At 62.5% G+C, this 57,192-nt stretch carries 51 protein-coding genes (2 of these 51 cut by a window edge); 31 read left to right on the top strand and 20 right to left on the bottom strand.

The window, feature by feature from the left end:
* From AC1Q80_RS22475 to AC1Q80_RS22445, 7 genes are all read right to left on the bottom strand, one after another.
* On the bottom strand, nt 1–682 hold the 5' portion of the coding sequence (locus tag AC1Q80_RS22475; protein WP_173423194.1) for a NapC/NirT family cytochrome c. Its footprint begins 14 nt before the window's first position; the window shows 682 of its 696 coding nt (coding positions 1–682); it begins with the start codon at nt 680–682; its stop codon lies off the left edge, out of view.
* 4 nt (nt 683–686) lie between these two features.
* Nucleotides 687–1,187 (bottom strand): nitrate reductase cytochrome c-type subunit, encoded by a 501-nt coding sequence (locus AC1Q80_RS22470; protein WP_173423195.1) that lies wholly within the window; start codon nt 1,185–1,187, stop codon nt 687–689.
* A complete protein-coding gene (napA, locus tag AC1Q80_RS22465) occupies nt 1,157–3,661 on the bottom strand; it encodes a periplasmic nitrate reductase subunit alpha (RefSeq protein ID WP_173423196.1) in 2,505 nt (834 codons plus the stop codon). The genes AC1Q80_RS22470 and napA overlap by 31 nt, the downstream gene beginning before the upstream one ends.
* Nucleotides 3,636–3,923 carry a chaperone NapD gene (locus AC1Q80_RS22460; RefSeq protein WP_492361897.1) on the bottom strand — a complete coding sequence of 96 codons (288 nt, stop codon included), beginning with the start codon at nt 3,921–3,923 and terminating at the stop codon, nt 3,636–3,638. Before AC1Q80_RS22460 ends, napA begins: the two co-directional genes overlap by 26 nt.
* Nucleotides 3,916–4,410: a ferredoxin-type protein NapF gene (locus AC1Q80_RS22455; RefSeq protein ID WP_209790116.1), complete on the bottom strand. Its 495-nt coding sequence runs from the start codon at nt 4,408–4,410 to the stop codon at nt 3,916–3,918. Before AC1Q80_RS22455 ends, AC1Q80_RS22460 begins: the two co-directional genes overlap by 8 nt.
* 8 nt (nt 4,411–4,418) lie before the next feature.
* Nucleotides 4,419–4,586 (bottom strand): periplasmic nitrate reductase, NapE protein, encoded by a 168-nt coding sequence (napE, locus tag AC1Q80_RS22450; protein ID WP_412728353.1) that lies wholly within the window; start codon nt 4,584–4,586, stop codon nt 4,419–4,421.
* Between the two features lie 191 nt (nt 4,587–4,777).
* Nucleotides 4,778–4,927 carry a hypothetical protein gene (locus AC1Q80_RS22445; RefSeq protein ID WP_173423200.1) on the bottom strand — a complete coding sequence of 50 codons (150 nt, stop codon included), beginning with the start codon at nt 4,925–4,927 and terminating at the stop codon, nt 4,778–4,780.
* A gap of 204 nt (nt 4,928–5,131) precedes the next feature.
* Here AC1Q80_RS22445 and AC1Q80_RS22440 point away from each other — a divergent pair, with 204 nt between their 5' ends.
* The 7 genes from AC1Q80_RS22440 to AC1Q80_RS22410 all read left to right on the top strand — a co-directional run bounded on the left by AC1Q80_RS22440 (nt 5,132) and on the right by AC1Q80_RS22410 (nt 12,078).
* Nucleotides 5,132–5,611, top strand: coding sequence for a GNAT family N-acetyltransferase (locus AC1Q80_RS22440; protein ID WP_173423201.1), 480 nt, complete (start codon nt 5,132–5,134; stop codon nt 5,609–5,611).
* Between the two features lie 24 nt (nt 5,612–5,635).
* Nucleotides 5,636–6,658: a glycoside hydrolase family 3 N-terminal domain-containing protein gene (locus AC1Q80_RS22435; protein WP_492361896.1), complete on the top strand. Its 1,023-nt coding sequence runs from the start codon at nt 5,636–5,638 to the stop codon at nt 6,656–6,658.
* Between the two features lie 35 nt (nt 6,659–6,693).
* Nucleotides 6,694–8,343, top strand: coding sequence for an ABC transporter substrate-binding protein (locus AC1Q80_RS22430; protein WP_492361895.1), 1,650 nt, complete (start codon nt 6,694–6,696; stop codon nt 8,341–8,343).
* Nucleotides 8,344–8,503: 160 nt separating this feature from the next.
* Nucleotides 8,504–9,481 (top strand): ABC transporter permease, encoded by a 978-nt coding sequence (locus AC1Q80_RS22425; protein ID WP_492361894.1) that lies wholly within the window; start codon nt 8,504–8,506, stop codon nt 9,479–9,481.
* Between the two features lies 1 nt (nt 9,482).
* Nucleotides 9,483–10,373 (top strand): ABC transporter permease, encoded by an 891-nt coding sequence (locus AC1Q80_RS22420; protein WP_173423205.1) that lies wholly within the window; start codon nt 9,483–9,485, stop codon nt 10,371–10,373.
* Entirely contained in the window at nt 10,370–11,173 is an 804-nt protein-coding gene (locus AC1Q80_RS22415) for an ABC transporter ATP-binding protein (RefSeq protein ID WP_492361893.1), read from the top strand. The genes AC1Q80_RS22420 and AC1Q80_RS22415 overlap by 4 nt, the downstream gene beginning before the upstream one ends.
* Before the next feature lie 5 nt (nt 11,174–11,178).
* Nucleotides 11,179–12,078, top strand: coding sequence for an ABC transporter ATP-binding protein (locus AC1Q80_RS22410; RefSeq protein ID WP_492361942.1), 900 nt, complete (start codon nt 11,179–11,181; stop codon nt 12,076–12,078).
* Between the two features lie 440 nt (nt 12,079–12,518).
* Here AC1Q80_RS22410 and AC1Q80_RS22405 read toward each other — a convergent pair whose 3' ends face one another.
* Nucleotides 12,519–13,562, bottom strand: coding sequence for a glutamine synthetase beta-grasp domain-containing protein (locus tag AC1Q80_RS22405; RefSeq protein WP_173423221.1), 1,044 nt, complete (start codon nt 13,560–13,562; stop codon nt 12,519–12,521).
* 386 nt (nt 13,563–13,948) lie between these two features.
* The gene (locus AC1Q80_RS22400; RefSeq protein WP_492361892.1) at nt 13,949–15,346 is read right to left on the bottom strand and encodes an aminotransferase-like domain-containing protein; all 1,398 of its coding nucleotides are present in this window, start codon (nt 15,344–15,346) and stop codon (nt 13,949–13,951) included.
* 101 nt (nt 15,347–15,447) lie between these two features.
* Here AC1Q80_RS22400 and AC1Q80_RS22395 point away from each other — a divergent pair, with 101 nt between their 5' ends.
* Complete coding sequence (locus AC1Q80_RS22395; RefSeq protein WP_492361891.1) at nt 15,448–16,311, top strand: DMT family transporter; 864 nt, start codon at nt 15,448–15,450, stop codon at nt 16,309–16,311.
* A gap of 22 nt (nt 16,312–16,333) precedes the next feature.
* Here the strand turns inward: AC1Q80_RS22395 and AC1Q80_RS22390 are convergent, their stop codons facing one another.
* Nucleotides 16,334–17,227 carry a LysR family transcriptional regulator gene (locus AC1Q80_RS22390; protein WP_492361890.1) on the bottom strand — a complete coding sequence of 298 codons (894 nt, stop codon included), beginning with the start codon at nt 17,225–17,227 and terminating at the stop codon, nt 16,334–16,336.
* Nucleotides 17,228–17,344: 117 nt separating this feature from the next.
* Here AC1Q80_RS22390 and AC1Q80_RS22385 point away from each other — a divergent pair, with 117 nt between their 5' ends.
* Both AC1Q80_RS22385 and AC1Q80_RS22380 read left to right on the top strand, forming a co-directional pair.
* Nucleotides 17,345–18,256, top strand: a complete 912-nt coding sequence (locus tag AC1Q80_RS22385; RefSeq protein ID WP_492361889.1) for an NmrA/HSCARG family protein — start codon at nt 17,345–17,347, stop codon at nt 18,254–18,256.
* A 26-nt stretch (nt 18,257–18,282) separates the two neighbouring features.
* Nucleotides 18,283–18,531 carry a DUF2798 domain-containing protein gene (locus AC1Q80_RS22380; protein ID WP_492361888.1) on the top strand — a complete coding sequence of 83 codons (249 nt, stop codon included), beginning with the start codon at nt 18,283–18,285 and terminating at the stop codon, nt 18,529–18,531.
* Nucleotides 18,532–18,742: 211 nt separating this feature from the next.
* Here AC1Q80_RS22380 and AC1Q80_RS22375 read toward each other — a convergent pair whose 3' ends face one another.
* Nucleotides 18,743–19,783: a dipeptidase gene (locus AC1Q80_RS22375; RefSeq protein ID WP_173423446.1), complete on the bottom strand. Its 1,041-nt coding sequence runs from the start codon at nt 19,781–19,783 to the stop codon at nt 18,743–18,745.
* A gap of 285 nt (nt 19,784–20,068) precedes the next feature.
* Here AC1Q80_RS22375 and AC1Q80_RS22370 point away from each other — a divergent pair, with 285 nt between their 5' ends.
* From AC1Q80_RS22370 to AC1Q80_RS22340, 7 genes are all read left to right on the top strand, one after another.
* Complete coding sequence (locus tag AC1Q80_RS22370) at nt 20,069–21,667, top strand: ABC transporter substrate-binding protein (RefSeq protein WP_173423227.1); 1,599 nt, start codon at nt 20,069–20,071, stop codon at nt 21,665–21,667.
* Complete coding sequence (locus AC1Q80_RS22365; protein ID WP_173423228.1) at nt 21,664–22,677, top strand: ABC transporter permease; 1,014 nt, start codon at nt 21,664–21,666, stop codon at nt 22,675–22,677. The genes AC1Q80_RS22370 and AC1Q80_RS22365 overlap by 4 nt, the downstream gene beginning before the upstream one ends.
* Entirely contained in the window at nt 22,674–23,576 is a 903-nt protein-coding gene (nikC, locus tag AC1Q80_RS22360) for a nickel transporter permease (protein WP_492361887.1), read from the top strand. Before AC1Q80_RS22365 ends, nikC begins: the two co-directional genes overlap by 4 nt.
* Nucleotides 23,577–23,579: 3 nt before the next feature.
* On the top strand, nt 23,580–24,410 hold the full coding sequence (locus tag AC1Q80_RS22355) for an ABC transporter ATP-binding protein (RefSeq protein ID WP_492361886.1): 831 nt from the start codon (nt 23,580–23,582) through the stop codon (nt 24,408–24,410).
* Nucleotides 24,407–25,147 carry an ABC transporter ATP-binding protein gene (locus AC1Q80_RS22350; protein ID WP_077502524.1) on the top strand — a complete coding sequence of 247 codons (741 nt, stop codon included), beginning with the start codon at nt 24,407–24,409 and terminating at the stop codon, nt 25,145–25,147. The genes AC1Q80_RS22355 and AC1Q80_RS22350 overlap by 4 nt, the downstream gene beginning before the upstream one ends.
* A 40-nt stretch (nt 25,148–25,187) precedes the next feature.
* Nucleotides 25,188–26,702 (top strand): serine hydrolase domain-containing protein, encoded by a 1,515-nt coding sequence (locus AC1Q80_RS22345; protein ID WP_492361885.1) that lies wholly within the window; start codon nt 25,188–25,190, stop codon nt 26,700–26,702.
* 88 nt (nt 26,703–26,790) lie between these two features.
* Nucleotides 26,791–27,693: a LysR family transcriptional regulator gene (locus tag AC1Q80_RS22340; protein WP_492361884.1), complete on the top strand. Its 903-nt coding sequence runs from the start codon at nt 26,791–26,793 to the stop codon at nt 27,691–27,693.
* Between the two features lie 71 nt (nt 27,694–27,764).
* On the opposite strand, the gene AC1Q80_RS22335 is transcribed toward AC1Q80_RS22340, so the two are convergent.
* The 3 genes from AC1Q80_RS22335 to AC1Q80_RS22325 all read right to left on the bottom strand — a co-directional run bounded on the left by AC1Q80_RS22335 (nt 27,765) and on the right by AC1Q80_RS22325 (nt 30,918).
* Entirely contained in the window at nt 27,765–28,631 is an 867-nt protein-coding gene (locus AC1Q80_RS22335; RefSeq protein WP_209790134.1) for a D-amino-acid transaminase, read from the bottom strand.
* A 25-nt stretch (nt 28,632–28,656) separates the two neighbouring features.
* Nucleotides 28,657–29,712, bottom strand: coding sequence for a P1 family peptidase (locus AC1Q80_RS22330; RefSeq protein ID WP_492361883.1), 1,056 nt, complete (start codon nt 29,710–29,712; stop codon nt 28,657–28,659).
* A gap of 168 nt (nt 29,713–29,880) precedes the next feature.
* Nucleotides 29,881–30,918, bottom strand: coding sequence for a DUF930 domain-containing protein (locus AC1Q80_RS22325; protein WP_492361882.1), 1,038 nt, complete (start codon nt 30,916–30,918; stop codon nt 29,881–29,883).
* A 123-nt stretch (nt 30,919–31,041) separates the two neighbouring features.
* On the opposite strand from AC1Q80_RS22325, the gene AC1Q80_RS22320 reads away from it, so the two are divergent.
* From AC1Q80_RS22320 to AC1Q80_RS22300, 5 genes are all read left to right on the top strand, one after another.
* Nucleotides 31,042–31,290 carry a hypothetical protein gene (locus tag AC1Q80_RS22320; RefSeq protein WP_492361881.1) on the top strand — a complete coding sequence of 83 codons (249 nt, stop codon included), beginning with the start codon at nt 31,042–31,044 and terminating at the stop codon, nt 31,288–31,290.
* A gap of 237 nt (nt 31,291–31,527) precedes the next feature.
* Nucleotides 31,528–32,571, top strand: a complete 1,044-nt coding sequence (locus AC1Q80_RS22315; RefSeq protein WP_173423238.1) for an amino acid ABC transporter substrate-binding protein — start codon at nt 31,528–31,530, stop codon at nt 32,569–32,571.
* A gap of 19 nt (nt 32,572–32,590) precedes the next feature.
* On the top strand, nt 32,591–33,781 hold the full coding sequence (locus AC1Q80_RS22310; protein WP_173423239.1) for an amino acid ABC transporter permease: 1,191 nt from the start codon (nt 32,591–32,593) through the stop codon (nt 33,779–33,781).
* The gene (locus AC1Q80_RS22305) at nt 33,778–34,851 is read left to right on the top strand and encodes an amino acid ABC transporter permease (RefSeq protein ID WP_492361880.1); all 1,074 of its coding nucleotides are present in this window, start codon (nt 33,778–33,780) and stop codon (nt 34,849–34,851) included. The genes AC1Q80_RS22310 and AC1Q80_RS22305 overlap by 4 nt, the downstream gene beginning before the upstream one ends.
* An 82-nt stretch (nt 34,852–34,933) precedes the next feature.
* Nucleotides 34,934–36,142, top strand: a complete 1,209-nt coding sequence (locus tag AC1Q80_RS22300) for a TIGR03862 family flavoprotein (protein ID WP_492361879.1) — start codon at nt 34,934–34,936, stop codon at nt 36,140–36,142.
* A gap of 118 nt (nt 36,143–36,260) precedes the next feature.
* On the opposite strand, the gene AC1Q80_RS22295 is transcribed toward AC1Q80_RS22300, so the two are convergent.
* The gene (locus AC1Q80_RS22295; protein ID WP_209790141.1) at nt 36,261–38,075 is read right to left on the bottom strand and encodes an ABC transporter ATP-binding protein; all 1,815 of its coding nucleotides are present in this window, start codon (nt 38,073–38,075) and stop codon (nt 36,261–36,263) included.
* Between the two features lie 500 nt (nt 38,076–38,575).
* Between AC1Q80_RS22295 and AC1Q80_RS22290 the strand changes: the two genes are divergently transcribed.
* From AC1Q80_RS22290 to AC1Q80_RS22260, 7 genes are all read left to right on the top strand, one after another.
* Complete coding sequence (locus AC1Q80_RS22290) at nt 38,576–39,925, top strand: ABC transporter substrate-binding protein (protein ID WP_173423243.1); 1,350 nt, start codon at nt 38,576–38,578, stop codon at nt 39,923–39,925.
* Nucleotides 39,913–41,829 carry an ATP-binding protein gene (locus AC1Q80_RS22285; protein ID WP_492361878.1) on the top strand — a complete coding sequence of 639 codons (1,917 nt, stop codon included), beginning with the start codon at nt 39,913–39,915 and terminating at the stop codon, nt 41,827–41,829. The genes AC1Q80_RS22290 and AC1Q80_RS22285 overlap by 13 nt, the downstream gene beginning before the upstream one ends.
* Nucleotides 41,826–43,166 (top strand): sigma-54-dependent transcriptional regulator, encoded by a 1,341-nt coding sequence (locus AC1Q80_RS22280; RefSeq protein WP_492361877.1) that lies wholly within the window; start codon nt 41,826–41,828, stop codon nt 43,164–43,166. The genes AC1Q80_RS22285 and AC1Q80_RS22280 overlap by 4 nt, the downstream gene beginning before the upstream one ends.
* Nucleotides 43,167–43,327: 161 nt before the next feature.
* Complete coding sequence (locus tag AC1Q80_RS22275; protein WP_173423246.1) at nt 43,328–44,647, top strand: ABC transporter substrate-binding protein; 1,320 nt, start codon at nt 43,328–43,330, stop codon at nt 44,645–44,647.
* A 218-nt stretch (nt 44,648–44,865) separates the two neighbouring features.
* Nucleotides 44,866–46,575 carry an ABC transporter permease gene (locus tag AC1Q80_RS22270; RefSeq protein ID WP_492361876.1) on the top strand — a complete coding sequence of 570 codons (1,710 nt, stop codon included), beginning with the start codon at nt 44,866–44,868 and terminating at the stop codon, nt 46,573–46,575.
* A gap of 18 nt (nt 46,576–46,593) precedes the next feature.
* Nucleotides 46,594–47,694 (top strand): ABC transporter ATP-binding protein, encoded by a 1,101-nt coding sequence (locus AC1Q80_RS22265; protein WP_492361875.1) that lies wholly within the window; start codon nt 46,594–46,596, stop codon nt 47,692–47,694.
* Nucleotides 47,695–47,779: 85 nt separating this feature from the next.
* Nucleotides 47,780–48,439: a histidine phosphatase family protein gene (locus tag AC1Q80_RS22260; RefSeq protein ID WP_492361874.1), complete on the top strand. Its 660-nt coding sequence runs from the start codon at nt 47,780–47,782 to the stop codon at nt 48,437–48,439.
* Nucleotides 48,440–48,568: 129 nt separating this feature from the next.
* Here the strand turns inward: AC1Q80_RS22260 and AC1Q80_RS22255 are convergent, their stop codons facing one another.
* The 3 genes from AC1Q80_RS22255 to AC1Q80_RS22245 form a co-directional block, all read right to left on the bottom strand.
* Nucleotides 48,569–50,353, bottom strand: coding sequence for a sensor domain-containing diguanylate cyclase (locus AC1Q80_RS22255; protein WP_209790149.1), 1,785 nt, complete (start codon nt 50,351–50,353; stop codon nt 48,569–48,571).
* A gap of 303 nt (nt 50,354–50,656) precedes the next feature.
* On the bottom strand, nt 50,657–52,867 hold the full coding sequence (locus AC1Q80_RS22250; RefSeq protein WP_492361873.1) for a TonB-dependent siderophore receptor: 2,211 nt from the start codon (nt 52,865–52,867) through the stop codon (nt 50,657–50,659).
* Between the two features lie 179 nt (nt 52,868–53,046).
* Entirely contained in the window at nt 53,047–53,931 is an 885-nt protein-coding gene (locus AC1Q80_RS22245; protein ID WP_492361872.1) for a helix-turn-helix domain-containing protein, read from the bottom strand.
* A gap of 249 nt (nt 53,932–54,180) precedes the next feature.
* Between AC1Q80_RS22245 and AC1Q80_RS22240 the strand changes: the two genes are divergently transcribed.
* Entirely contained in the window at nt 54,181–54,387 is a 207-nt protein-coding gene (locus AC1Q80_RS22240; RefSeq protein ID WP_077502544.1) for a hypothetical protein, read from the top strand.
* Nucleotides 54,388–54,432: 45 nt separating this feature from the next.
* Here AC1Q80_RS22240 and bla read toward each other — a convergent pair whose 3' ends face one another.
* Nucleotides 54,433–55,293, bottom strand: coding sequence for a subclass B3 metallo-beta-lactamase (bla, locus tag AC1Q80_RS22235; protein ID WP_492361871.1), 861 nt, complete (start codon nt 55,291–55,293; stop codon nt 54,433–54,435).
* Nucleotides 55,294–55,549: 256 nt separating this feature from the next.
* Here bla and AC1Q80_RS22230 point away from each other — a divergent pair, with 256 nt between their 5' ends.
* Nucleotides 55,550–56,596: a polysaccharide deacetylase family protein gene (locus tag AC1Q80_RS22230; protein ID WP_492361870.1), complete on the top strand. Its 1,047-nt coding sequence runs from the start codon at nt 55,550–55,552 to the stop codon at nt 56,594–56,596.
* A 96-nt stretch (nt 56,597–56,692) separates the two neighbouring features.
* On the opposite strand, the gene AC1Q80_RS22225 is transcribed toward AC1Q80_RS22230, so the two are convergent.
* Nucleotides 56,693–57,192 carry the 3' portion of a LysR family transcriptional regulator gene (locus AC1Q80_RS22225; RefSeq protein WP_492361869.1) on the bottom strand. The gene runs 418 nt beyond the window's last position, so 500 of the gene's 918 nt are visible here — the last part of the coding sequence; its start codon lies off the right edge, out of view — the gene reads right to left on this strand; it ends in the stop codon at nt 56,693–56,695.

The raw sequence follows: 57,192 nt of genomic DNA, 5'->3' as shown, positions 1-57,192 counted from the left end.
CGTGAAGCTCCATCATCGCACGGCGAAGATCGTCGATCGGCGTCATGCCCGAGGTGGTTGTGCCTTCCAACTCCCTAGGCATCTTCCAACCGGGATCGATGCCCTGCATGTTCGGCAGCTCATGGGCGATGCCCTTGTGGCAGTCGATGCAGGTCGCCTTGCCGGACAGCAGATAGCGCGTGTGGATGGTGGCGGCGCGCTCCGTCTGCTTCTGCAGGTCCATGGCCACGGAGGAGTGGCAATTGCGGCATTCCAGGCTGTCATTGGCCTTCAGCCGCGCCCATTCGTGCTGAGCGAGCTCGAGGCGTTTTTCAAGAAATTTCGGGCGGGTGTTGATGGTGCCGAAGATCTTGCCCCAAACCTCCTTCGACGCCTGCATCTTGCGGGCGATCTTATCGGTCCACTGGTGCGGCACGTGGCAATCCGGACAGGACGCGCGAACGCCGGACCGGTTGGAGAAGTGGATCGTGCGCGTCAGCTCCTCATAGACGTTGTCCTTCATCTCATGACAGGAGGTGCAGAATTTTTCTGTATTGGTGATCTCGAGTGCCGTATTGAAGGCACCCCAGAACATCACGCCGCCGATGAAGCCGCCGAGCGTCAGAAAGCCGAGGCTCAGCGTTCCCGCCGGCGTGCTGACCAGCCGCCACGCCCACAGGATAAGTCTTTTAATCCGCTCCATGGGCTCACTCGCTTCCGGCCGGCTTGACGCCGAGTTCGCTCATGTCCTTGAAGCCATTGTCGACCAATGGGCGAACATCCGCCTGCGGCACATGACACGCCGTGCAGAAGTAGCGCCGCGGCGAAACATCGGCGATCATCTGCCCGTCGCGCGTCATGTAATGGGTCACGCTGATCATCGGCGCGCCGCTGTCCTGGGTGAACTCGCGCTTGTGGCAGGAAAGGCAGCGATTGGTATTGACCGAGAGCTGGTAGCCCTCGATCGAGTGCGGGATGATCGGCGGCTGGTCCGGATAGGCGCGCATCTTGCGTTCGTCATCGACCACCCATTTCGGCAAGGTCGCTGCCGCCCCTGTTTCCATCTGCGGTGTCGGGCCCTCAAGCTGCGGCACCATTTTCTGGACGACCTGGGCAATCGCCGTGGTCGTCACAAACAGGGCAAGCCCGATCGCAACAACCACCCATTCTGGCCGCTTCAAGCGACGGAGATGATCTTGACTGCGCATTTTTTGAAATCCGTCTGTTTGGAGATGGGATCCGTTGCGTCGAGTGTCACCTTGTTGATCAGCTGGCTCGCATCGAACCAGGGCACGAAGATCACGCCCGGTGGCATGCGATTGCGGCCGCGCGTGTCGATGCGTGAGCGGATCTCGCCGCGCCGCGACAGGATCCGCACTTCCGCGCCCTGATTGATGCCGCGTTTGCGGGCGTCGTCCGCGTTCATGAAGCAGCGGGCACCGGGAAACGCGCGGTAAAGCTCCGGCACGCGCATGGTCATCGAGCCAGAGTGCCAGTGTTCGAGCACGCGGCCCGTCACCAGCCAGAGGTCGAACTCCTCGTCGGGCGATTCCGCCGGCGGTTCGTAAGGCACGGCGAGAATGACCGCCTTACCATCAGGGCGACCGTAGAATTTGACGCCCTCGCCGGCTTTGACATAGGGGTCATAACCCTCGCGATAGCGCCAGCGCGTCTCCTTGCCGTCGACCACCGGCCAGCGTAACCCGCGCTCCTCGTGGTAGCGGTCGTAAGGCGCCAGATCGTGACCATGGCCGCGACCGAAGGTGGCATATTCCTCGAACAGCCCCTTCTGAATATAGAAGCCAAAGGCTTCGGCTTCGTTGTTGGCATAGTCGCCGCTGATTTCGCTCAAGGGGAAGCGGTTGACCTCTCCGTTCTGGAACAGGACGTCGTGCAGGCTCTTGCCCTTGAACTCGGGATTGGCCGCGAGAATCTCTGCCGGCCAGACTTCGTCGGTGATGAAACGCTTGGAGAACTCCACCAGCTGCCAGAGATCCGAACGCGCCTCGCCCGGCGCCTGCACCAGCTGGTGCCAGACATGGGTGCGCCGCTCCGCATTGCCGTAGGCGCCTTCCTTCTCCACCCACATGGCCGCCGGCAGAATCAGGTCAGCGCTCATCGCGGTGATCGTCGGATAGGCATCGGAAACGACGATGAAATTCTCCGGGTTTCTGTAGCCTTGCCAGGTTTCGTTGCTGGTGTTGGGAGCGGCCTGGATGTTGTTGTTGACCTGGACCCAGTAGAAGCTGAGCTTGCCGTCCTTCAGCATCCGGTCCTGCTCGACGGCGTGATAACCGGGCTTTTCCGGAATGATCCCGTGCGGAATGCGCCAGATTTCCTCGGCATGCTTGCGATGTTCCGGATTGGTCACGGTCATGTCGGCCGGCAAGCGATGGGCAAATGTGCCGACCTCGCGCGCCGTGCCGCAGGCGGAAGGCTGGCCGGTCAGCGAGAACGGGCTGTTGCCGGGCTCCGAGATCTTTCCGGTTAGAAGGTGGATGTTGTAGACCATCTGGTTGGCCCAGACGCCGCGCACATGCTGGTTGAAGCCCATGGTCCACAGCGACATCACCTTGCGCTGCGGATCTGCATAAAGCTCGGCCAGTTCTTCAAGGAAAGCCGGATCGACGCCGGTCAGTTCGGCCGTCTTCTTCAGGGTGTATTCCGACACGAAGGCCTTGAACGCCTCGTAGTCCATCGGCTCCATCTTGCCGGGATCGGACGAATTCGCCGCCTTGACCTCGACAGGGTTGTCCGGCCGCAGGCCGTAACCGATGTCGGTGACGCCGCGCATGAAGGTGGTGTGCTTCTGGACGAAGTCCTCGTTCACCCTGCCCTTTTCGATGATGTAGTTGGCGATGTAGTTGAGGATCGCCAGATCGGTGCCGGGCTTGAACACCATCGGGATATCGGCAAGGTCCATGCTGCGATGTGTGAAGGTCGACAGCACGGCGACCTTCACATGCGGCTGGCCAAGCCGCCGATCGGCAAGCCTTGTCCACAGGATCGGGTGCATCTCGGCCATGTTCGAGCCCCAGAGCACGAAGGCATCCGCATGCTCGAAGTCGTCATAGCAGCCCATCGGCTCGTCCATGCCGAAGGTGCGCATGAAGGCGTAGGCAGCTGACGCCATGCAATGGCGGGCATTGGGGTCGAGATTGTTGGAGCGGAAACCGGCACGCATCAGCTTCGTCGCCGCATAGCCCTCGAAGATCGTCCACTGGCCGGAGCCGAACATGCCGACGGCGGTCGGGCCCTTTTCCTTCAGCACCTTCTTGCACTGTTCGGCCATGACGTCGAAGGCTTCATCCCAGCTGACCGGTTCGAACTCGCCGTCCTTGCTGTAGGCACCGTTCCGCTTGCGCAGCATCGGCGTCTTCAGCCGGTCGGTGCCATACATGATCTTGGAGAGGAAATAGCCCTTGATGCAGTTGAGGCCGCGGTTGACCTCGGCCTGCATGTCGCCATGGGTGGCGACGACCTGCCCCTCCTTGACGCCGACCATCACGCCGCAGCCGGTTCCGCAGAAGCGACAGGGCGCCTTCGACCACTTGATTTCGAGCGCACTGATGCCGCCCGGCACGGGTTGTGCGGCTGCCGGCAGTGCAATACCGGCGGTGGCGGCGGCGATGCCCGCCGCGTGTGCCTTCAGAATGTCACGCCGCGTCAGTTCGGTGGTCATCGTCCGTCACTCCTTCCGTTTCGACATGTTCGAAAACCATGTTGGCCGCCACCACGCCCTCAAGCGTGGAGATCGTCGACAAGGCTTCGCCAAGCATGCCGGTAGTCGTCCCCTCGATGACGACGACAATCTTGCCGCCCTCGTGTCCGTAAACCTCGACATTCTCCATGCGCGCCAGCGCGGCAAGCACTGAGTCCGCCATCGCCGGAAGAGCGACGACGACGGCGCTTGAGACGTGATATTGCCGGGATTGATCAGGCATGGACGCCCTCCTCGTGTCGCTCGGCAATGCCGATGGCGCCGACCGGACAGATGCCGATACAGGCGCCGCACCCGCTGCAGCTGTCGACGTCCACCTCCGGCAGAAATGGGCCGCCCGCGCGCGGTCGGAACCGGATCGCCTGCTCAGGGCAGGCATCGCGGCAGGATTGGCAGGCGACATAGTTTTGCGCGAGACAGCCGTCGCCGATGGCAACCACATGGGCAAGCCGCGTCGAACCCGGGGCGGCAAACACCGGCTCCGGACAGACCCTGGCGCAGTCGCCGCAAAACGTGCATTCGCCGCCGGAAAAATCGAGCGACGGGCGTTCGTTCAGCAATGAAATGATGTGGGTGGGACAGTGTTCCACGCAACGACCGCAACCGGTGCACGCCGCCAGGCTCTCAAGCGTGACGCCAGGCGGCAGGACGCGCTTCCGCTCTGCCCGCCGGCCCAGCAACAATCCACGTCTGGTTGTCACCGCCCCCATCGATCACCTCAATGCCCGAGCGGGCCCGGAGGGCCAAAGATCATTTGATAGAACCAGACCAGGAAGCCGTAACTGGCAACCGTCCCAACGGCGACAATCGGCCAGATGCCGAAGGCAAGAACAAGAAAAGTCAGAAGCTCCTGCCGCCGGCGCGAGCGCGGCTCCTGATCGGTCAAGTGCTGTGAAGGTACCTCTGACACGTCAGGCTCCCGGGCTCGTTGATCCGGAAGCATAGTAACAACCCGTGACAGAAAATAAAGCAGAACAAACTATACAATTACAATCAAGTATAAAAATAACATCTGTCAATTCAAAGGGATATTTACCCCAACAATTGCAGTGGTTCTTTGCAAATCGGGACCAAGAGTCACACTTCGTATTTTCGTAAATCACCATATGAAGAGAACAATGAAAGAACGATGGCCCGCTCCAGCGCGTCGGTGAAAGCGCCAGCCGCCCGCAGCTTGGTGACATCGAAGACATTGGATTTTGAAGAGAACTTGGCGATTCGCTGCATCGCCGATTGCAGATTTGCCGAAGCGAACAGGTCTTCGCACGACAATACTATGCGCCGCTCAGCGGTCTCGCCCTCTCCCTGAACGACAGGCCAACCGTACTACCTTCCCCGCGATTGCCGGTTGACAACCCGCATGAGATCAGGACACATATTGCATTACAAAGGGATCAATTCCTTAATAAGGGAATAAACGGAGGACTTGGGGTGCCGGACTTGCTTGTGAGCTTGTATTCGCCGACGCTCGCCAATCTCAAGCGGAAAACCGACACGACGGGCATTCGCATTCGCCCGGCGCTTCCGCCGGAAATGCATGTCGTCGTCGAATGGGTAAGGCAGAACTTCAGTGAGAATTGGGCGAGCGAGGTTTCCGTCGCCTTTTCCCGCCAACCGATTGCCTGCCTGATTGCGGTGGACGATGGAAAGCTGCTCGGCTTTGCCTGCTACGACACGACCGCGCGCGGCTTCTTTGGCCCGACCGGAGTGTCGCCCGAAAGTCGCGGCCGCGGCATCGGCGTCGATCTGCTCACCGCGTCGCTCGAGACCATGAAGACACTCGGACACGCCTATGCCTTCATCGGCGATGCCGGTCCGGTCGACTTCTACGCCAAGACCATCGGCGCGGTCGCCATCCCCGCCACCGACAAGGGCATCTACGAAGGCATGCTTCGTAGCCCATCCAAATAATCACCTGAACATCGGAGCTTTCCCATGGCATCGACGCCGCTTGCCCTTTTCGTCGGGCTTCCCAATCCCACACTCTCGGACGACGAGTTCGCGCTGTTTCGCGAAACCAATCCGCTCGGTCTCTTCGTCGGCCGCCGCAATCTGCGCGAGCCTGGCCAGGTCAAGATCCTGATCGAGCGATTTCGCGAGGCCGTCGGCCGCGAGGACGCACCTGTCTTCACCGATCAGGAAGGCGGTCGCGTCCAGCATCTCGATGCCGGTCCCTGGCCGCTTTTCCGCAGCTTCGGCCAGTTTGCCGAGCTTGCCCGCCATGACCTTGACCTCGGCCGGAAGGCGCTTCGCCTGTCGTCGCAGGCCATGGGCACCATGATGACCGAACTCGGACTGACCAGCGGCTGCTCGCCGGTTCTCGATCTCGTCTTCGAAACGACCAGCTCCGTCATCGGCGCGCGTTCCTTCGGTTCGGATCCCGATTTTATCGCAGCACTTGGCCGCGAAGTCGTCGACGGCCTGCTCGAGACCGGCAACATGCCCGTGATGAAGCACATCCCCGGCCATGGCCGCGCAACACGTGATTCCCACAAGGAACGCCCTGTCGTCGACACGTCGCGCGAAACGCTTGAAGCGACCGATTTCAAGCCCTTCGTTGCCCTCAAGGATACACCCTGGGCGATGGTCGCCCACGTCGTCTATTCGGCCTATGACAGCGAGCTGCCGGCCTCGATCTCGCCGACCATGCACGACGTCATCCGCACGGACATGGGCTATGAGGGCGTGCTGGTCTCCGACTGCATCTTCATGGAATCGCTGCGCGGCACCCTGCCCGAGCGTGTGAAGCAGGTGCTCGACGCCGGCTCCGACGTCGCACTCCACAGCCATGGCGACCTGGCCGAGAGCGAGGCCGCGGCCAAGGCCGCGCGTCCGCTGACGGAGGCCGCGCAGAAGCGCATCGCCGCCGGCCAGAGCCGGATCGGCAAGCTCAAGGTCGACGTTCGCGCGGCGCACGCCGAAGTCGAAGAGATGTTCAAGAGCGTTCTCGTCGCCTGACGGGACGCCATTCACCAATCAAGGGGGGAGAAACCATGAAAACATCCATTCTCTGGGCAGCGACCGCGCTGGCCCTTTTTGCCGCACCCGCGATGGCGCAGTCGGTCCTGACCGTCAACATCGAGCCAGCCACCACCTGGGTTCGCAACTTCAACCCGTTCAACCAGACATCGGCGCGCCAGAGCACGCTCGACTTCATCTATGAGCCGCTGATCGTCTTCAATCGCTTCGACGACAACAAGCCGACGTTCCGCCTCGCGGAAAGCTTCAAGCTTGCCGACGACCTGAAGTCGATCGAGTTCAAGCTGCGCCCGAACCTGAAATGGTCCGATGGCAAGCCACTGACCGCCGCCGACGTCAAGTTCACCTACGACTACCTGAAGAAATTCCCGGCGCTCGATTTCGTCAGCATCTGGACCTTCATCACCGGCGTCGAAGCCGTCGACGGCCAGACCGTGCGCTTCACGCTCGCCAATCCGAGCTCGCTTGCCGCCGAGCAGCTGGCGCAGCTGCCGATCGTGCCTGAACATGTCTGGAAGGATATCGCCGAGCCGGTGACCTTCGCCAACGAGACACCTGTCGGCAGCGGCCCGATGACGGAAATCCCCCGCTTCACCGGCCAGACCTACGACCAGTGCCGCAACCCGCACTACTGGGATGCAGCGACCCTGAAGGTCGATTGCATGCGCTTCCCGCAGCTGGCCGACAACAACCAGATCCTGACGGCGACCGCGTCGGGCACGCTCGACTGGGGTGTTTCATTCATCCCGGATATCGAGAATGTCTATGTCGCCAAGGACCCTGAACATTTTCATTTCTGGTACTCGCCGAGCAGCATGGTCGCTTTCCTGTTCAACCAGGAAACCGCCAACGAAAACAACCGCAAGGCCTTCAACGACGTAAAATTCCGCCGGGCGGCCTCGATGGCGCTCGACCGGGGCACCATGGTCGACGTTGCCGGCTACGGCTATCCGACGCTCAACGAAGATCCGGCCGGCATGGGCGAACTCTACAAGAGCTGGGCTGACCCCTCGGTCGCGACCGACTTCGGCACCTACGGCAAGTATGATGCCGATGCCTCCAAGGCACTGCTCGACGAGGCCGGCTATGTCGACAAGGACGGCGACGGCTTCCGCGACAATCCGGACGGCAGCAAGATCTCCTTCTCGATCATCGTGCCGAGTTCCTGGACCGACTGGATCGATACGGTGACGATTGCCGTCGAAGGCCTGCAGGCCGTCGGCCTCGATGCAAAGATCGAAACACCTGAGGAAGCCGTCTGGACCGGCAACCTCATCAACGGCACGTTCGACGCGGCGATCAACAGCCTGCCGGCATCCGCCTCGCCCTATTATCCCTACAAGCGTGCTTTCAGCGCTTCGGACAAGGGCAAGACACGCTTCACCGCACAGCGCTGGTTCAACGCCGACGTGGAAAAGCTCCTGACCGAGTTCACCCACACGGCCGACCTCGCCAAGCAGAAGGAAGCCATGAACAAGGCGCAGCGCATCGTTGCTGAAAACATGCCTGTCATGCCGGTGTTCAACAACCCGAACTGGTACCAGTACAACACCAAGCGCTTCAAAGGCTGGGTGACGGCTGAAACCCCGTTCGTCAATCCGTCGATCTCGCGGACCAACCCGGCGCGCCTGCTGCACCTGTTGGCTCTTGAGCCGGTCAACTAAACATCCCAGGACTGGCGGGAGCGGCTCACGATCGGGCCGCTCCCGTCTCCGCGTGGGCTCTTTGAGAGCAGACCTGCTCAGCGAAGGCTCGCGCCGTTTCTAAAGGTTTCTGCCGCCTCTTCTGCCGGTAACGGGATCAGGCGCAGTCGATGGAGTCCCCATGGCTTTCCTGCTTCGCCGCCTATGCTTCTATCTGGCAGCCTTCGTCGCGGCGGCGACGATCAATTTCTTCCTGCCGCGACTGATGCCGGGCGATCCCGTGCAGATCATGTTTTCGAGCGCGGGCGCGGAACTGCCGCCTGAAAGCCTGCAGGCGCTGAAACTGACCTTCGGTTTCGTCGACGGCCCACTGTGGCAGCAATATCTGACCTATCTCGGCAGCATCTTCAGCGGCGATCTCGGCCGCTCGATCAAGTATTTCCCGCTGCCGGTGTCGACGGTTCTCGGCAATGCACTGGTCTGGACCGTGGGCCTGATGGGCACGGCGACGATCATCAGCTTCACGCTTGGCACCTTTCTTGGCATTCTCGCCGCCTGGCGTCGCGGCAGCCTTTTCGACGTCATCGTTTCCGTCGGCGCGATCTTCGCGACCTCGGTTCCGGCCGTCGTCACCTCGCTGATCGTCGTCTTCTTCTTCGGTTTTACGCTCAACTGGTTCCCGACAGGCTACGCCGCCGACCCGGCGCTCGACCCGGCCTTCACGCTCGAATATCTCGGCAGCGTGCTCTATCACGGCATCCTGCCGATGTTGACGCTCTGCACCGTGCTGACAGGCGGCTTTGCCGTCACCATGCGCAACAACATGATCAACCTGCTCGGCGAGGACTATATCGTCATGGCTCGGGCGAAGGGTCTGTCCGACGGGCACGTGATGCTCTGGTATGCGGCGCGCAATGCGCTGTTGCCGACCGTGTCGAGCCTGGCCATCGCCATCGGCACGATCCTCGGCGGCTCTTTGGTTACCGAAGTCGTGTTCAACTATCCGGGCCTCGGCAACATTCTCTATCAGGCGATCCTTGCCCGCGACTACCCTGTCATCCAGGGCCAGCTTCTGATCATGACCGCGACCATGCTCGTCGCCAATTTCATCGTCGACGTCAGCTATGTGTTGCTCGACCCCCGCTTGAAGAGGGCGTGAGATGAAGTCCCAACCCTTCGGATTGATCCGAAACCGCAAGGCCCTTGTCGGCGTCGCCATCATCGCCTTCATTCTCGTTGTAGCACTCGCCGCACCGCTGCTGACCCCTTATGATCCGGGCGCGCGCGTCGGCCGCCCGCATCAGGCCCCGTCGCTCGCCCACTGGCTCGGCACCACCCGCATCGGCCAGGACGTGTTCACGCGGCTGATCTATGGTGCCCGCACCTCGTTGGCCGTCGGTTTCGGTGCAGGCCTACTCATCACCATCGTCGGCACCGCGCTTGGCATTCTGGCCGGCTATCGCGGCGGCAAGGTCGACGAGGTCATCAGCTTCTTCACCAACATGGTGCTGGTGGTTCCCAACCTGCCGCTGCTGCTTGTTCTCGCCGCCTTCATCGGTCAGGCGAGCCCCTGGGTCATCGCGCTGATCCTTGGCGGAACATCCTGGGCATGGGGCGCGCGCGTCACCCGCGCCGAGACGCTGTCCGTCAAGCAGAAGGACTACGTCAAGTCGGCAGAGATGATGGGCGAGCCGCGCTGGCGCATCATGACCTTCGAGATCTTCCCCAACCTGATCTCGATCGTCGGCATCAACTTCATCGGCAGCGTCATCTTCGCGATCATCACCCAGGCAACCCTTGAGTTTCTCGGCCTTGGCGATCCGAAGGTCGTCTCCTGGGGCACGATGCTCTATGCCGCCCAGAAGGCCTCGGCCCTCTCTGTCGGCGCGTGGTGGGACATTCTCACGCCCTGCTTTGCGCTTGCCTTCCTCGGCATCGGCCTGTCGCTTCTGAATTTCGCCGTCGACGAAATCGCCAATCCCAGGCTGCGCACCGGAAACCGCCTAGGACGCTGGTCCGCCCTAATTCGTTCCGGGGAGGGTCGCCTGTGACCGCACCATTGCTATCGGTGAAAAACCTGACGATCGACTATATCGGCGAGGAGAAGGATTTTCGCGCCGTCGACAACGTCAGCTTCGATGTCGCACCGGGCGAAGTCTTCGGACTTGCCGGAGAATCCGGCTGCGGCAAGAGCACCATCGCCTTTGCCATCAGCCGGCTGCACAAACCACCGGCGCTGATCCGGCGTGAAAGCACCATCCTGCTCAACGGCCGCAACGTGCTCGATCTCGACGACAAGGGCTTGCGCGATTTCCGCTGGCGCGAGGTCGCCATGGTGTTCCAGAGCGCGATGAACTCGCTCAACCCGGTGCTGCGCATCGAGCAGCAGTTCTACGACGTCCTGAAGACGCACAAGGGCATGAGCCGCGCGCAGGCACGTGACCGCACCGCCGAAATGCTGAAGCTCGTCGACATCGCCCCAGACCGCATGCGTGATTACCCGCATCAGTTTTCCGGCGGCATGCGCCAGCGCATCGTCATCGCCATCTGCTTGGCGCTCGATCCGCGGCTGGTCGTCATGGACGAGCCGACGACCGCGCTCGATGTCGTCGTCCAGCGCGAAATCCTGCAACGGATCAACGAATTGCGCCGCAGCCTCGGCTTTGCCGTCCTGTTCATCACCCACGACCTCGGCCTGATGGTACAATTCTGCGACCGCATCGGCATCATGCTCGCGGGCAAGCTCGTAGAACAGAACACAGCCGAAGCGATCTACGGATCGCCCGAGCACGACTATACCAAGAAACTCTGGGCCTCCTTCCCCTCTCTCCATGGAGGTGTCCTGCTATGACCGGCATGCAGACCCCGATCCTCGCTCTCGACAATGTCACCAAGACCTTCGGCAACGGGCCAGGCGCCGTTCGCGCTGCCCGATCGATTTCGTTTTCGCTGCATGCCGGTCGCGCCCTTGCGCTTGTCGGCGAATCCGGCAGCGGCAAGACCACCTGTGCCCGCATGGCGATGCGCGAATATCTGCCGACGGAAGGCAAGATCCTGTTCAAGGGTCAACCGGTCGAAGGCAGCAATGCCGCCGAAGCGGCCCACTACCGCCGTGCGGTGCAGATGATCTTCCAGGATCCGTTCGCCTCGCTCAATCCGGCCCACACCATCGCCTATCATCTGAAGCGGCCGCTGCTGCTGCATCGCCCTGACATCAAGCGGTCGGAGATCGACGCGACGGTGCGGGCGCTGCTGCAGCAGGTGAAGCTCGATCCCGACCTTGTCGCGCCGAAATACCCGCACGAACTCTCCGGCGGCCAGCGCCAGCGCGTCAACATCGCCCGCGCGCTTGCCGCCAAGCCGGAGGTGATCGTCGCCGACGAGCCGACATCGATGCTCGACGTCTCCGTTCGCCTCGGGGTGCTCAATCTCTTGAGCGAAATGAAGCAGCAGATGAAGCTCGGGCTGCTCTACATCACCCACGACATCGCCACGGCGCGCTATGTCGCCGAGGATATTGCCGTGATGTATTCCGGCCAGATCGTCGAATGGGGCAATGTCGGCAAGGTGATCGACAATCCCGCCCATCCCTATACGAAGCTCCTGCTTTCCGCAGTTCCCGACCCGGATATCCGCTTCGACGACCCGAGCGTGCGGCTGCGGCCGGAGGATGTGGAGGAGATCCGGCGCAAATCGGCGATGACGCAGGACAGTATCGTCGAGGTCGACAGCGATCACTTCGTTCGCGCCGCCTGAGCCGGCAGCGACGGCCGGCGGTCAGCCTCTGGCTAGGCCATCTTCGCAAAGTGCCGAAACAGCACGCGCCCCGCATTCGAACGGGGCATTCTCCATAGCACGGGCGCAAACCCTGAGAATGCATGTCTGCCGACAGCCTTACTCAATTCTCCCTCATTCCGGCCTTGTGCCGGAATCCAGCGAGCTGACGTCCGTCAGATCAAAATACCCTCCCACCCAGGGACTTGGGTGGGCTAGATTCCTGTGACAAGCACAGGAAAGAAGGTGGTTGTGACGAGCGCTGAGCCTTCCCGACTACCAACCCGGGCATTATCGGCAGCCCAAAACAAAAACGCCCCGCTCGAAAGTGGGGCGTTTTGTTTTGGCGACCGTCGCCGATCGCCTATCCTTGGAGGCAGAGCCGTTTGTGGCGTGCCGCTAGGGCACGCCACAAACCATGCTCAGGCCGCCTTCATCTGGCTTTCGACATCGGTCGGAACCGTGGAGATCGTCTTCAGGATCTGCGCAGCGATCTGGTAGGGGTCACCCTTGGAGTTCGGGCGTCGGTCTTCAAGATAGCCCTTGTAGTCGTTGTTGACGAAGCTGTGCGGAACGCGGATCGAGGCACCGCGGTCAGCAACGCCGTAGCTGAACTGGTGAATCGAGGCGGTTTCGTGCTTGCCGGTCAGGCGCATGTGGTTGTCAGGACCGTATACGGCGATGTGGTCGGCGCGGGCTTCGGCGAAGGCCGCCATCAGGTTTTCGAAGTATTCCTTGCCGCCGACTTCGCGCATGTAGGTGGTCGAGAAGTTGGCATGCATGCCCGAACCGTTCCAGTCGGTGTCGCCGAGCGGCTTGCAGTGGTATTCGACGTCGATGCCGTATTTTTCGGTCAGGCGCTGCAGGAGGTAGCGGGCAAGCCAGATTTCATCGGCGGCCTTGCGCGAGCCCTTGCCGAAGACCTGGAATTCCCACTGGCCCTTGGCGACTTCGGCGTTGATGCCTTCATGGTTGATGCCGGCTGCCAGGCAGATGTCCAGATGCTCTTCGACGATCTTGCGGGCGATGTCGCCGACATTGCCGAAGCCAACGCCACAGTAGTAAGGGCCCTGCGGCGCGGGGAAGCCAGCTTCCGGGAACCCGAGCGGGCGACCGTTCTGATAGAAGAAATACTCCTGCTCGAAGCCGAACCAGGCGCCGTCGTCATCGGCAATCGAAGCGCGGGTGTTGGACGCATGCGGCGTCTTGGCATCGGGCATCATGACTTCGCAGAGAACGAGCACGCCGTTCTTGCGCTCCGGGTCCGGATAGACCGCAACCGGCTTCAACACGCAGTCGGAGCTGCTGCCTTCGGCCTGCATCGTCGAGGAACCGTCGAAGCCCCAGAGCGGAAGCTGTTCAAGCTGCGGAAAAGCGTCGAATTCCTTGACCAGGGTCTTGCCGCGCAGGTTGGGGGTCGGCTTGTAACCGTCGAGCCAGATGTATTCGAGCTTAAACTTTGTCATTTCTTTCTCTCACGTGACGCCAGGAATGGCTTGGTTCCGAAGCGGTTGGGCAATCCAGATCGGCTGCCCGACGACCGTTAGATATAAGAAAGCATTAATCGTGCCAGTTCGCTTTTCCTGGCCAAAACACGAAAAAATCAACGCCCGCGGCATCCGCTGTCCAGTGCAAGCGGTAGCGCAAGACTAAGGATGAAGCGGACTGCACAGAAAATAGGCACCATCAGCCGCGCTTTGAGGCACGGCCATGCAATCCGCTGCCAAAGAAGGCGTCGGGCGGCAAGGCGGCCGCCGCGTCGTCGCCGCCCGGTCAACAAGGGCGATCACAAAGGCTGCTCGAAAAACATGCAGGCAGTCACCAGCCAGAAACGACACTGCCAGACGCGTGACTACCGGGAAATCATCGCCAGTACGCGATAGAGCCGCTCATCGGTCGATTGGGCGACGTTGAAGCGCAGAAATCCCGAAGCCGCGCCGGAATGGCTGAAGGCATTGCCGGGCGCCAGAACGATATCATGCGCCAGCGCCTTCTGCGCCAGTTCCGACGCATCGAGCCCCTCCGGCAGTCGGCACCAGAGGAACATGCCCGCCCGCGGCTCGATCCAGGGTGTAATCCCGACGGCAGCAAGCCGCGCGGTCGTTTCGGTCATCGTTCGGGTCAGGCGCAGCCGCAGCGCCTCCATATGTTTTCGGTAGCTGCCGTCGCGAAGCAGGGTCAACACCAACTCGGCGGCGAGGTTCGGGCCGCCGAATGTGGTGGCGATCTTGAGGTCGATCAGCCCCTCGATCCAACTCCTGGGGGCGGCGATGTAGCCGCAGCGCATCGATGCAGACAACGTCTTGGAAAAGCTGCCGATCTGCACGACACGGTCGAGACCGTCGAAGGCGGCCAACCGCGGCGCCGGCTCATGCTCGAAATCGGCAAAGATATCGTCCTCGACGATGGTCAAGCCCGCCTGCTCGGCCAGCCGCAGCAGGCGATGCGCAACCACGGGAGACAGCGTCGCGCCGGTCGGATTGTGCACGGCGGAGTTGGTGATGTAGAGGCGGGGGCGATGGGCTTCCAGCACCTCGGCGAACCGATCGAGATCGGGACCGACGGGCGTGTAGGGCACGCTGACGACATTGACGCGGTGCGCCCGCAACAGCGCCTGGAAATTGAAGTAGCAGGGATCGTCGACCATGACGGTGTCGCCTGGTTCGAGCAGGAACCGGCAAAGCAGATCAATCGCCTGGGTGCCGGACTCAGTCAGGATGATCTGATCGGGCGATGCCTCGACGCCATGTTCGCCAAGGCGCCGCGCCAGCAACTGCCGCAAGGGCCGCAGGCCGAGCGGCGTGCCGTATTCCGTCAGGCTCGCCGTCTCCGCGCGTGCGATCGAGCGCAGCGCCCGCCTGAGTGCTGCCTCCGGCATCCACGACGCCGGCAGCCAGCCGCAGCCGGGTTTCAGCACCTCGGCATCGGTTTCAAGGGCTTGTCGCGAAACCCAGAGGGGGTCGACCGCGCGGTCGAGCCGCGGGCCGACCTCGGTCAGCGACAACGGCGCCAGCGGCGCAGACACGAAAAAGCCGGAACCGGGCCGCGAGCGGATGGCGCCCTCGGCGGCAAGACGCTCATAGGCTTCCACAACCGTCGACTTGGAAACCCGCATGGTCGTCGCGAATGCCCGAATGGAAGGAAGCTTGGCACCCGGCGTCAACGATCGCCCGGCAATGCGTTGCCGGATCGTGCCCATGACGCCCTCAATCAGGGTCTCACTACCGGTCTCCGTCTGCTGGAATGCCATCTGTATCGGACCTTGATGCATGACAGTTTGGCGCAACTGTACCGCATTGTCTCTGGAAGAACCACTGTCTCCGACCGATACATGTAGAAAAGGAGACGACAATGGACAGGACGACTACCGGCTGGTTAAACGGCTTCCTCGGAGTATTGATTTTCAGCGGCTCGCTGCCGGCCACACGCGCTGCCGTCATGGACTTCGATCCAGTATTCCTGACCGTCGCCCGCGCGGCGATCGCCGGTGCGCTGGCGCTCTGCCTGCTCCTCGTCTTTCGCCAACCCAAGCCGACGCGCACCGATCTCGTGTCGCTGGCAATCGTCGCCTTCGGCGTCGTTCTTGGCTTCCCGCTCCTGACCGCACTGGCGCTTGAGCATGTGACATCGGCCCACTCGATCGTCTTTGTCGGCCTGCTGCCTTTGGCGACCGCCGTCTTCGGGGTGCTTCGCGGCGGCGAACGGCCGCATCCGGCCTTCTGGCTGTTTTCCTGCGTCGGCAGCGCGCTGGTTGCCGGTTTTGCGCTGACGCAGGGTTTTTCCGCCTCGCCGATTGGCGATCTCCTTATGCTCGCCGCCATCATCGTCTGCGGCCTTGGCTATGCCGAGGGTGCTGCCCTTTCGCGCAAGCTCGGTGGCTGGCAGGTCATCTGCTGGGCTCTGGTGCTGTCGCTGCCCGTCATGATCGGCATCGGTCTTTTCACCAACGCACCAGCCGTCGAGATGGTGAACGGTGGCGCCTGGGCTGGCCTTGCCTATGTCTCCGTCTTCAGCATGCTGATCGGCTTCGTCTTCTGGTATCGCGGACTGGCGCTCGGCGGCGTCGCCGGCGTCGGACAGTTGCAACTGCTGCAGCCGTTCTTCGGCCTGGCGCTGGCAGCAGCGCTGCTGCATGAGCCGGTGAGTGGAGCGATGCTGGCGGTCACCGGCGCGATCGTGCTTTGCGTCGCCGGCGCCAAGAAATTCGCGAAGTAGAAGGCCAGCTTTCGGCCCATCGTCAGAGATGGTCGAGCTTCAGCCGCTTGCTCAACAGGTCGATGAACGTCCGGACCTTGGCCGTGGGCGCCCTGCCCTCGCGCCACAGGATATGAAGCGGCACAGGGGCCGGCTCGAATTCCTCAAGCACCACCTCGACCCTGCCGTCGGCAATCAGATGCTCGATTTGCCAGAGCGGGGAATACCCGAGACCGAGCCCTTCGCCGACGGCGGCATAAATTGCCGCCATGGCGTTCACCCGCAAAGGGCCGCCAACCTTTATCCCACGCGACTTGCCGTCGATCGTCAGCATCCAGGTGCCCTGCCGATCATCGCCCAGGCGCGTGACGCAGTCGTGGTGCTTCAGGTCCTGTGGGTGCTTGGGCCGACCGCGTGCGGCAAGATAGGAAGGTGCACCGAAGACGACGCGGCGCAGACCGCCCAGCCGCTTCCCCGTCAGGCTCGAGTCGGCCAGATCGCCAATGCGCACCACCATGTCGAGCCCACCGCCCACGAGATCGACGAACGCGTCGGAAAGGTCGAGTTCGACTTCGACTTCCTTGTATTGCCGCATGTATTCGGCAACGATCGGCATCAGGAAGCGCGGAGCAAACAGCGCCGGAGCCCCGATGCGCAGCACGCCTGAAGGCTCCAGTCGGCGCCGCGCCGCCTCCAATCGGGCTTCGCGGATTTCATCGATGGCGGGCTTCACCCGTCGATAGAAGATCTCGCCCGCCTCGCTCGGCGAGGAGCGCCGGGTCGTTCGGTGAACGAGTTCCACCCCAACATCGTCTTCAAGGGCTGCAAGCGAACGGCTGACGGTCTGCAGCGGCCGCGAAAGGCGATTGGCAGCCGCCGTCAAGCTCCCGAGCTCGACCACGGCGACGAACACTTCCAGATCCTCGATACGGCCCATTCAATTCTCCCATTTTTCGGGAGTATTAATCACATTTCCGGCCAATTGTCTGTATTTCCGCCGCGGAATACCCTGTCTTCACATTGCATGAGACGAACGTCAGGAAGGCGAATTCGCATGGCACCGACAACGACAAGAACCGCGGGAAACAGGATACTCGTCGTCGGTGCGACCGGCCGGTTTGCCGGCCTCGTCGTGCCCGAGTTGGTGGGCCGCGGAGCTATTGTTCGCGCCCTAGTCAGGGACCAGTCCAACACCGGCTTGGCGCAGTCACTTGGCGCCGCGGAAATTGCGGTCGGCGACCTCAGGGATCGCCAAAGCCTCGACGTTGCGCTGCAGGGTATCGACGGTGTTTTTCATCTCGGACCGGCCTTTGCGCCCGATGAAACGGCGATGGGCGTTGCGATGGTCGAGGCGTCGGTTCGCGCGGGTGTGCGCAAGTTCGTCTTCTCCTCGGTCATCCAGCCAACCAACACACGACTGAAGAACCATGCAGCCAAGATCCCGGTCGAGGATGCGCTCTATTCGTCCACGCTCGAATACACCATTCTGCACCCGGCCAACTTCATGCAGAACCTCCGCTCGGCGTGGCCGGCGATCGTCGAACACGGCGTCTTTTCAGAACCCTTTCCGAAGACCACGCGCCTGGCGCGCGTCGACTATCGCGACGTTGCCGAGGTGGCGGCGATCGCTTTGACTGAGGATCGCCTCGCTTACGCCACCCTCGAATTGTGCGCCGATGGCCGCCACAACAGGGAGGAAATCGCCGCGATGATGGCAAGCGCGTCGGGTCGCCCTATCGAGGCGGGCGAGATCAGCTTCCACGATTGGGCCGCACCGGCCCGGACCAAATACACCGAACAGCAACTCGGCTTGCTCGCAAAGGTCCATGAGCACTACGCAGCCGTTGGCCTTGGTGGCAACAGCCTGTCGTTGAGAGCGGCACTCGGGCGGGAACCGCGAAGCCTGCGGGCCTTTATCGAAGAGCTCGCGACCGCTGCCACTGCTCGCCCACACCTCCAAGCCTGACACTTCCAAACCGGAGCATCACCGCCATGCCAAAGAAACTTCCCGCTCGCTACAACGCCATCGCCATGCCTCTGGTGCTGTCGGTCCTGATGTCCTGCCTTGTCTCGGCAGTTTCCACAGTCGCCAGCGTCGGAGCCAGCGCCGACCTCTTCGCCCTATGGATGAAAGCCTGGGGCATCTCGTGGCTCGCGGCGTTTCCGAGCCTGCTGCTCGTATTGCCGCTGGTGCGCATGATCGTTGGCGCGCTGGTGCAAGCACCGCAAACCCGGCGTTGAACCGTTAAGCCGGCGGTGACTGAAAGGCCGTTGCGGGGCGATCACTGCCGCGGAACGATCGAGGTCGGCGAGTGTCTCGGCGGTAACACGGCCGTCGTCGCGCGCCGGCACACGCCATGGCATCCGTGAGACCGTCGGCATCAATTGAGAACGGGACTGTTCGCCGGCGCTGCGATCGCAGCGAGCCGATAAGCCCGCTGCACGCCCACCCTCACGCGCCCCAGGTCGTTTCCAGCACCCGGATCCAGTTGCCGTGGCAGATTTTCGCCAGCGCGGCCTCGTCGTAACCGCGCTTGCGCAAGAGGTCGACGAGCAATTGCAGGTCGGCCGCGTCGCGCATCGACGCAGGGATCGTCGTGCCGTCGAAATCAGAGCCGAGCGCGACGTGGTCGAGGCCGATGCGGTTGGCGATATAGTCGATGTGATCGGCCAGAAGGTCGAGACTGGTGTCCGGGTGCCTGATGCCGTCGGAGCGCAGGAACAGGACGCCGAAATTGATGCCGGCCAGCCCGCCGGTGTCCTTGATCGCGTCGAGCTGGCGATCCGTGACGTTGCGGCTGTGCGGGCAGAGCGCATGCACGTTGGAATGGGAAGCGACCAGCGGCCCGTTGGAAAGTGCCGCGATATCCCAAAAACCCTGCTCATTCATATGCGACAGGTCGACCATGATCCTGAGCTCGTTACAAGCACGGATCAGGTCCTTGCCGCTTTCCGTCAGCCCCGGACCGATATCGGGCGATGACGGGAAACGGAACGGCACGCCATAGGCAAAGATGTTCGGCCGGCTCCAGACGGGTCCGAGCGTGCGCAGGCCGGCAGCATGCAGCACGTAGAGCGCGTCGAGATCGGCGGCGAACGCTTCGACACCTTCGATATGGAGCACCGACGCGAACACACCGTCTGCGATCGCCTGGCGGATATCGGCTGCCGAGCGGCAGATCTTCAGCTTGTCTTTGGCCCGCCGCTCAAGGCGCATCAGCAGGCTCGCCATGCCGAGTGTACTCTTCAGCGCGTCCTGTTGATCCGGCGTCGCGAAATCGCCGTTGGTGTCCTTCTGCATGCTGGGCGAGGCGACATAGACGGCGCAAAGGCCACCGGCGAGCCCGCCCTCTTTGGCCTTCGCGAGATCGATATGGCCGGAGCTGCCGCCATCGATGAAACGGGCTTGAGCGTCTGGCTGCTGCGAGTGCCACAAACGCGACAGCACATCGTTATGTCCATCGAAGACCGAGATTTTCGCCTGTGTTGCCAATTGGGGATCGCCTTTCAACCTGTTTTCCGGCCACGCCGGCCGGTTGCGCGCGACTCATCGCATCGTCGTGCGCGACCATAATCTTCCGCCAGCCCTAGGGGAAAGCCGTCCACCGACGCAAATGCAAACCGTGCATAGGCCTTGCCGAAATCGGAATTGGTCGCGCCCAGCCATGTTGTGCTTAATCCGCCCCCTACAAGGGAACACGGCCGGCATTGAGGTTATCTGCAAAAGCCTCACGGCGGCCGTTCGCATGACGATAAGTCCGAGAAGGGGATATTTCCGATGATTTCCAGACGCAACCTGTTGATCGGCGGTGCTGCCGTGCCGTTTCTGTCCTATGTCAGCCTGGTGCCGGCCTTCGCCGAAACCCCGAAAGACATCCTGGTTGTCGCCCAGCAGCTCGACAACATGACGAGCCTCGACCCGCACGAGAGCTTCGAGGCGGTCGGCAGCGAAATCTGCGGCAATATCTACCAGAAGCTGGTTCACCCCAATCTCGACGACGCCAACAAGGTCGACCCGACGCTGGCCGAATCCTGGGAAGCGGACGCCGACAGCAAGGTGTTCACCTTCAAGCTTCGCGCCGGCGCCACCTTTGCGAGCGGCGCGCCGGTCACGGCCGAAGATGCGGCCTTCTCGCTGCAGCGCGCCATCAAGATGAACAAGGGCCCTGCCTTCATCATCGCCCAGTTCGGCTTCACGCCTGAAAACGTCGAAGAGCGCATCGTCGCCGTCGACGGCTCGACGCTTCGCCTCACGCTCGAACAGCCGGCCTCGCTCGCCTTCCTGCTCTACTGCCTCTCGGCCAATGTCGGCAGCATCCTGGAGAAGAAGGTCGCGCTCGAAAACGAAGTCGACGGCGACCTTGGCAATGCCTGGCTGCAGAAGAACACCGCCGGTTCGGGCGAATTCGCGCTGCAATCCTGGAAGCCGAGCGAGAGCGTCGCGCTGACGGTCAATCCGAACGGCCCCTACAAGGGCAACATCAAGCGCATCATCCTGCGCCATGTCGCCGACCCCTCCTCGCAGCTCCTGATGCTGCAGAAGGGCGATGCCGATATCGCCCGCAACCTCAGCTCCGAGCAGCTGCGCACGCTGCAGGGCGACGAGAACTACACGCTGGTCCGCAAGGGTGTGGCCTCGCTGGTGCTGATCTCGCTCAACCAGAAGCAGGCGAACCTGGCAAAGCCGCAGGTCTGGCAGGCAGTCAAGCACGCGCTCGACTACAAGGGCATGCAGGAAAACATCGTTCCGCTGACCCACAAGATTCACCAGAGCTTCCTGCCGGAGGGCTATCCCGGTGTCGTCAACGACACGCCGTTTGTGAAGGACGTGGCCAAGGCCAAGGCACTAATGGCCGAGGCAGGCCTCGAGGCCGGCTTCGACATCGTCATGGATCACTATTCGGCGCAGCCCTATCCGGATCTGGCGCAGGCGATCCAGGCAAACCTCGCCGAAATCGGCATCCGCGTGCAGCTGCAGGCGGCCGAAAACCGCCAGGTTCTGACCAAGATGCGCGCTCGCGAACACCAGATGGCGCTTTCGGCCTGGGGCTCGGACTACTTCGACCCGCATGCCAACGCCGACGTGTTCTGCATCAACCACGACAATTCCGATGACGCGAAGTCGCGTCCGTTCCTGTGGCGCTCGTCCTGGCAGGATGAGGAAATGGCAACAAAGGCCGAAGCGGCACGCGACGAGAAGGACCCGGCAAGGCGCATCGCGCTCTACGAGGAACTGCAGCGCGCCCACATGGAGCACAGCCCCTTCATCTTCATGCTGCAGACGACGACCACGGCCGCCTGCCGCAAGTCGGTTGCCGGCATCCGGCTCGGTACGCTCTCTGACGCCCACTCCTATGCAGAGGCGTCCAAGGCTTGAACAAGCGTATCAAAAGCTTTTCCACCACGTTGAGCAGCGTCTTCCTAACGCTGCTCGGCCTGACGATCGTCACCTTCATGATCGGGCGCGTCATGCCGGTCGACCCGGTGATTGCCGCGGTCGGCGACAACGCGTCCGAGGCAGTGATCGCCCAGGCCCGCATCGAAATGGGCCTCGACCAGCCGCTGATCGTACAGTTTTTCCGCTATCTCTGGCAGCTGCTGCACGGCGATCTCGGCATGTCGATCCTGACGCGCAACCCGGTCTCCACGGATATAGCCCGGTTCTTCCCGGCAACGCTGGAGCTGGCAACGGCAGCACTGCTTCTGTCGGCGGCGATCGGCATTCCGCTCGGCGTCTGGGCCGCTGTCCGCCAGGGCAAGTTCGTCGACCAGGCGATCCGCGTCGTCTGCCTTGCCGGCCACTCCGTTCCGGTGTTCATGCTGTCGCTGATTTCGCTTTTGATCTTCTACGCCACACTTGGCCTGGCACCGGGACCCGGCCGTCAGGACGTCATCTTCGATGGCATGATCGATCCGGTCACCGGCCTTCTGACGATCGACACGCTCGTTGCCGGCGACTGGGATGCCTTCCGTGACGCCGTGGCGCACATGGCGCAGCCTGTCTGCATCCTTGCCTATTTCAGCATGGCCTATATCACCCGCATGACCCGGGCCTTCATGGTCGACGCCTTGAAGGGCGAGTTCGTGATCACCGCACGGGCCAAGGGACTTTCGGCCTCCACCGTCATCTGGAGCCACGCGTTCCCGACGGTCGCGGTGCAGCTGGTGACGGTGCTGGCGCTTACCTATGCCGGGCTTCTCGAGGGCGCCGTCGTCACCGAAACGGTGTTCAGCTGGCCGGGCCTCGGACAATATCTGACGGTGTCGTTGATGAACGCCGACATGAACCCCGTGGTCGGAGCGACCCTTCTGATCGGCCTCATCTATGTCGGGCTCAACCTTATCGCCGACCTTCTCTATCGTGTACTGGATCCCCGCGTCCGATGATGCTTACGACCTTCAGAAACTGGGCGCTGGATGAAACGCCCGCCTCCCGCACCCAGGCCTCCTGGGGCCATCGCTATCGAATCTGGCTGAAGCTCAGGTCCAACCCGCTGGCGATGATCGGGCTTGCGATCATCCTCTTCTTTTCGCTGCTTGCCTTGTTTGCTCCGGTGCTGGCGCCGCACGATCCGGCGATCCAGAACCTGGCCAACCGGCTCGCCGCACCGAGTGCCGCCCATTGGCTCGGCACCGACGAGCTTGGCCGTGACATCTTCTCGCGCATCCTTTTCGGCGGTCGCGTGACGCTCGGCATGGTCGTCTCCGTGGTCGTCCTCGTCGCGCCGATCGGCCTTGCCGTCGGCTGCATCGCCGGCTATTTCGGCGGCGTCGTCGATACGGTGCTGATGCGCGCCACCGACGTTTTCCTCGCCTTCCCGCGCCTCATTCTGGCGCTGGCCTTCGTCGCGGCGCTGAAGCCCGGCGTCGAAAGCGCCGTTCTCGCCATCGCGCTCACAGCCTGGCCGCCATATGCGCGCCTCGCCCGTGCCGAAACCATGACGGTACGCCGCAGCGACTTCATCGCCGCCTGCCGGCTGACCGGCGCTTCGCCATGGCGCATCATCATGCGTCATGCCGCACCGCTTTGCGTGCCGAGCCTGATCGTGCGCATTACCCTCGACATGAGTTCGATCATCATCACCGCGGCCAGCCTCGGCTTCCTTGGCATGGGCGCGCAGCCGCCGTCGCCGGAATGGGGCGCAATGATCGCCACCGCCAAGCGCTTCATCTTCGATCAGTGGTGGGTTGCAACCGTGCCCGGCATCGCGATCTTCCTGGTGTCGCTCGCGTTCAACTTCCTCGGTGACGGGTTGCGCGATGTGCTCGATCCGAAGGGAGACTGAGCTATGCTGGTTGATATCCAGAACCTTCGCATCGCCTTCGAGAACCGCTCCTCCCGCTTCGAGGCCGTGCGCGGCGTCTCGCTTTCGCTCGGCGCGGAGAAACTCGGCATCGTCGGCGAGAGTGGCTCCGGCAAGAGCCTGACGGCTCGGGCGCTGATGAAGCTCTTGCCATCCAATGCCGCCATATCAGCCGATCGGCTCTCGTTCGACGGCATCGATGTGCTCGCCGCCTCGGAAAAGCAGATGCGCCAGATCCGCGGCAAGCGGGCGGGCTTCATTCTCCAGGATCCGAAATATTCGCTGAACCCGGTGATGAACATCGGCCGGCAGGTGTCTGAAGCCTGGCGCGCCCACAAGGGCGGCAGCAAGAAGCAGGCGCTCGAGGCTGCGATCCACCTTCTCGACCAGGTGAAGATCCGCAATCCGCGCGAGGTCGCCGCCTCCTACCCGCACGAAGTCTCGGGCGGCATGGGCCAGCGGGTGATGATCGCGATGATGCTGGCGCCCGATCCGGAACTGCTGATCGCCGATGAACCGACGAGTGCGCTCGACGCGACCGTGCAGGCGGAAATCCTGCGGCTGATCGAGGAACTTGTGTCCGAGCGCAACATGGGCCTCATTCTGATCAGCCACGACCTGCCGCTCGTCTCCCATTTCTGCGACCGCGTCGCCGTCATGTATTCCGGACGGGTCATGGAAGAATTGAAAGCCTCGGAACTGCTGAACGCGCGCCATCCCTATACCAAGGGGCTCCTCAACTGCATGCCCTCCCTTACGCATCCCAGGGACCGGCTGCCTGTTCTCAACCGCGATGCTTCGTGGCTCACCGCATGATCGACGTTGAAAATCTCCGCATTAGGTTCGGCGACCGCGAGGTCGTCAAAGGTGTCTCGTTTTCGGTGAAGAAAGGCGACAGCTTCGGTATCGTCGGCGAAAGCGGCTCGGGCAAGTCCACCATCCTCAGGGCGATGGCCGGGCTCAACGAAAGCTGGGAAGGCCGCATCGCCTTCGGCGGCGAGCCGGCCGCACTGAAGCGTCCGCCGGGCTTTTTCCGCCGGGTGCAGATGGTGTTCCAGGACCCTTACGGCTCTCTGCACCCACGCCAGACGATTGACCGCATTCTCAGCGAATTGCCGCTGGTGCACGGCATGGACAACATCGACAAGCGCATCGTTCAGGCCTTGTCCGACGTCGCCTTGCCACAGGCGGCCCGCTTCCGCTTCCCACATCAGCTTTCCGGTGGCCAGCGCCAGCGCGTGGCGATTGCGCGCGCACTGATTGCCGATCCGCAGGTGCTGCTGCTCGACGAACCGACGAGCGCGCTTGACGTCTCGGTGCAGGCGGAAATCCTCAATCTCCTGTCCGACCTTCGCGAAGCGCGCGGCCTCACCTACATTCTCGTCAGCCACAACCTCGCCGTCATCGCCCATCTCTGCGGTCAGGTCGGGGTGATGTTGAATGGCGAAATGGTGGAACAACTGAGCGCAGAGGATCTGCGGGCAGGCAAGACAAGCCACGCCCACACGACGGAACTGCGCACGCTGAGTGTCGGGCTGGAAGAACCGGCCTGACCTCGGCCTTGTCGTGACAACAAGCACAATGGAAGACCCCATGCAGGCACATCTCGATTGGCACGCAGCATCCACCGCCGCCCAGGCATTTGCCGAGCAGTGGGCGCAGAACGAGCCCGGCGGCGCGATCGTCGGCTTCGACGAGAGCGGCATCCGCTTTTCGCACACACGCGGCGTCGAGAGCCTGTCGACGCTCACGCCGTTTTCGCCAGAAAGCGTCGTGCGCTACGCCTCCGTCACCAAGCACTTCTTCTGTGCCATGGTTCTTCAACATGAGGACATCATCAAGCTCGACGATCCGCTCGGCCAGCATCTGCCGGAACTCGCCTCGCCGCTTGCCGACGTGACGGTCGGCCAGGCGCTCGACATGAGCGGCGGTCTGCCGGACACGCGCGAATGCCTGTCGCTGCTTGGCCTCTCCGTCTACACCGAGACCGAGGCTGCTCCACTTCTGGCGTTCTTGGCACGGTTGCGGCGGCTGAATTTCGATGCCGGCAGCGAAGTTTCCTATTCCAACACCGGCTATCGCCTCGTCGAGGCGGCGCTGGAGCACCGCGGCTTCAACTTCGACGACTTCATCCAGAGCGATGTTGCCGGACCGCTCGGGGTCACGTTCAAGGCGCCAGACGTCTGGAACGATCCGGTGGCGGGCCTGGTGCCGGGCTACTGGCACAACGGCAAGCGCTGGCAGCTTTCCGCCGCCGGCCTGCATATCTCGGCCTCCGGCAGCCTGACGGGGAGCGCCAATGCGCTGACGGCCTGGCTGCAGGCATTGATGCGTGGCCAGGGCCATTTCGAAGGTGTGCTGGAGAAGCTGCAGGCCACACGCATCCTCGCTGATGGCCGAGCCAGCGGCTACAGCCTCGGCCTGCGCCAGTCGATGCTCGGCGAGCGCAGCTTCATCGGCCATGGCGGTTCGCATCCGGGCTACAAGACCTATTTCCTCATCGACCCGGAAAGCCGCTCGGGCTTTGTCGTCGTCTCCAACCGCGAGGACACCAACGGCAACAAGATCGCGCTCGAAAGCATGGCAGCGCTAACGGGCCTGCCGCTGCCGACGCCGGCAACCGGCATTCCCGACGGCCTCTATGTGACCGAACAGGGTCCCTGGTGGCTGGAGATCAAGGGCAGCGTCTGCACCTATCTCGATGCCGACGATACGCTCTATGACGACGGTGACGGCTGGGTTTCGTCGCGCTCGGCCTCCTCGCCGATGCGGTTGCGGCTGGAGGGATCGGCACTCGTCGGCGAGGCCGGTCATGCGGCGCGACGCTTCCTGCCGGTCGCCGACAAGCCATCGGTTGAGGTATCTCTTGCCGGAACGTGGCGGTCGGCGGAAGGCGCCGAGTTCGAGGTCCGTGACGATGCGGTGGTGATGGGCGTAGGCCCGGTGCGGCACACGATGCCACTCACTGCACTCGGCAACGGCCGCTATCTGTTCACACTCCACGACGGACCCTGGACGAAGCGCGTCTGCCTGCATGTCCTTGACGACAACAGGGTGGAGCTGGTGCTCAACCGCGCGCGGATGATGGAATACCACCGTCAGGGCTGATTTTTCTTGAAGCATGCCCAACTGTGCCTAAAAGGGGTCATGCTCCCGCTGCAAGGCGGGAAGTGACGTCTTTTCAGGAGTGCATGCTGTGGAAATCAAGTGGCTCGAAGACTTTCTGGCACTGGCGAGCACGCTCAATTTTTCAAAGGCAGCCGACGAGCGGAACGTAACCCAGTCCGCCTTCAGCCGCCGGATCAAGCAGCTCGAGGCCTGGGTCGGCGCCAGCCTCGTCGACCGCGCCACCTACCCTTCGCGATTGACCGAGGCGGGCCAAAAATTCGTGCCGGTGGCGCAGGAGACACTGCAGCATCTCTACCAGTCGCGGCGCAACCTGCAGAAGGAAGAAGGCTCGGACGCCAAGACGATCAAGGTGACCGCGCTCCACACGCTCTCCTTCACCTTCTTTCCCGACTGGATGAACCGGATCAACAAAAAGGCCGGCTCGGTCTTCTCGCGGCTGCGCCCGGATTCCGGCAGCATGGAAGAGAACCTCAACTCGCTGGTCGACGGGTCCTGCGATTTCCTTTTGACCTATGCCCATACGCAGGTGCCCCTGCTCCTCGACCCGCAGGCATTCGAACACCGCTCGCTCGGCCACGAGAAGATCATTCCCGTTTCAGCCCCCAACGACACCGGAGCGGCCGCACACCTCTTGGAGGGCGGCACGAAGCCTTTCCCCCACATCAGCTACGAGAAATCGTCGTTCTTCGGGCAATTGCTGGGTGAACTTGTTGGCGCCGACCTGCCGCCGTTTCAGCGGGTGCATGAGGGCAGCATGTCCGTCGGCCTCAAGGCGATGGCGCAGGCCGGTTGGGGCATCGCCTGGGTGCCGGAAAGCCTGATGGTGGCCGAGCTTGCCTCCGGCGCGCTGGTGCGCGCCGCCGATCCGCGCTGGGATATCAGCGTCGAAATCCGGCTTTACCGCGCCAAGGACAACCGACGCCCGGTCGTCGGGCGGATCTGGCAATCGCAGGAGACGGTTGCGACCTAAGGGAAGAGATGAAGCGGCTCCCGTCAGGATGCGCTTCATACCCTCGACCGTTCAAAGCCATCCGCAGACGGCTAGATTGCCGTCCGACGGGCATTCTCCAGGTAGAGCTCACGCAAACGCTTGACCATCGGTCCGGGCTTGCCGTCGCCGACCGGTTTGCCGTCGATGCGCGTTACCGGAACGACGAAGTTGGACGCGCTCGTCAGGCAGGCCTCGCGGGCTGAAAGCGCCTCCTCCAGCGAAAACGGCCGCTCCTCGACCGTCAGCCCTTGCTCGCGCGCCAGCTCCAATGCGGCAAGCCGGGTGCAGCCAGGCAGTGTGGCATTGCTGTTGCCGCGCGTCACGATCCGGCCGTCGTCGGTGACGATATAGGCAGTCGAAGATGCGCCTTCCGTGACAAAGCCGTCCTCGATCATCCAGGCTTCGTCGCAGCCTTCGGCCTTGGCGATGCGCTTGGCCATCACCTGCGGTAAGAGACACACGCTCTTGATATCGCGTCGCGCCCAGCGCTGGTCGGCGACCGACTTGACGGAAACCCCCTTGTCGACGGCAGCCACATGTTCCAGCGTCTTGACCTGGGTAAAGAGCAGCAGCGTCGGCTTGATGTCGCCTGAAAACAGGAAATTGCGATCCTCGGCACCCCGCGTCAGCTGCAGATAGACGACGCCCTCGGTGAGGTTGTTGTCGCGCACCAGCCGCCGCTCGATCTCGACGATCTCGGCAACGGACACCGGAAGCGGCACATCGATCTCGCGGGCGGAGCGTTCGAGCCGTGCCATGTGCAGCGCACTGTCGATCAGCTTGCCTTCCAGCACGGCGGTCACTTCGTAGATGCCGTCGCCGAACAGGAAGCCGCGGTCGAAGACCGAAAGATGGGCCGCGTTCTCGGAAACGAACTCGCCGTTCAGGTAAACGATACGGCCGGTCGGGTTGGACATGGGAACTCCGTCTGAGGGAAGAGAATTAGGCCTTGAGGGCTGCAAGCCGATCAAGCGAGATCGCCTCGACCGAACTTGCCTTGCCGGTAGCGGCGTTGAAGCCGCTCGTGGATTGCGCCGTGACCAGCGAATTGAGGATCGCCTCTTCGGCGGCCTCGATCGTCGCTTCGAACAGCGGTGAGATCAGGTCGTTCGGCAGATCGGGATATCCGGAGATCGCGGCGCGTCGCTCGCGCGTGCGCCGGACGGATTCTGCGGTCGAGAATGCCAGCGAATAGTCTCCGGACCCGTTGCTGAGGGCGGCACCCGTGCGGGACAGCCCCCCAAAGGCGCGCTCAGCCAGGCGTTTCAGATTGCGTGCCGACAGCGGCGCGTCGGTTGCAACGACGATGACAATCGAGCCGTCACGATCATGTCCCGACGGCGCGTCGTAAGGCTGGCCGCAGACCAGCAGTCTGCCGCCATAATTGGACTGCACCAGTACACCGACAGTGAAGATCTCGCCCGCCACCTTGACGCGACGCGAGCTGGTGCCGATCCCACCCTTGAGACCGAAGGCGACCGTGCCGGTGCCGGCGCCGACGGCGCCCTCCTCGACCGGGCCGGGTTCAGCCGCAGCAAGCGCCAGGCCGATCTCATCGACCGTTGGGCGTCCGGCGCGGATATCGTTCAATCGGCTGTCATTCGTCTCGCCGACGACGGCATTGAGTGACACGACCTTTTCGTTGCCCGGCTGGGCCAGTGTCCAGCGGTTGATCGCCTCGATCGCCCGGCCGGTCGCGAGCGTATTGGTCAAAACGATTGGTGTTTCAAGTTCGCCCAGCTCTGCGATCTGGGTGGAGCCGACAAACTTGCCGAAGCCGTTGAGGACCGCGAGCGCGGCCGGCACCTTGTCCTGAAACAGATTACCGGGGTGGGGAAGGATGGCGGTGGCGCCCGTGCGGATCCTGTCACCCTCGACGATCGTTGCGTGACCAACGGCGACGCCGGCAACGTCGGTGATCGCGTTCAGCCCACCGGTCTCGTAGACGCCAGGACGAAATCCGAGATCGCGAAGTCTTTGACGCGTTTTTGCCGCCATGTGGCCGTTTCCCCATTTTGCCAGAGGGCGATCGGTTGCACACGACCGTCGCCTTGATTGGCTGGAAGCTACTCCGCCCCGCGAGAAAACGGCATCGCAAAAATGGAATAGTTCTATGAGAAGTCCGCAAGACGACTGAGCATCTCGCGCAATGGAACGCGGGCCGCCTCAGTTCGGCGGCAGTTTGCGGCTCTTCCAGCTTGCCTCCGGCACGACGCCACCGATCGCGTAGCTGAAGGAAACGACCTCGACCGTCTCGAGGTTGACCTTGCACTTGAAGTTGACGTCGTACCAGGTGCCCTTGCTGCGGTAGGCGCCGCCGCTCGCGTCGATCTGTTCCTTGCCGATGAACCCGCCCGAAGGCCCGAACGGCACGAGCATGTCAGGAAAATCCCTTGGCCGCTGATTGCGGATCTGCTCCAGCGCCTCGATGCTGCAAAGCTGGAGGATGCGCTTCTTCACCGGCAGCTGCCCCATTGCCTGCTTGACGCGTGGGTCGGCGATCGATTTTGCCGAGAAAAGCTCCTTCGCCTCGACAAACCTGTCGGCGGGCAGCTTCGCCTTGGCCTCGGCCTTGCCTTCGGTTGCGTCACCCTTCTCCTTGTCGTCCGACGGCTTGCGCACCGGCACCGGATCAGCCTTTGGCACCGCCTTTTCGGCCTCCGTCTTGGCCGCCGGCTTGCTTTCGGCAGCGCTCTTGTCACCGTTGGTGGAGCTTGAAAGAACAGCAAGCTGCTGCTGTTGCGGATCTTTCACCTCCGGCTGCTTCTGCGCCTTGGCCTCCTCTTTCGCAGCCTTCAGCGTCGCAGTCGCATCAGCGGCGGCCGCTTTCTTCGGCTCGTTTACCGCGCCCTTCTTCTCAGCCTTGGCGGTGGGTGGAAGCTCAGCGACCTTGGCCTCCTGCTTGATCTTGGCGGCGGCCGACTCGAAAGCCTGTGGCTGCTGACGGGCAGGTGCTGGCTGGGGCTTCGGCTGTTCCTTCTTCGGCTCTACCTTCTTCGGCTGCGCCTGCTCTCTGGGCTTTTCTTGCTGCTTTGGCTGCGGCGGCGGCACGATTTCGACGTTGATGCTCTGCTCGCCCTCAGGCTTGGGCGTTTCCTGCGGCAAACGAAACAGCACGAGCACGATCACGAGCAGATGCAGGCCCACCGAGACCGGCGTGCCCCATCGTATCTTCTCCCACCATTTTTCGGAAAACAGCTGCATCGCCTACGAGATAATAGAGCACAGGGGCGGAAGCTAGGTGCGCGCCAAATCTGACGGAATTATTGCGTGCTGGCCCGGACTTTAAATATAGGACGTCGTTCTGTGGCGCAGACGGGAGGCCTCGTGGAAACCGGGCAGATTTTCTTTGCTTTGCTTGTCGGCGTGCCGATCATGGCGCTCGCCATGATCCGCTCTATATGGCTGGTCTATGTCGTCAAGCGTCCACTTCTCGGAATTGTTGGACTAGCAATCGTCGGTACGACGTATTGCTACGGCGAGGGGCCTTCCCTCCTGTTGCTCGCTCCGGGTGTCTTTTCCTGCATCGCCGCGACCAAGGGGTCTGGAATGACCCTGTCGAAAAGAATGCAATGAGCTAAACCCTCATCGTCTCGCCGCCCGTAGCGGACGCCGCGAAGCGGTGGCCGCTTCACCTCGAAGCTGACATCGCCGCCATTTTCAATTGAGATCGGAAATTTCTTCCCGCAATCGCGGAGATTCAGCACATTCATCTCTATTCTATATTTTCTATAGATTTAAAACTTCCCGGAGTTGCGGCCCTGGATTTGACGGGCGGCGCGACGAACGAACATCATGGCCAGGAGCCTCTTCATGCAGCGCAATTCCACACGAAGCCGATTTTTCACAAAGGCATTTGCAGCGACGGCAGCCCTTACGGCGGCGTTGATCGCGTCGTCGGCGCTTGCCGGCGAAACCCTCGACAAGATCAAGGCGCGCGGCCTCATCAAGGTCGGCGTCGGCACCACGCCGGGCTTCTTCACGCCTGATAGCAGCGGCCGCTGGCAGGGCTTCTTCGTCGATTTCGGTCGGGCCCTTGCCGTCACCGTCTTCAACGATGCCGAGAAGGTCGAGTTCACCAACTCCTCGCCGCAGCAGCGGCTTCCCGCCCTGCAGTCGGGCGAATTCGACATCCTGCTCTCCGGCGTCACCCAGACCGTGACCAGAGCCTTCAAGCTCGGCTTCCACTTCGGCCCGGTGGTCTTCTACGATGGCCAGGGTCTCTTGGTGCGCAAGGATCTGGGCGTCGGCAAGGGTGAGGAACTCGACGGTGCGACGATCGGGGTTCAGAGCGGCACGACCGGAGAGCTGAACATCGCCGACTTCTTCCGCAAGACCGGCAAGACCTTCACGCCGGTCACGATCGAAGAGACCGGCGAATTCCTGAAGGCGCTCGATTCCGGTCGCGTCGACGCGCTGACCCAGGACGCCACCGACCTTGCCGCCAAGCGCACGCAGCTGACGAAGCCGGACGACTACGTGCTTCTGCCTGAGCGCCTGTCGAAAGAACCGCTGGCACCGGCCATCCGCGCCGGCGACGACCAGTGGCTCGAAATCGTCAACTGGACCGTCTACGCCACCATCCAGGCGGAAGAATTCGGTATTACCCAGAAGAATGTCGACAGCTTCCTCACCAGCGAAGATCCGGGCATCAAGCGCTTCCTCGGCGTCGACCCGTCGCTCGGCGAAGCCATCGGGCTCGACCCGAAGTTCGCCTACAACATCGTCAAGGCCGTCGGAAACTACGGCGAGATCTTCGACCGCAACGTCGGCAAGGGCACGCCGCTCAATTTCGACCGCGGCTACAACCAGCCCTGGACTGCTGGCGGCCTTCTCTATTCGCCGCCGTTCCGTTGAGCCATTGCCGGTATCTGCGATGACATCCACTCTTCAACCGGGCCCACAAGGGCCCGGCTTTCCCTCACGCCTGCGCACCTGGCTCGGGCCATTGCCGTTTCAACAGCTTCTCCTGTTTGCCGGCGTGCTTGCGATCTTTGCCCTCTTCGGCTCCAACACCGCCGACAGCATGCAACGCATGGGTCTGACGCCCGGCTTCGGCTTTCTCTTCCATCAGGCGAACTTCGAAATCGGTGAGACCGTATTTCCCTATGCGGCGGGAGACACCTACGCCCGCGCACTTGCGGCCGGCCTTGCCAACACCGTCAAGGTCGCCATGGTCGGCTGTGTGCTCGCCACGGTTCTCGGGGTTGCCCTCGGCATCGCCCGCCTGTCCGGCAACCTGCTGCTGGCGACCTTCGTGCACGCCTATGTCGAGCTGCTGCGCAACACGCCGCTCCTACTCCAGCTCTTCCTCTGGAGCGCAATCATCCACGCGCTGCCGCCACCGCGCGGCGCCTATGCCTTCCTTGACAGCGTCTATCTCAGCAATCGCGGCGTCTACGTCCCGTCCGTCTCGCTGCACGGCCTCTCCTGGGCGATCTGGCTGCCGGCGATCCTGCTGACCGCCTATGCGTCGCTGTCGCTCGCCCGGCGTCTGCTGACCGGGGCTGCGTTCTACATGCCGAAGGCCGCCGTGACCGTGCTCGGGTCGCTTATCGTTTGCAGTTTTGCGCTCACCTCCTTCGGTCTTGCGGCCACCGTCGATCTGCCGGCCAAGGGTGGCTTCAACATCAAGGGCGGCCTTTCGCTGACGCCGGAGTTCTTCGCGCTTCTGATCGGTCTTGTCGTCAACGCCTCGGCTTCAATTTCCGAGATCGTGCGCAGCGGCATCCAGTCGGTGAAATCGGGCCAATGGGAAGCCGCGCGCGCGCTTGGGCTGAGCCCCGCGCAGATCCTGCGCCTCGTCGTCCTGCCGCAAGCGTTGCGGGTCATCACGCCACTGATGATCTCAAGCTTTCTCGACCTGACCAAGAATTCGAGCCTCGCCGTCGCCATCGGTTACCCTGATATCGTCAGCGTCGCCAACACCACTGCCAACACCACCGGCCAGGCTCTCGAAGCCATCTGCATCATCGCGGCGGTCTATCTCACGCTCAGCCTTTCGGTGTCCGCCCTGATGAACCTCTATAACCGGCGCGTCGTGCTTCGCGGGGAGTTGCGGCGATGAGCCATATCGAACTGCCGCCACCGACAGCCCCGGACTGGCACCGCTGGCGCAGCGGCCTCTTCGGCGGCTGGGGCAACAGCCTCATCACACTCGCCGCCTTCGCCGTCTTCGTCTGGCTTCTCCAACCGTTCCTCCGCTGGGGCATATTCGACGCGGTTTGGACGGGAACGGCAAAGGAGTGCGCCGTCGACGGCGCCGGCGCTTGCTGGGCCTTCATCGGCGCCAAGCTGCGCTTCATCCTCTTTGCGTTCTACCCACCGGACGTGCAATGGCGCCCCGCCCTTGTCGTCGTGGTGGTGATCGCCTTGCTGGTGCTATCGGCCACGCCCCGTTTCTGGAGTTTCCGGCTCGTGCCGCTGTGGATCGCAGCGCTCGTCCTGAGCTGGCTGCTGATGGCCGGCACGCTGACGCCGCCTCAGGTGTCGACCAACAATTGGGGTGGTCTTCCGATCACCCTGGTGGTCTCGATCGCCGGTCTTGCCTTTGCGTTTCCGATCGCGCTCCTGCTGGCGCTTGCCCGGCAGTCAAGCATGGGCATCGTCAGGACGCTCGCGATCGCCTTCATCGAGACGTTGCGCGGCGTGCCGATGATCGCGGTGCTCTATGTGGCAATGCTGATCGTTCCGCTCGCGCTGCCGAGCGGCGCTGCAATCGACAAGCTCTTGCGCGCGCAGATCGGCGTGACGCTGTTCTTCTCGGCCTATCTTGCCGAAGTCATCCGTGCCGGGCTGCAGGTGGTGCCGTGGGGGCAGCGCGAAGCAGCGCTTTCGCTTGGCCTTGGCTATATCCAGACGATCCGCCTTGTCGTTCTTCCCCAGGCACTTCGCGCCGTCATCCCGGCGATCGTCAATCTCTCGATCGGCATCGTGCTCAACACGTCGCTCCTGGCTGTGATCGGCATCTATGACCTGCTGAACGCGGCAAGGACCTCGGCTACCGATCCGACATGGCTCGGCTTCTATACCGAAGCCTATGTCTTTGCCGCGGCCGTCTACTTCGCCATCTGCTTCGCCGGTTCGCGCTACAGCATCTGGCTCGAAAAACGTCTCAACGCCATCGCCCACCATTGAAGCTGCGCGTTCACACCGCCTTGCGCGCGGCGCACTGACGCGCCAAGAGTGGCGTCAACAGAATCGGATGCCGGACGAGCGCATGAAACGAAGCGAAATCGCGATCATCGGCGGAGGGCCGAGTGGGCTGATGGCTGCAGAGATCCTGTCTCTGCGGGACCATTCAGTGACGGTCTATGACAGCATGCCGACCGTCGCGCGCAAGTTTCTGCTCGCCGGCAAATCCGGGCTCAACATCACCCATTCCGAAGACTTTCAACGTTTTGCCGGTCGTTTCGGCGAAGCGTCGAAGCCCATGCGAAGCGCACTCGACGCCTTCACACCGGCGGACGTGCGCGCCTGGGCGGACGATCTCGGCACGGAAACCTTCGTCGGCTCCTCCGGCCGTGTCTTTCCAAAGGCCATGAAAGCGTCGCCGCTGCTGCGCGCCTGGATCAAACGTCTGGAAGCGCAAGGGGTGCGGATCCTGACGCGGCACCGATGGATAGGCTTTGACGGCCAGGCCCTGGTCTTCGAGACCCCGGATGGACGCAAACTCGTCCATAGCGATGCCACGCTGCTCTCACTTGGCGGCGCCAGCTATCCGCGGCTCGGGTCCAATGCGAGTTGGCTTGAGGCTCTAAAGGAAGTCGGCGTCGAAATTGCCGATTTCCGTCCCGCCAATTGCGGTTTCGACGTCGCCTGGAGCGATCCATTCCGAGAGCGTTTTGCCGGCGAAGCGCTGAAATCCGTGACCGCGACGTCGAATGCGGGCACCATTCCCGGCGAATTCATCATCTCCCGGCACGGTATCGAGGGCAGCCTCGTCTATGCGCATGCGGCCGAGTTGCGCGATCGGCTGGAAGCTGATGGAAGTGCAGTGCTGACCATCGATCTCGCACCCGGCCGTACCAGCGAGCGGCTGGCGAAAGACCTGGCGCGCCAGGACGGCAAGGCGAGCTTTTCCAACCGGCTGCGCAAGGGCGCAGGACTGGAAGGCGTCAAATCGGCGTTGCTGCGCGAGATCGCGCCCGACGCGTCGCGCGCCGACCCGAAAGCTCTCGCCGATCTGATAAAGGCGTTGCCGATCACTGTCCTTAGGACCCGCCCGATCGCCGAGGCGATTTCCTCGGCCGGCGGCGTACGGTGGAGCGCCGTGGACGAAACTTACATGCTGAAGGCGCTTCCGGGTGTTTTCGTCGCCGGCGAGATGATCGACTGGGAAGCGCCGACCGGCGGCTACCTGCTAACCGCCTGTTTCGCCATGGGCCGCGCCGCCGCGCGCGGCATCGACGCCTGGCTGCGGCGATAGGCATAGTCACGAAACCTGCAAGGCGGCATCGCCCTTACCGCCGAGACCAGAAGACAAACGCAAGACGGCGGCACACTCGGGTGCCGGCGTCTTGCGTTTCAGCGGTTATGCATCAGCCTCAGCTGTCGTTTAGCACCAGGCCCTTGGTCAGTTCCAGAGCCTGCCGCTCGAACAGGCCGCGGTAGATGCCGCCGTCGAGGCGGATGAGCGCCTCGTGCGTGCCTTCTTCGGCGATACGGCCATGGCTGAACACCAGCAACCGGTCGAGCGCGCGCACCGTCGACAGCCGATGGGCGATCACAAGGGTTGTGCGACCGAGCATCAGCCGTTCCATCGCCTGCTGAATAAGCACTTCCGATTCCGAATCGAGGCTCGACGTCGCCTCGTCCAGGATCAGGATCGGTGCATCCGCCAGGAACGCCCGGGCAATCGCAATGCGCTGGCGCTCGCCGCCCGAGAGCTTCACCCCACGTTCACCCACCAGCGTGCCATAGCCTTTCGGCAGGCCGGTGATGAAGTCATGGGCGCTCGCAAGCTTTGCCGCCTTTTCGATCTCGGCTTGCGTCGCCGTTGGCCGGGCATAGGCGATGTTTTCCGCAAGCGAGCGGTGGAACAGGATCGGCTCCTGCTGGACGATCGCGATCTGCTGGCGCAGCGACGCCTGGGCGACGCCCGCGATATCCTGGCCGTCGATCCGGATTTCACCGGACTTCAGGTCATGCAGGCGCTGGATCAGCTTGACGAACGTCGTCTTGCCCGAGCCAGAGTGCCCGACAAGGCCGACACGCTCGCCCGCCGGGATCGTTACCGAGAACCGGTCGTAGAGCGGCTTGCGGTGGGCACCGTAGTGGAAGGTCACATCGTTGAATTCGATGCGGCCATCGGTGATACGGATCGGCTTGGCGCCATGCTTGTCTTCGATACCGAGGGGCTGGGCGTGAATGTCCACCAGCTCTTCCATGTCGTTGACCGACCGCTGCAGGTTTCGGATGTGCATGCCCACTTCACGCAGGTACCCCTGCAGGATGAAGAAGGAGGTCAGTACAAAGGTGATGTCGCCAGCCGTCGCCTGCCCTTTCGACCAGAGAAACAGCGCAAAGCCGATAACGGCGGCGCGCAGGACGAGCAACAATGCACCCTGTGTCGTGCCGTTCACCGTGCCACGAACCCAGGTGCGGCTCGTGCGGTCACGCCATTTTGTGATCACCTTGACGAGGCGCGCATCTTCGCGCGCTTCCGCGCCAAAGCCCTTGACGACGTTGTTGCAGCTGACGGCATCGGCAAGCGAGCCGCCGAGCTTGGTATCCCAGCTGTTGGCGAGCCGCGCCATCGGCGCGACATAGCCCAGCGACAACAGGACGGTCGCCGCGATGAAGATGAGTGAGCCGACACCAATGATGACACCCATCATCGGCCAGTACCACGCCATCAGCGCCGTCGAGCCGACCAGCATGATAACCGAGGGAAACAGCGCGATCAGCAGCGTGTCGTTGAGCAGGTCGAGCGCCCACATGCCGCGCGTCACCTTGCGAACCGTCGAGCCGGCAAAGCTGTTGGCATGCCAGTCGGATGAGAAGCGCTGAATGCGGAAGAAGGCGGCCGAGGCGATGTCGGACATCATCTTCAGCGTCAGGTCGACGACGCCCATGAAGGTGAAGTGCCGGAAAATGATGGCACCGAGCGACAGCGCCGTCATCGTCCAGAATGCAGCCAGGGCTGCATCCCACGCGACCTGGTCGGAGGCGGCACCTGTCACGACCGCGTCAACCAGCCGACCGGAGTAAAGCGGCGTGAGTACATCGGCGATCGTCGACAGCATAACGGCGCCGAGGATGAAGGAAAGGCGAAGCGGCTGGCGCTTCCAATGAACCCAGGTGAAACCGAGAACGCTGCGGAACGCACCGCCGCGCAAGGCGAAACGAGTAAAAGCCATAGTGATTGCCCAACGCATCGAGCGTTGGCCTCAAAATTCTAGTCAATGAAACATGCCGAAAAGGGAAACGGTTTCCGATCGGCATCAACGATTGGTCGCTTCCGCATTGAGGGAAGACCAAAGTCAGCGAGACATGTTCTGACTTGAAAGAGCTAAAGAGCGATGCTCTCCAGCGTCACTTTCAGAACTGTACGCCGCCCCGTAGGGAGAAAGAATAAGCTGGCATCTGAAACCTCCCTGATCTGTTGCCGGAAGTCGGGTTATAGGCGAATCGCCCGCAACCGCCAAGCGAGGAAATCTAGCCATGCTGCCAAAGTGCAACCGGTGCGGCCCGATTGCAACAGTGTATGGAGGCCTGTCGGGGTTTACGACGGGACGGTCTTCGTAGAAAAGTGACCCGTCGACCGATGGCGAGATCAACCCGCCGGGACGCCGACAAAGAGGGAGGGACCGCGCGGGCTTTTTCCAGAAAGAGCTGGCGCCGGTCGTGGTGACGTAAAGTGCTGAAGTTTCGGTTCGTCATTCTTGCGGCGTTGCGGCTGCTGGCTTTTGCCGGCCTCGCCATGCTCGTGACCGCCGCGCGTGCCGCCGAAAAACAGGATCTGGTGATCGTCACCTCCTACCCGCCATCCTTCTTCGAGCCGTTTCGGCGTGCATTCGAGACTGCAAACCCTGATATCCGCCTGTCGATCATCCAGCGCAACACGGCAAGTGCCACGCGCTTCGTCATGGAGAAGACCGATGTGCCGGCCGACATCTTCTGGGCCTCGGCGACCGATGCTTTCGAACTGTTGAAGCGCAGCGGCGAACTGCGGCCCATCGCACCGCGCCAGACAGGCGCCGCGGAGAAGGTCTTCGGCTACCCCGTCAACGATCCCGAGGGCTATTATCTAGGCTTTGCCCTGTCCGGATATGGCTTCGTCTACAACCAATCCTACCTCGCCCAGAACAAGCTGCCGGTGCCGCGGGACTGGCAGGACCTTTTGAACCCCGTTTATTCCGGACAGATCGGCATCACCACGCCGTCGCGATCCGGCACCACCCATCTGATCGTCGAAGCGCTGCTGCAGACCTACGGCTGGGAAAAGGGCTGGGCGATGCTGTCCCAACTCGGCGGCAATCTGTCGACCGTCACAGCTCGCAGTTTCGGGGTTGCATCCGGTGTCGCCCAAAGGCGCTTCAGCATCGGCATCACCATCGACTTCCTCGCCAATGCACCTGAATTCGCCGACGCTGGCAACGTCTTCATCCTGCCGCCCGATACCGTTTTCGTGCCGGCCAGCATCGCGATCTTGTCGCGGGCGCGCAATGTTCCGGCCGCCGAGCGCTTCATCGATTTCGTCCTGTCGGAAGACGGCCAGAAGGTGCTGTTGCTGCCGACCGTCTCCCGCATCCCGCTCAACCCCGCGCTCAACAAGGACCTGCTGCCGCAGGAAAGCGGTGACGGCCTGTTGAAGTACAGTGGTTTCGATGCGGCGCTGTCGGCGCGCCGTTATGGTCTCGTCAATCTGATCTTCGACGACTATATCGTGCGCCGCCGCGCAACGCTTGCCCGGCTTTGGAAGAGGGTGACGGACCTGGAAGCGATCGAGATCGAGGACGCGCAACAGCGCAGTATGCTCGCAAGAGCCCGGCGCCTGCTCGCCACGCCGCCGCTTTCAGCAAGTGACGTCGAAAACGCGGACGAAGCGCTGAAGGCCGAGTGGCCGCGCAGTATCGCCCGTTCACCGGCGCATACGGCGATGACGCAGAGGCTGCGGGCCACGATCGAGCGGAACCTGGCGACGGCCGAAATGCTTCTTTCCTCTGTCGGGCGGCCGGCGGCGGACCTGACGCCATGGCGGCAATGATGAGCCAATCGATAGCGCCTGCGGGCGACATCCGCCGCTGGCGCTTCGGTATCGGTGCACGCCTTATCCTGGCCTTCGTCGCCATCGTCGGCCTCGCCGTTGGCGCTTGCCTGGTTGGCTGGCTGTCTTATGAACGGCTGTCGGGCGAACTGTCTCGAATTGCCGAAGACCAGATGCCGCAGCTCGCTTTCGCCTCGCGGCTGTCGAAGGCGGGCGCGGATATCGGTTCGGTCACCACGGTTCTCGCTGGAGCCGAAACACGTGCGGAGTACAACGAGATTCGCAGCAGCTACGCCGCGCGCCTGCTGACGCTTCGATCGCTGCTCGGGGAAAGCGGGCCGAAGTCGGATGCGACCGACCTCTTACCGCTGGCAGAAGCGATCGGCGAGAACCTCAACAAGATCGACCTTGCCGCCGGCAAGCGCTTCACTCTTCGCGAAGCGATGCGTTCCGACATCGACGAGTTGCGTTGGGTCCAGGCGGACCTGCTCGAGGAAGCTGATCCGCTCGTCGACGATATTCGCTTCAACATCGAAGCCGAGACCCGCAACGGCCACGGGGCTGCAGCGCTTGCGGAACAGCAAAAGAGCGAGGCCCTGTTGACGGCGGTGTCGCAGGCAAACCTCGCCACCGGGCTGATCGGCAGGCTCGTCAACGCCACCACGCAAGAGGAAATTCAGGAAACCAACGCCTTTCTCGGCGACAGCGCCGACGACCTTGCAAGCCGCATCGCCAGCCTCGAAAACTGGCCGGATAGCATCACCGTCCGCCAGCTGGCGCGCCGCATTCTCGACCAGTCCGACGTGTCGACGGGTATCCCCAATCGCAAGCGTTCGGAAATGATCGAGGCGGCAAAGCTCTCCGAACTTGCCGCTCAGAACGGCCGCCTTGTCGACGATCTCGCACGCAGGATCGAAACAGAAGTCGTGGCGATCGAGGCGAGCGCCGCCGCCGCCGCGCAGCGCGCGGCCACGGCGATCGAAACCGGCCGCAGCCTGCTCTTGGCGATCGCCATTCTCGCGGTGCTGCTGGCGACAGCGATCGGCTTCTTCTACGTCTACCGCAATCTGCTGGCGCGCATCCGGCTGCTTTCGGCCGCTGCCGGCGCGATCAGCAGCGGGCGTCCGGCAACCGCCATCCCGGCAGCAGAGGCGGACGAACTCGGCGATCTCGCCCATGCCCTGGTGCTCTTCCGCCAGACCCGCGACGAATTGATCCAGTCGGCAAAGCTCGCCGCCCTCGGACAGATGGCGGCGGGCATCGGCCACGAGCTCAATCAGCCACTGGCAGCCCTTCGGGCACATATCCATAGCGCCACGACGCTGATCGGACGCGGCAAGGGCGAGCAGGCGGTCACCAATCTCGACAAGATGAAGGGATTGACCGGGCGCATGGCCGACCAGATCAGCCATATCCGCCGCTTTGCCCGCCGACCCGACGCGCAGTTGCGGCCGGTCGATCTGACGGCTGCCGTCCGTGACGCATTCAGTCTGCTTGAACACAGGTTCGAGGAAGAGGCTGTCGAAATGCAATTGCGCCTGCCGGAGGACGCCGCGGTCATGGTCATGGCCGAACCTGTGCGGCTGGAACAGGTGGCGGTCAATCTCATCGGCAACGCCCTGGACGCTATCAAAGACAGGCCCGTACGCCGGGTACATGCGACGATCGAACAGGCAGGCGCCGATGCCAGGCTCATCGTTGGCGACACCGGCAGCGGTATTGCCGCTGATGACGTTGCCGCCGTCTTCGACCCGTTCTTTACCACCAAGCCAGTCGGCTCCGGCCTCGGTCTCGGACTTTCCATTTCCTACAACATCGTCAAGGACTTCGGCGGCGAGATCTCGATCCTTGAGACCGGTGTGCATGGCACCCAATTCCTCGTATCCCTGAAAGGCCCGCAATGACGTTGGACCCGGATATCATCCTGATCGACGACGATGCCAGCGTGCTTGACGCCTGTTGCCAGGTGCTCGAACTGGAAGATTTCAGCGTATCCCCGCACGGTTCGGTGGCATCGGCGCTAACAGGCCTTCGCGCCGACAGCCGCGCCGTCATCGTTTCCGACGTGCGCATGCCGGATCATGATGGCTTCGATCTGGTTGCAGCTGTGCGCAAGATCGACCAGGACATCCCGATCATCCTGATGTCGGGCCATGGCGACATCCCGATGGCCCTTCGCGCCATGCGGGACGGCGCCTGGGATTTTCTGGAGAAGCCCGCCGATCCCGAGCATCTCATCGAAACCGTGCGGCGCGCCCGCGACCATCGCCGCCTGCTGCTCGAAAACCGGCGGCTGCGGCTGTCGGTCGATGACGATGGTTGGGAAACGCGCCTGATCGGGCATTCAGCGCCCATGGTGGCATTGCGCGAAAAGCTGAAGCGGATTGCGGCAGCGGCGACCGATGCGCTCATCATCGGAGAGACCGGCACCGGCAAGGAAGTGACGGCACGCGCGCTCCACGATTTCAGCGGGCGCAAGGGGCGTTTCGTTGCGGTCAATTGCGGCGCCATCCCCGAAACCATGCTGGAATCCGAACTCTTCGGCCACGAAGCCGGCGCCTTTACCGGCGCGCGCGAAAAGCGCATCGGCAAGATCGAATACGCCGACGGCGGCACGCTTTTCCTCGACGAGATCGAATCGATGCCGCTCGCCGCCCAGGTGCGGTTGCTGCGCGTGCTGCAGGAGCGCGTCATCGAGCGGCTCGGCTCCAATGTCGAGCTGCCGGTCGACATGCGCGTCGTGGCGGCGACCAAGGCGGATCTGCACGCCGCGGCGAAGAAGGGCGATTTCCGCGAGGATCTGGCCTACCGCCTCGACATCGCCCGCGTAGAATTGCCACCGCTGGCGCAACGCAAGGGTGACGTCGGCCTGCTGTTCCAGCATTTCCTCGGGCTCGCCGCCCGTAGGCAGGGCCGCACGCCGCCACGGGTAAGCGCCGAGCTTCTGGCTGATCTTAATGGCAGGTCATGGCCGGGAAACGTTCGCGAGTTGCGCAACGTCGCGGAGCGCTTCGTGCTCGGGCTTGAGGATCGGTCCGAGCTCGACCGGGCGACGTCAAGCGGCGAGACGCTGGAGGTGCAGATGGACCGGCTGGAGCGCGCCATCCTGCTCGACAGCCTCGCCAGAAACGACGGCCGCGTCGGCGCGACCGCAGATGCGCTCGGCATTTCCCGCAAGACGCTCTACCTCAAGATGCGCAAATTCGACATCGCTGCCCAGAATGATGGTGACGCCGGGTGATGTTACCGGTTTGACCCCACGGTCTTGCCGGGATGTTACCGTTTTTACCCAAAGCTCAATGCGAACCCCTGATTTCCGGGCATTCTCAAACTGGCACGGCGCTTGCTCCCATAGGGTCGGACACCAAACAAGCGGTGTCCCTATTGGGAGGAGATACCTATATGTTGAAGACCATTGCTGCGGCGATGCTGATGTCGGCCGCCTTCGTTGTGACGGTTCACGCCCAGGACGGCGGAAAAGTCACGATCGTCACGTCGTTTTCCAAGGACGTAACCGATCCGTTCAAGGCGGGTTTTGAGGCCGCAAATCCCGGTTTTACCCTCGACGTCCAGAACAAGAGCACCAGCTCGGGCGTCAAATACATCGATGAAACCAAGGTGAACAACCAGGTCGACCTGTTCTGGGCGTCGGCGCCGGACGCATTCGACAGCCTCAAGAGCCGCGAACTGCTGGCCAAGTTCACCCCTTCGGTCACGGGCCTTCCCGAAAAGGTCGGCTCCTACCCCGTCAACGACAAGGACGGCTATTACTTCGGCTTTGCCGCCTCGGGTTACGGCATCATGTCCAACGACCGTTATCTCGAAGCCAATGACCTGCCGAAGCCGGTCGAGTGGAGCGATCTCACCAAGCCGGAATACCACGACCACATCGCGATTGCCGCCCCTTCGCGTTCGGGCACGACCCACCTGACGATCGAAACGATCCTGCAGGGTGAAGGTTGGGACAAGGGTTGGGCGACCCTGAAGGGCATCGGCGGCAATCTGCAGCAGGTGACCGAGCGCTCCTTCGGCGTTCCTGACGCCGTCAACTCCGGCCAGACCGGTATCGGCATTGTCATCGACTTCTTCGCCTTCTCGGCGCAGGCGAGCGGTTTCCCGGTTTCCTTTGCCTACCCGTCGGTCACCACGGTCGTTCCGGCCAATATCGGCATCGTCGCCAACGCGCCGAACCAGGCGGGTGCGGAAGCCTTCGTCAACTACCTGCTGTCGGAAAAGGGTCAGGCCGTGCTGCTCGAGCCGGCGATCCGCCGTCTGCCGATCAACCCGGCGCTCTACGAGAAGGCACCGGAAGGTTTCCCGAACCCGTTCAAGGATCCGCGCTTCCAGTCGATGATCACGTTTGATGCCGACGTTTCGAAGAAGCGGACCGACGTCGTCGATACGCTTTACGACCAGCTGATCTCGTTCCAGCTCGACAACATCAAGGGTGCCACCAAGGCGATTCATGAAGCGGAAAAGGCCGTTGCAGCCAACGAGCAGGCAGCCGCCCGCGCATTGTTGACGGAAGCCCACGCGCTGATCGCCGCCATGCCGATCACGGCCGAAGAAGCTGCCAGCCAGCAGATCCGCGACGCCTTCACTGGCGGTGAGGAAAAGACCGCCCGTCAGGCGGAGCTCGAGCAGAAATGGGCCGCCTTTGCGAGCGAGAAATACGCCGCCGCCAAGGCCAAGGCCGAAGAAGCGCTGGCGCTCGTCGACTGACATCGGCTCAAAAGGCCGCCTGCCACGGGCGGGCGGCCATCCCCGAAAACTTTTGCCTTCGCCAAGCCTGACGCGCCTGCCAGTCGGCTCTCAGTGGTCTGAACCGATCCTGGAGCAACGGTGCAGCAGTCGAAAGCGTTGCCGCGACCCCAGCGATCCAGAGGCGCGGGGCGCAGCAAGCGCGTCAGGCTTGTCGACCACAATCCGGAGTCTGCCCCATGGCGCTCGTTCAATCCATTCCCATAAGACGTGTTTCGGCCAAGCCCGGACAGATCTTCGCGATCTCGGTAATCGCGCTTTTCCTTGCAATTTTCCTGATCATCCCGGCCGGGACGGTCATCTACACCGCCTTCACCGAAAAGGGCACCGGCGCGCTGACGATCGTCAACTTCGTCGATTTCTTCAACACCGACCTGTTCCGGCGGTCGTTCTTCAACTCCGTTTACGTCTCCGGCATGTCGGTGGTCTGGGCGAGCGCCATCGCACTGCCGCTTGCGGTGCTGACGACGCGCTTCGACTTCCGCGGCTCGCTGATCATCCAGACGCTCGGCTTCGTGCCGCTGATCATGCCGCCTTTCGTCGGCGCCGTCGCGATGCAGCTGCTCTTCGGCCGCAACGGCACCGTCAACCTGATCCTTAACGACTGGTTCGGCATCCGCATTCCCTTCATGGAAGGGCTGAACGGCGTCATCTTCGTGCAGTCGCTGCACTACTTCCCCTTCATCCTCATCAATCTGTCGACAAGCCTGCGCAACATCGACCGCTCGATGGAGGAAGCCGCACAGAACCTCGGTTCGTCGGGCGTCCGGCTGTTCCGCCGCATCGTCTTCCCGCTGGCAATGCCGGGCTACCTCGCCGGCGCCTCACTGGTCTTCGTCAAGGTCTTCGATGACCTGGCCACACCGCTGCTTCTCAACGTCAAGGACATGCTGGCGCCCCAAGCCTATCTGCGCGTCACCTCGGTGGGCCTCACCGATCCGATGGGCTACGTCATCTCCGTCATTCTGATCGCGGTCTCGATCTTCGCCATGTGGCTTTCCGCCATTGCCATGCGCGGCAAGGACTATTCGACGACCCAGCGCGGCGGCGGCGGCCTATCCCGCCGCAAGCTCAGCCGCGGTGAAAGCGTCATTGCCTATGGCGTCGTCGGCCTGATCCTGCTGCTCGTGCTGTCGCCGCATATCGGCCTGTTGCTGCTGTCGCTTGCAACCGTCTGGTCCTTCAGCCCGATGCCTGATGGTTTCACCATGGCGCACTACGGGCGGGTGTTCGGCGAAAGCTCGCTCTACATCAAGAACACGCTGATCTACGCCAGCCTCGCCGGCCTGATCGACGTGGTCATCGGCGGTGCGATTGCCTATCTCGTGCTGCGCACCAAGGTCGTCGGCCGCCGCTGGCTCGATTGGGCGGCAACGTCCGCTCTTGCAATCCCCGGCGTCGTGCTCGGTATCGGCTACCTCCGCACGTTCTACGGCGTAACGCTGCCGGACGGCACACCGCTCGCCACCCTCTGGGTCATGGTGGTTCTGGCGCTTGCCATCCGCCGGCTGCCCTACGCGCTCAGGGCCTGCTACGCAGCACTGCAGCAGGTTTCGGAATCGCTGGAAGAGGCGGCAGAAAACCTCGGCGCCACCAAGCAGCGGACGATCCGTCGCATCGTGTTGCCGCTGATGACGGGCGGTCTGCTTGCCGGCTTCGTCACCAGCTTCTCGACGGCTGCCGTCGAGCTGTCGGCAACGCTGATGCTGATCCAGAGCAACTCGGACGCACCGCTCGCCTACGGGCTCTACGTCTTCATGCAATCGCCGGCGGGTCGTGGCCCGGGTGCAGCCCTCGGCGTCATCGCCGTCGTCATGGTCGCACTCTGCACCCTGCTCTCGCACTACGTCATCGAGCGCCGCCAGAAGGCGCTGGGCATGACGAAATAGAAATTCGGGAGGAACATTATGACTGTCAACATCAACAGCGCCGCTCTCGCGGTCAGCCCCGCCAAGGCGATCAGCATCAGCGACGTCAATCTCTATTACGGCGCCCTTCACGTGCTGAAGGACATCAACCTGGAGATCCAGCCGGGCGAATTCTTCGCCTTTCTCGGCCCGTCCGGCTGCGGCAAGACCACGCTTCTCCGTCTGATCGCCGGCTTCAACGAAGCGCGGCAGGGCAAGGTCGTCATCGGCGGCCAGGACGTGCTCGACATGCCCGCATGGAAGCGCGACGTCGGCATGGTCTTCCAGTCGTATGCGCTCTGGCCGCATATGACCGTTGCCGCCAATGTCGCCTTCGGCCTGGAAGAGCGGCGCCTGCCCCGCGCCGAAGTCGAGCGCCGGGTCCAGGCGGCACTCGAACTCGTGGGGCTGAAACATCTCGCTGACCGTCGCCCGTCACAGCTTTCCGGCGGACAGCAGCAGCGCGTGGCTTTGGCGCGCACCATCGCCATCGAGCCGAAGGTGCTTCTGCTCGACGAGCCGCTTTCCAACCTCGACGCCAAGATGCGCGTCGAAGTCCGGCGCGAGTTGCGCGAGCTGCAGCAGCGACTGAAGCTGACGACGATCTTCGTCACCCACGACCAGGAAGAGGCCAACACCGTCTGCGACCGCATCGCCGTCTTCAACGAAGGGCGCATCCAGCAGGTCGGCACGCCGATGGGGCTCTACGAGAAGCCCGCCAACCTGTTCGTCGCCAACTTCCTCGGCACGGCGAACATTCTTGACGGCACTGTCTCGGGTTCCGGCACGCAGCGGACGTTTGAGGTAGCCGGTGCCGGCTCGATCCCGATCCCGGCCGGCGCGTCCGTGCCGGCAGGCGCCAAGCTCGTCTTCCGGCCGCAATATGCCACCCTCGGCACACTGGAGCCGGGCGCGGTAGCCTTGACCGGCACGATCGCGCATCGCGAATTCCTGGGCGCGACCGTGCGCTACGGCGTGCAGGTCGGCACCACCACGGTACTGATCGATGCACCGTTCCACTCCGGCGAAGCGCTGCTTGAGACCGGAGCGACGACGACGCTCGGCCTCAAGCCGTCCTCGGCGCTCTGGCTTGCCGAGTGAACCATTGGGCACCCGCCGGCCATTCTCCGGCGGGTGCCCTCCTCTCTTCAATTCCGGCCCGAGGCCGCAATATTTCGAGCATGCCATGACCTCCCCCCTGCCCAACATCATCCTCATCCGCCACGGCGAAACCCAATGGAATGTCGCCGGCCGGCTGCAAGGCCGAAAAGACACGCCGCTGACGGCCAACGGCGTGCGACAGGCACTCGCCGTCGGGCTCAGGCTTTCCGAAAGGATAGCCGGCGAGACCAACCTCAAATTTTGGGTCAGTCCACTCGGGCGCGCGCGCCAGACGGCCTCGATCCTGGCCGACACCTGGTCGGTTCCCTTCGAAGAGTTCACCCATGACGAGGCGCTGGTGGAAAGGGCCTATGGTACCTGGGAGGGCCGCGCCCACGACGAGATCGAGCGGGATCTGCCGCATGAATACGAGGCGCAGAACGCCGAGCCTTGGGATTACGCCATGCCTGGCGGCGAAAGCCGGATCATGCTCGACACTCGCCTGCTCGCCTGGCTTACGACCCTCGATCACGACAACACGCACGTCGTGGTCACCCATAGCGGCTGCGTGCGCGCCCTGCGCGGCATCTATACCAAGGCCTCCCGCGAGGAGATCCTTGCCTATCGCGAACCGCAAACGGCGTCCTTCCTGCTTTCGTCAGGCCAGGAAACCATGGTCGGCATTCCGCTCAGCATCCTGCGAGCGCTTGGCTGCGAGGGCGAGGGCCGAACAGTCTGGATCTGAACGGCGCGGGCCGACGTTGGCTTGAGCAGGCCGGCTGCGCGCTCTAGCGGCTTTCAGTCAGGAAAGGCTTGAAAACAAAGAGATAGAGCGCCTCCGCCCAAACCGGAGGTGCTCTGTTCCAGAAGATTGCTAGGTCACGACCAAGCCCGAAGAGCAGACCGTCATGCTCCGTCCCCGCGCCTTGGCGTCGAGCAGGGCGGCATCGGCTCGCGTCAGAAGCGTTGCCACCGTACCCTCGCGCGGCGACGAGGCGATGCCGATCGACACCGACACGGAGCCGAGGATGCGGCCACGATGGGAAAGCGGCGTCGTGCCGATCTTGTCACGCAGGCGCTCGGCAAACTCGAAGCCCGCCGCCTCGCTCATGTCTGGCAGAAGCATGGTGAACTCTTCGCCGCCGAAACGATAGGTCGTTGCGAGTTCGCCGGCCGCGTCGAGCATGATCTGGGCCACATATTGCATCACCACGTCGCCGGCATCGTGGCCGAACTCGTCGTTGAAGCGCTTGAAATGATCGATGTCGATCATCAGGCAGACGAGTGGCTTTCCGGCCCGCTCCCGCGATTGCTTGTTCAGCGCTTCATCAAGGCAGCGCCGGTTGAGGAGCCCCGTCAGGGCGTCGCGGACAGCCAGATTGGTCAGCTTCTCGCGCAGCTGCAGATTGGCGACGGCAAGGCCGATGTTTTCCGCGATCAGTTCGAGATAGAGCCGCGACGTCTCGACGGCTGGCTGCTCGGGTGAGCGCTCCTCGAAATAGAGCAGGCCGATCGTATCGCCCTGCGCCGTCAGCGGCACGCATAGCCCCGCGACATCGCTCTCGTCCAGATGCTGGCAGGCGATATCGCTCTGGCCGCCATTGCTGACATGCGGCCGGCCGCGCCGCAATCCCCAGCAGGCACTCGACGGGAAAGCGTCTGCCGAATGCTGCGGGTCGAGCCAGGTGCCGACAAGCGTCAGCGACGTCCGGTTGTCATTCAGCACATAGAGATGGCCGGCAAGGTTGGGAAAGATCTGCGGCGCAAACCGTGCGACCACCTCTGCCAGCTCCTCCTGGATCTGGCAGGCCTGCAGCCGGTGCATCATCTGCAGGATCAGGTCCTTGGTCTGCTGATCGAGCCGCCGCTCGGCATCCAGTCGATCGCGCTCCAGCCCGTTGGTGCGAAAGATATGGATCGCCTCGTTCATCTCGCCGATCTCGTCGCGACGGCGGTCGAGCGGCACTTCCACTTCGTAATCCTGCTTGGCAAGCCGCGTGACGATGCCGGTCATGCGCACGAGCGGCATGGCCACACGCCGTTTGAGCACGAAATAAAGCACGCCCAGGAACAGTGCCGCCGTCATGGCGAGCATAGTCTTCGCCGCGATGCCGAACCAGTCGCTGCGCTCCTTCGCCTGTTCCAGAGCCGCACCGGTCCTGGCCTTCGTCAGTTCGCGGAAGCGGACGACCGTTTCAAGCAACGCGGTCTGAAGCCGGTCGTGCTCCGGGCCGAAGAGCATCCGTTGCGCCGCCGCCTGATCGCCCTTCTGATAGGCGTCGATCGCGGCAACCTCGATCTTGTCGAGAGCCTCCGCCTCGCGCTCGACCTCCTGAAGAGCGGCCAGTTCCTCAGGCGCAGCGCCGAATTCGCGCACGCTCCTGATTGCCGCCTCGTGGGTGCGCTCCTCCTCTTCCTTGCCATGGAAGTCTTCGAGATGGCGCAGGTCTCCCCGCATCACATAGAGGCGTGCGGCATCGCTTCGCTCTTCGGCACCGAGCGCGAGTTCCTCGCCAAGCGTGTCGAGCACAAGGTGCTGCTCGGCCGCCTGCCGCTCCTCGATCGCGCTGTTCGTTGACAGGATGAAGGCCACACCGGACAATCCGGTCAAAAGGACCGTGACGCCGTAGGCCCAGTTTGTGATCGCATTGATTCTCATGGGATGAACTATAGCCGATGCCGATGGAGAGCGGATTAAGCGCTTCGGCCGCTTTTGGCGACAGTTTTTCTACGTGTACGGGCGGGCGCCCATGTAATCGCGCTCAAGCCCCTCCTCTCCCCGGTCCTGCGACGTTGACAATGGCTATCAGCCGTCGCGTCCTGAGGTTCTCGTTATCTTTCGATCGTCCGGAAATCACACCGCACACACTGCTCGTGCCGGAAGTGCGTCTCGCAAAGTCGAGCGCGCCCCGGACAGGGCCCTGCCCCGGGGTCGCTCGGATCAGCTATGCAGGGCGTGAGACTACCATTCCTTGCTGAGCTTCAAGGTAAACGTCCGGCTTTCGCCATAGCCGCAGACCGAAAGTCCCTGGCACCCCTTCACATATTCCCTGTCGAAGAGGTTGGAGACATTCAGCGACGCCGCCCAATCGTTCTTTTCATAGCGGATCGCCGCATCGACCAGGGCGGCCGAAGAGACCTTGCGTGTGTTTACCGCATCAGCCCAGGATTCGCCCTGGTACCTGACGCCTGCGCCAAGGCTGACCCCTTCGAACGCTCCTGATGGCACGGCATAGTCAAGCCAGAGCGATGCCTGAGCATTGGGAACAAGGTACGGCGTCTTACCCACCAACGCCGTGTTGGCGTCTTCGGTCACCTCAAGATCGATGAAATCAAGGCCGGCGATCAGCTTCCAGTCCTCGTTGATGTTGGCCTTGCCCTCAAGCTCGATGCCGCGGGACCGCACCTCGCCCGTCTGGGTGGAAATGCTCGTCAACGGGTTGGTCACGAGGGCATTGCGTTTGGTCAGCTGGTAGAGCGATGCGGTCAGTACACCGTCGAAGAACGTTGGCTCGTACTTCACTCCGACCTCGAACTGCTCACCTTCCTGGGGCTTGGTATTTCCTGTGGCGGTCACCGCCACGATCGGGTTGAAGAAAGTTGCAACGCTGACATAAGGCGTCACGCCGTTGTCGAACTCGTAGGCAAGGCCAGCGCGGCCGCTGAAAGCGCCTTCGTTGTAGCTGAAGCTATTGTCTTGCGTCGGCGCCCAGAAGGTCGGGCCGTTCCTGGTGTTCGTATCCACGTAGTCGTAGCGGCCATTGAGCGTCACGAGCCAGCCGTTGCCGAACCTGATCTGATCCTGCGCGTAAACGCCCAACTGCTGCTGCGTCACCACCTGATTGATATAGATGGCGTTGGCGGGCTGCGGCGCACCGTAAATCGGGTTGGTTGCGCTGATGGGTGTAGCAGCCGACGAAGCCTGAACATGATCCAGCCGGTAATATTTGTAATCGAGACCAACGAGCAGCGTGTGCTCCAGCGCTCCTGTCTCGAACTCTCCTTCGACACGGTTGTCGACGGCGAGGGTATCGACCTTCGATGTCGCTTCGAACCCGAGGCGATAGAGCAGATTGTCCGGGGTGGCCGGCACCGTCGACGACGGGAAAGGCAGGCTCGGATCGTAGTAGCCGTAGGGATAAGGGCCGTTCTCATGCTTGTAGAGATGGCCGTAGCGCAGGTTCTGGCTGAATTGCCATCCACCCTCGAACTCATGCTTGAACTCATAACCGGCCATCTGCTGGACATAGCTGCCCTCGTCCAGATCAGGCTCGCCAAAAAATGCATCGCGATCGATCTTGCCGAACGGCGCATCGACGACAGTGCCGACATAAGGCAGGAAGCCGTTGCCGACATGCACCTGATCGAGCCCCTGCAGGACGCCATAGACCGTCAGGCTGGTTGCATCGTCGGGTGCATAGGTTATCTGCGGAATGAGGAGGCCGCGCAGATCGTTCGAGAAGTCGGTGTAGGTGTCGCCGCCCGACACCTTGCCGGTGACGCGATAGCGGATGGTGCCGTCGTCCGTCAGCTTGTCGTTGACGTCGAAGCCGGTGAAGGCGTTGCCGTCGCTGTTGATGCCGATCTCGGTGTAATACAGCGGCTCGTCGAGCGGCCGCTTGCTGATCAGGCTGATGATACCCCCCGGATTGGCGCCGCCGTAGAGAACCGATGCCGGGCCTTTGAGCACCTCAACGCGCTCCAGCATGAACGGGTCGATCTGGAAGCCACCGAAGCCGAAACTGAACAGCGACAGACCATCGAGGAATACGCCGGTCTGCGACGCGTCGAAGCCGCGGATGTAATACCAATCCGTATCGGCATCGACACCGAAGGGCTCGGTGGTCACGCCGGGCGTGTAGCGCAGGGCCTCGTCGATTTTGTTGACGACGCCGCGATCGTTAAGTTCCTCGCGACCAATAACGGAGACGGATTGCGGAATTTCGCTGATCGGCGTGGCCGATTTCGAGCCGGTCGTCGATGCTTTTGCGACGTAACCCTCGACAGGGCCCGTGGCGTCGTCGCGCCCGCCCTGCGCCTGCACCTCGATCTTCTCGAGTTTCGTGGCGCTACCGTCCTGGGCCGCAGCCGCGGTCGACACAAGCAACGCGATGCCGGCAACGCCGCTCGCCAGAAAATCTCTCAAACGCACACTCTTGCCATCACGCTGCATCGTATCGTCGCCCCTGCTTGCCCGGCCTGCTATCCCCACAGCGTAGGGCCTGGCTTTCTGACTGCTGATAAGATGACCGTTTATATCAAGTATTGGGGCGCGGCTTGTTTCGATCGCTGAAAGTTGAACACTTTTGGGCAAATGTGCACGGGCAACTGTTCAACGAAAATGGCATTTGCTCAAGAAAGACGGCTTCTTTTCCAAAGAGCCGGCGTGGCGCCGACCGCCTTGCGGAAGACCCGGGTGAAGTGAGCCTGGTCCGAAAAGCCCGTTTCGGCAGCGATCTCGGTGAGCGACACCTCGTTTTTGACGAGGAGATGCTTTGCCCGCTCGATCCGGGCATTCATCTGCCACTGGTGTGGCGCCACCCCGGTCGAAGCCTTGAAGGCGTGGCTGAAATGCGATTGCGAAAGGCCGGCAAGGCTTGCCAGTTCCTCCAGCCTGATGTTGCGAACGCTGTTTTCCTCGATGTAATCCACCACCCGGCGCAGCTGCCAGGACGCCAGCTGGCTGCGCTTGCGGACGCTGTTGCGGTTGAGCTTCATCAGGTCGATGAAAAGCGCGACCGTCAGCCCGTCGCCATAGAGATCGTGAAGCGGCTGCGGGTTCAGGCATTCCGACGCGATCAGCCGGGCGAGCTGAAGAAATCGCTCGTCCTCAAACATCAGCCGCGGCACGGCGCACTGACCGGCATCGAGGTCCTCCATCAGCCGCCGGCTGAGGATGTCGATGTTGAAGTGCAGATCGAGGTGGCGGATATATCTGACATCGACCACATCGGCCCAGATCTCCATGCCCGACGGGATGTAGGAGATCGCCTGTTCGCGGTAATCCTGGACGATGCCGTTCGCCTGGGATGAGAGTTTGACGTTGCGGTTGCTCCCACCCTGCGCATCCAGCACGATGAACATCCGTGGATCGCTGGAGACGTAGTAGCCACCGGCATGCGGGTCGCATTCGACGTCCCACACGTCGGCGATGATCCCGTTCCATTCCCGACGATGCAACTCGCCCAGGACCTTGAAACCGGCAATCTTGTTCTGCATCCGCGGCTGAAACGTCATTATCGCGTTGCCCGTCTTCGGGAAGGTGGAGTTTTCGGTTGCTTTATTCTTTCCTCTATTACTCACCTTTAGACCGCAACAAAAGTCCCCGGCGGCGGCTTTTCCGATGGGCACAACCCAGAGGGCCTAAGCACGAAACCCGCTGACCACACGACTATTTCACGCAGTCCACACCAAAGGACCACACGGGCAGTCCCCACGGTGGTCGATCAGGCTATAAGACCTTCCATGAACAATCTGGAGACCACAATGGAAACCGTTGAAATCGCCGACCGCAGCGAGTTTGCCCTCTGGGCAATCCAGCGCGCCCAGGAAATCGTCGTAACCGAAGGCGCGTCTTTCGCGATGGCCGCACGCGATATGGACGACGCAGCCTTGAGTGCGGCTGCAGCAGCGCTCGGCAAGGCCATCAGCGAGGCCATGCTCGAAGTCTTTGACGGCCTCGTTTCCGACTGATTGGGCAGACACAAAGGGCAGCGCACATGCGGCCCTGTCTCCCTGTCATTGTCTGGCCTTCTGCCTTGCGAGTTCCTTCTTGAAGGCGGCGCGGGATTGCTCGACGATCCGGCCGAGCAGCCCCGGATCGACGAAGGCATCCTTGTCGCCTGCGTCTCGTCGCGCCGCCCTTCCGAGAACATCGGCGAATTCCGGATGCGCCGGCAGCACCACATCCGCCTTCATGGCCGCAAGCCGGTCGAAGCTCACCTCGAAATCACCGACGATGCCGGGGTAGCGCCTGTTGCCGAAGAGCTTGTTGCCGGCAACGGTGACGCTGCAGGGAAAGACCACCTTGAGCGCGCGTCCGTCCTCGATCGCCGATGTCGACCAGGTGGTGCAGCCCGGTGTGTGCCCTGATGTCAGCGTCGCCTTCATACTGACATCTCCGAGCGTCACGGCGTCGCCGTCGGCAAGAACATGATCGACTTTGACAGGCGGAAACGTCCCGCGCTTGTAGCTGGTCTCGCCGTCATGCAGACCGTTTTCCAGAGCCCAGCGATCGGCCGCGATCGCATGGAGCTTGGCGCCGCTATCTCGCTTGATCTGGGCTACCCCGGCGACGTGATCGTAATGGGCGTGGCTGGTAACGATGATCTTGACATCCGAGAGCTTGAAACCGAGCGCTGCGATATTGTCTTCGACAAGCGCGGCCGTGCTTTTCAGCGTGCCGTCGAGCAGGATAGCCTTTCTGCCCGAGGTGATAAGATAGGCCGACAACCCCTTGGTGCCGACGTAGTAAATGTTGCCGACGACGCGAAACGGCTTTGTCGGTCGGGACCAGTCGGCGTTGTCGGCCGTGGCCGCACTGGCCATGCAGAAGGTGGCGACCACCGTCGCCAGACCGAGCCTCTTCAACGTTCTCATACATGCCTCCGCATCTCGAATTTGGTTTCCGCGAACTTTGGATGCGCCTTGCCTAAGCAGCCGCGACGAGGACGGCAAACGACGATAATTTGCGGCAGCCATTAGAATTATTTGGATTTCGACCATCGGTGACGATCACTATCGGCAGCCGCGCCGCTGACGATTGCAGCAGCGAGAAAATTTCGACCACGCAATGCTCATGCAACCCTTGAGACCGAGTGTCGCTCGCATTGCGACCAGCGGAAGAGGGACGATAGTGAAGGGAACCGGGCTTCACGGCGACGGCGGCACGCAGCAAAGCGTGGTCCGGGCCTGTGTGCGAAGGGTTCGCACGATCGGGCGCTTCCTGCTGCTTGCTTTCACGCCCTGGCTCGCCCTCGGTTTCTTCCTTGTCGAGGCCCATGCCGAGACCAAAGGCGATGCACGAGAGAAATCCGTCGCCATCACCTTCGACGATCTGCCGCATGCCCGCGCCGGCGAAGACGGAACGGATGGGCCCTCCATCCAAAGCATCGAAGAGGCAAATGCCCGCATTCTTTCAGCCCTCAAGGCACACAAGGCGCCGGCGATCGGATTTGTCGTGGAGAGCAAGGTTCGCGCTGTCGGGCCGCGAGCGAAAACCATCCTGAAGAGTTGGACCGGACCACGGCTGACGCTCGGCAATCACACCTTCTCGCATGCGGACACCAATGCGCTCGACCTTGCCGGCATCAAGCGCGAAATCGTCGATGGCGAAAAAACGGCGCGGCAACTCCTCAAGGCCGCGGGAAAGGAGCTGCGCTTCCTGCGGTTCCCTTACAACCACACCGGCGACACCCCGGAAAAGCAGAAAGCGATCGCGACGCTTGCGGCGAAGCGTGGCTACACGATCGCCGCCTCGACCATCGACACCTCGGACTACGTCTTCGATCGCGCCTATGAACGTGCTCTTGCCGAGAACGACACGGAAGCGGCCCACCGCATCAGGACGGCCTATCTGATGCACACCCAGCAACAGATCGCCTATTACGCCGATCTCAACGCGCGGGTCCTTGGCTACGAACCACCAGCGATCATGTTGCTACACGTCAACCGACTGAATGCGGACGCGATGAAGGGGATCCTGTCGCTGTTCGAAGAAAGCGGCTACGACTTCGTCACGCTCGAGAAGGCGCAGGCCGATGCCGCCTATCGGCGTTCGCCCTCCTATGCGACGAAACACGGTCCGATGTGGGGCTATCGTTGGGCGAAAGACAGAAACGTACAGGTTGACGGCAGCCTCGAAAGAGAGCCGCCGGAATGGATCGTCAGCTACGGCGAATAGCCACAAGCTGCAACTGTCGGCCTGACCGCCCCATCACGCCCAACTCCGAGACATCGCCCATGACTTGGCAGAGCTCCCGCCCGAATGCGGTGGTGCCTATGCCGCGCTGCTCGCGGCCGCTCGCTCGGATTGCAGGCAGCTATCTTCCTTTTCCGCCATCAACCAATCGTGGAAGGCGGACATCGCCGGCGTCGGGGCGCGCGATTTCAGCCGGGTCAACCAGTAGCTGCCCATCGAGGTATAGACGTCGAAGGGCTGGCGCACCGTGCCGTTCGACAGCAGCCGGGAAAACATGAGAGGCGGCGCAAGCGCAACGCCAATGCCCTGGGCTGCCGCCTCCATCATGGCGAGCGACGAATCAAACACCACACCTTTGAGAAGCGGCGCCGGATAAGTGATGCCGGCTGCGGCAAACCAGTTCACCCATTCATCCGCCCGGTAGGAGCGCAGCAGAGTCTGGCTGAGGAGATCAGCAGGACGACGCAGCGTATCGGCCAGCTCAGGAACGCACAGGACCGAAAGCGGCGCTTCGAACAGCCGCGTCGCCTCGATGTTGTGCCACGAACCGCTGCCGAAGCGAATGGCGTAGTCGAGCC

This window comes from Ensifer sp. GW823-FHT05D09 (assembly GCF_058795755.1).
The sequence above is the reverse complement of the archived record's forward strand: the minus strand, read 5'-3'. Positions and strand labels throughout refer to the sequence as shown.

Excerpts from the sequence above, each read along its gene's own strand:
- AC1Q80_RS22470 (WP_173423195.1), bottom strand. The coding sequence starts at position 1,187 with ATGCGCAGTCAAGATCATCTCCGTCGCTTGAAGCGGCCAGAATGGGTG.
- napA (WP_173423196.1), bottom strand. The coding sequence starts at position 3,661 with ATGACCACCGAACTGACGCGGCGTGACATTCTGAAGGCACACGCGGCG.
- AC1Q80_RS22460 (WP_492361897.1), bottom strand. The coding sequence starts at position 3,923 with ATGCCTGATCAATCCCGGCAATATCACGTCTCAAGCGCCGTCGTCGTC.
- AC1Q80_RS22455 (WP_209790116.1), bottom strand. The coding sequence starts at position 4,410 with ATGGGGGCGGTGACAACCAGACGTGGATTGTTGCTGGGCCGGCGGGCA.
- AC1Q80_RS22445 (WP_173423200.1), bottom strand. The coding sequence starts at position 4,927 with ATGCAGCGAATCGCCAAGTTCTCTTCAAAATCCAATGTCTTCGATGTC.
- AC1Q80_RS22435 (WP_492361896.1), top strand. The coding sequence starts at position 5,636 with ATGGCATCGACGCCGCTTGCCCTTTTCGTCGGGCTTCCCAATCCCACA.
- AC1Q80_RS22430 (WP_492361895.1), top strand. The coding sequence starts at position 6,694 with ATGAAAACATCCATTCTCTGGGCAGCGACCGCGCTGGCCCTTTTTGCC.
- AC1Q80_RS22425 (WP_492361894.1), top strand. The coding sequence starts at position 8,504 with ATGGCTTTCCTGCTTCGCCGCCTATGCTTCTATCTGGCAGCCTTCGTC.
- AC1Q80_RS22420 (WP_173423205.1), top strand. The coding sequence starts at position 9,483 with ATGAAGTCCCAACCCTTCGGATTGATCCGAAACCGCAAGGCCCTTGTC.
- AC1Q80_RS22410 (WP_492361942.1), top strand. The coding sequence starts at position 11,179 with ATGCAGACCCCGATCCTCGCTCTCGACAATGTCACCAAGACCTTCGGC.
- AC1Q80_RS22405 (WP_173423221.1), bottom strand. The coding sequence starts at position 13,562 with ATGACAAAGTTTAAGCTCGAATACATCTGGCTCGACGGTTACAAGCCG.
- AC1Q80_RS22400 (WP_492361892.1), bottom strand. The coding sequence starts at position 15,346 with ATGGCATTCCAGCAGACGGAGACCGGTAGTGAGACCCTGATTGAGGGC.
- AC1Q80_RS22395 (WP_492361891.1), top strand. The coding sequence starts at position 15,448 with ATGGACAGGACGACTACCGGCTGGTTAAACGGCTTCCTCGGAGTATTG.
- AC1Q80_RS22390 (WP_492361890.1), bottom strand. The coding sequence starts at position 17,227 with ATGGGCCGTATCGAGGATCTGGAAGTGTTCGTCGCCGTGGTCGAGCTC.
- AC1Q80_RS22385 (WP_492361889.1), top strand. The coding sequence starts at position 17,345 with ATGGCACCGACAACGACAAGAACCGCGGGAAACAGGATACTCGTCGTC.
- AC1Q80_RS22380 (WP_492361888.1), top strand. The coding sequence starts at position 18,283 with ATGCCAAAGAAACTTCCCGCTCGCTACAACGCCATCGCCATGCCTCTG.
- AC1Q80_RS22370 (WP_173423227.1), top strand. The coding sequence starts at position 20,069 with ATGATTTCCAGACGCAACCTGTTGATCGGCGGTGCTGCCGTGCCGTTT.
- nikC (WP_492361887.1), top strand. The coding sequence starts at position 22,674 with ATGATGCTTACGACCTTCAGAAACTGGGCGCTGGATGAAACGCCCGCC.
- AC1Q80_RS22355 (WP_492361886.1), top strand. The coding sequence starts at position 23,580 with ATGCTGGTTGATATCCAGAACCTTCGCATCGCCTTCGAGAACCGCTCC.
- AC1Q80_RS22350 (WP_077502524.1), top strand. The coding sequence starts at position 24,407 with ATGATCGACGTTGAAAATCTCCGCATTAGGTTCGGCGACCGCGAGGTC.
- AC1Q80_RS22345 (WP_492361885.1), top strand. The coding sequence starts at position 25,188 with ATGCAGGCACATCTCGATTGGCACGCAGCATCCACCGCCGCCCAGGCA.
- AC1Q80_RS22335 (WP_209790134.1), bottom strand. The coding sequence starts at position 28,631 with ATGTCCAACCCGACCGGCCGTATCGTTTACCTGAACGGCGAGTTCGTT.
- AC1Q80_RS22330 (WP_492361883.1), bottom strand. The coding sequence starts at position 29,712 with ATGGCGGCAAAAACGCGTCAAAGACTTCGCGATCTCGGATTTCGTCCT.
- AC1Q80_RS22325 (WP_492361882.1), bottom strand. The coding sequence starts at position 30,918 with ATGCAGCTGTTTTCCGAAAAATGGTGGGAGAAGATACGATGGGGCACG.
- AC1Q80_RS22315 (WP_173423238.1), top strand. The coding sequence starts at position 31,528 with ATGCAGCGCAATTCCACACGAAGCCGATTTTTCACAAAGGCATTTGCA.
- AC1Q80_RS22310 (WP_173423239.1), top strand. The coding sequence starts at position 32,591 with ATGACATCCACTCTTCAACCGGGCCCACAAGGGCCCGGCTTTCCCTCA.
- AC1Q80_RS22305 (WP_492361880.1), top strand. The coding sequence starts at position 33,778 with ATGAGCCATATCGAACTGCCGCCACCGACAGCCCCGGACTGGCACCGC.
- AC1Q80_RS22300 (WP_492361879.1), top strand. The coding sequence starts at position 34,934 with ATGAAACGAAGCGAAATCGCGATCATCGGCGGAGGGCCGAGTGGGCTG.
- AC1Q80_RS22295 (WP_209790141.1), bottom strand. The coding sequence starts at position 38,075 with ATGGCTTTTACTCGTTTCGCCTTGCGCGGCGGTGCGTTCCGCAGCGTT.
- AC1Q80_RS22285 (WP_492361878.1), top strand. The coding sequence starts at position 39,913 with ATGGCGGCAATGATGAGCCAATCGATAGCGCCTGCGGGCGACATCCGC.
- AC1Q80_RS22280 (WP_492361877.1), top strand. The coding sequence starts at position 41,826 with ATGACGTTGGACCCGGATATCATCCTGATCGACGACGATGCCAGCGTG.
- AC1Q80_RS22275 (WP_173423246.1), top strand. The coding sequence starts at position 43,328 with ATGTTGAAGACCATTGCTGCGGCGATGCTGATGTCGGCCGCCTTCGTT.
- AC1Q80_RS22270 (WP_492361876.1), top strand. The coding sequence starts at position 44,866 with ATGGCGCTCGTTCAATCCATTCCCATAAGACGTGTTTCGGCCAAGCCC.
- AC1Q80_RS22265 (WP_492361875.1), top strand. The coding sequence starts at position 46,594 with ATGACTGTCAACATCAACAGCGCCGCTCTCGCGGTCAGCCCCGCCAAG.
- AC1Q80_RS22260 (WP_492361874.1), top strand. The coding sequence starts at position 47,780 with ATGACCTCCCCCCTGCCCAACATCATCCTCATCCGCCACGGCGAAACC.
- AC1Q80_RS22255 (WP_209790149.1), bottom strand. The coding sequence starts at position 50,353 with ATGAGAATCAATGCGATCACAAACTGGGCCTACGGCGTCACGGTCCTT.
- AC1Q80_RS22250 (WP_492361873.1), bottom strand. The coding sequence starts at position 52,867 with ATGCAGCGTGATGGCAAGAGTGTGCGTTTGAGAGATTTTCTGGCGAGC.
- AC1Q80_RS22245 (WP_492361872.1), bottom strand. The coding sequence starts at position 53,931 with ATGACGTTTCAGCCGCGGATGCAGAACAAGATTGCCGGTTTCAAGGTC.
- AC1Q80_RS22240 (WP_077502544.1), top strand. The coding sequence starts at position 54,181 with ATGGAAACCGTTGAAATCGCCGACCGCAGCGAGTTTGCCCTCTGGGCA.
- bla (WP_492361871.1), bottom strand. The coding sequence starts at position 55,293 with ATGAGAACGTTGAAGAGGCTCGGTCTGGCGACGGTGGTCGCCACCTTC.